Genomic DNA, 57,671 nt, shown 5'->3' with positions numbered 1-57,671 from the left:
GCATTCTCGGTTAAAGCGTCATGTGAACGGCGCATGTCACGGCGAGAGCGACTTTTACGGTTTTGCTGAACGGCCATGATGGCTCCTTACAAAGATCGAAAAAATGGATCAGAACAAATTCAGTTGTCTTATCTCACAATTATATCACAAATTATGAGTTAAGTTTACCCTTCAAACCTGCCAAAACATCAAACGGATTATCCCGTTTTTCTTCAACAACATTTTGAACGGTAGGTTGATGTTTATTTTCACAAGCATCATGCTTGGGAGATAAAGGCACCAACAATAACAGTTCATCTTCTAGTAATGCGAGCAAGTTAATCGAGGCAGGCGTATCATAATCACCTTTCGTCGAAGACTCACTTTCACCTAAAACGATGAAATCAGCATCCTCATCCAAGCGCTCTATCAGTGACTCATCATCCACTAATGCAATATGGAAGTCTAAGACAAGAGGTATTTCAACAGGTTCCAAACAACGTTGGCACTCCATTGGAACTATCGTGTCTATATGACCATCCATCCACACAATGCGATGATATGCATCCATTGATAGCTTACAGTCTATGTTGACCAATTGATTATCAATTGATCCAACAGCTTCACGAGCGATACGAGCAAAGCGAGACAAGGGCAGTTGACCTGACCATGTAAAGCCTTGTTCAGCCCATTTAAACGGCTCAATCTGTGCCGGAAAGGTATTTGCTGACATAATTAAGGCGGCAATTCTACAAATTCATCGGTACTCTGTCAAAGATTAAGATACAATTTTGCACTTCTTTAGACAGAACTCGGGGTAAATTAAGCAATGCACCTGTTGCAGCCGCAACCTGAAGTTAACACTTCATTACTCGTTTGCACCCATTCAACGCATCAGAACATCTTTGTACCTGACATAGTGCAACTCTCACCATGGTCAAGCTCAAAATCGGAGTCTGAGCAAGTTGATTGGCTTATTTTACACTTTAATCACTGGTTTTCCCACCATAATGTGACATTAGTTCGTGGAGATTTTGAACCAGAATATTTCCCGGCAACAAATCAGGGTCCAGCTAAAATCCAATTCGCCCATGGTTTTTTGAACAGCGCCTTGCATGAAATCAGTCATTGGTCGATTGCTGGTGAAAAACGCCGCTTACTACCTGATCTGGGATATTGGTATGCACCCGATGGCCGTACTCAAGAACAGCAAAGCCTATTTGAACAAGTAGAAATTAAGCCACAAGCAATTGAATGGTTGTTTGCACAGTCTTTTGGTAGAAAGTTTAGAGTCTCGCTTGATAACCTCACAGGTGATGGCGGAGATGGCAAAATATTTAAAGATAATGTTTATGCTCAAGTACAACGTTACTTTTCAGGTGAAGCCAAGTTGCCACGTGATGCAGCTGCATTTATTGGTTTTATTTGCCAATGTACACGCCCAGACATAGCATTACAATCAAATGAATTTAAACGTGAACTCCTTGATTAATTGACAAAAAAACCACGTTAATTACTTGCATAGGTTGTTTAAAAAGCCTAATAATTATTTTAACACTGGCGTGATGGAGTCTCTAAAATATGATGCATTTACATGTACATCCTGAAAATCCACAGCAACGCCTCATTAGCCAAGCGGTTGAACGCATTCGTGCCGGAGATGTTGTGGTCTACCCTACCGATGCTGCCTATGCAATTGGCTGTCAAATTGGTAATAAAAATGCCATGGAGCGTATTGCACAGATTCGTGGTTTGGGGCCTAAGCATCAATATGCCATTATGTGCTGCGACTTATCAGATATTGCTACTTATGCAAAAGTTGATAATGCGACATATCGTTTATTGAAAGCGAATACACCTGCTATTACGACCTTCATTTTACCTGCAACCAGTGAAGTTCCTCGTAGATTGATGCACCCTAAAAAGAAAACCATTGGCTTACGTATTCCAAGTAACCCAATTTGTCAGGCTCTATTAAAAGAACTTGGTGAACCCTTACTCACCAGTACATTAATTTTACCGGGACAACAAGATCCCCTAGATGATCCTTACGATATTGAAAATCAGTTAGATAAACGAATCGATGTATTTATTGACGGTGGTTTCGGCACTTTAACAAGTACAAGTATTGTCGACTTATCGGGTGAACATCCTGAAATTATCCGCCGTGGTGTTGGTGATGTAAGTGCTTTTGAATAAGTACTTACATTTTTTACCAATAGTTTTAAAAAATGTATTATCACTCAAAAAAATACTCTTTATTTATTTTGGATTTTTTTTACACTTTAGTCGTTAAGTAATTTATTAAAAGACACAATTCATTTAGAATGATTTCCACTATCTGCTGTTCTTCTATTTACAGCTCTCTTTGACTTGAATAACAAGTCTCATGCTTTTGAAAATTCGCGTGGCTTATAATCGTAATGAATCAATCACTTCATCAATCCATGGAAGACGCTCCACACATCCGTGTTTTAGATGAGTGGCATGACAAGATTCCTGAAGATCTCTATATACCTCCTGCTGCATTTGAGATTTTGCTCGAACAGTTTGAAGGTCCACTAGATTTTTTAATTTATCTGATTCAAAAAAACGGTTTTGATTTAATTCAAGTCGATATTGCTCCCATAGCAACTCAATATTTAACCTATATGGATAGTATGAAGTCCTTAAATATTGAGCTAACAGCAGATTATATGGTGATGGCAGCTTTGTTGGCTGATTTAAAGTCTCGCTTACTTTTACCAAAGCCAACCATTATCAGTATTGAAAAAGATCCTAAGCAGGAACTTATTGATCGACTTGAAACCTATTTACGTATTAAGCAAGCAGCTGAGCGTTTAGGTCAAATGCCAATTCTTGAGCGTGATACATTCAGTGCTAATGTAAGCTTAGGTCATATCGCTCCTATTTATGAGGGCTATGATATCTCAGTATTACATGATGCTTTGTTCTGTGTATTTAACCGTCCAGAACCTGTTACGCATGTCGTGGCTCAAGAACCTGTATTACTAGAAGAACGCATTGCATATATTGAAGAGAAATTAGAGTCTGGTGACGTGTTAAGTTTTAAAGAATTACTCAATCCTCTGCAAGGTCGCATGGGAATGGTTGTTACATTTATGGCTGTTTTAGAATTAACCCGACAACAGCGAGTTAAAATTATTGCCTCTGGTATTGAAGCTCCTTTAGCAATTCAAGGATCTTCACTATGAGTTTTGAACAAAATAATAGTGATTTGTCATTAGCTGACATTCACCACGAAGTCTTATTACAACTTGAAGCAATTATTTTTGCCAGTGAAGCACCCGTTTCAATTGCCCGTTTAAAAGAAGCTTTCAATAATCAGTATAATAAACAGCAGCTTCGTCAACTTTTACAACAGCTCGCGCTCTTACAACATGGCCGATCTATTGAGTTGATTGAAACAGCACAAGGGTTTCGCTTTCAGGTAAGATCTAAATATCGTAGTATTATTGCGCAAATTTGGCCCGAGCGACCAACAAAACTGTCGCCTTCATTGCTAGAAACACTGGCTGTCATTGCTTATCATCAACCAGTTACCCGTGCTGATATTGAACAAATTCGTGGTGTATCTAATAATAGTCAGATTCTTAGAACACTATTTGACTGGAACTGGATTAAAGAAGCCGGTTTTAGAGATTTACCCGGAAGACCTGCGTTGCTAATTACAACGCCTCAGTTTCTGAATGCTTTTGGTCTAGCCTCGCTAGGCCAATTGCCTCCCCTACAGAACGCCAAGGAAGCCTTTATGGCTCTCGATGCAAATGCACCGAAATCATAAAGAGGTGGACTGTTGATCATTATGTCTAAGGTTGTGCTGTCATGAGTGAAAAATTGCAAAAAGTATTAGCGCGAATCGGATTAGGTTCCCGCCGATATATGGAAGAGGTTATTGCCGCAGGACGCGTGAGTGTAAACGGTCGTGTTGCCCAAGTGGGTGAGCGCATTGAACCAGGCGATGAATTACGCATTGATGGCCGCAAAGTTCAGTTTCAAATTGAAGATGAAATTCGTCGTCGTGTTTTGATTTACTATAAACCAGAAGGCGAAATTTGTTCACGTAATGATCCTGAAAAACGCCCAACCGTATTTGATCATTTACCACAAATTGCAAATGACCGCTGGGTAATGGTAGGCCGTCTGGATATTAACAGTACTGGTTTATTATTATTTACAAATGATGGTGAGCTTGCTAACCGCTTAATGCATCCATCAAATGAAATTGAACGTGAATATGCCGTTCGAGTGATGGGTGAAGTAACGCCTAAAATACGCCAAAAAATGGTAACTGGTGTTGAGCTTGAAGATGGTCCAGCTAAATTTGAGTCTTTCTCGGAAATTGGTGGTGAAGGTATTAACCGCTGGTATCAAGTGGTAGTGAAAGAAGGTCGTAACCGTGAGGTTCGTCGTATTTTTGAATCACAAGAACTTAAAGTAAGCCGCTTATTACGTACACGCTACGGTACAGTTATTTTACCACGCGAATTACGTACTGGCCGCTGGATGGAACTCGATAAAACTGATATCGACAATCTAGCAAAATCTGTTGAGTTAAAACCACGCCAAGGCACAGGCTTATTTGGTATGGCAAAACGTCGTACAGACCGTATGACCGAAAAACCAATGGCAGCTCGTCGTGGCGGTTTCTTGCGTCAACAACGTCGTGATGATGAAAAAGAAGCTCCTGTTAACACTGGAAACCAACGTAAATCAACTGGTTTTAACCGTGGTTCTAAAAAGTTCTAAAAACATTCAGTAGTAATAAAAAAACCGCTCTAATTTGAGCGGTTTTTTTATTACTACTTTGGCTTTAATTCATCTTAGCCAACTCAATCCACTCTGCTTCAGGGAAGTGAACCGCCAAGTAATCCTTCAGATAATTTGAGGTATCTTGAGAAATTAATGGATCTTTAGATTCATCTTTTAAGTTATAAACCAAAGCTTTTAATTTAAGCCCACGAGACTTAAGTGCTTCAAGACTAAGTAACGTATGGTTGATACTTCCTAAACGCCCAGAAGTCACTAAAATGACAGGAAACTGATGCTGAGCGACATAATCAATAGTGAGCAGATGAGTGGTTAATGGAACCATCAAACCACCTGCACCTTCTAACAATACAACGTCAAAACGCTCGGCCAATGTTTGAGTCGCATTCTCAATTTTTTGAAAATCAATTTCTCGGTTATCTAGGCGTGTTGCTAGATGAGGTGAAGCAGGATAGCTAAAAATTTCCGGCATGGTGAGCTTATCATGATCTTCTTGAAACCAACCCTGCCCCATAATTTCACGATGCTTTTCAATATCTTCAGAAATATCAGCATTACCTGTCTGAATGAGTTTTTGGGTAATTACTTTTTTACCTTGTTCAGTCCATAATTTTGCTAAGAACCCAGTGGCATAGGTTTTACCAATTTCGGTATCAATTCCACTCACAAAATAAATCTGACCGCTCATTTAACTCTCCGGGCAATACAATAAATCGGATGATATGTTAAGGAATAACCCCCGGCATGTTTAAACCGTTCATAATCATGATAAAACTGCTGTAAAGTCTGCTTATTCCAACGATGCCGTGCTGTGGCTGTTACACCTGTTGATTTTAAATGCTGCAATACTGTTTTAGGGGAGTCAAAATAGAGCTGGGTCTCTGACTCTGACAAATGCAAAATCTCAAAACCAGCCTGAGTTAAGGCACTATTCCAATTTTCGATAGACCAATAACTTAAGCCTTGACCCGTGAGCTCTTTAATTTCAATTAAATTTTTTGGCCCAAAAGTTGAAAAACATAACCAGCCTTGATCAACTAAAGATTCATTACAACGTTCGAGCAAGCGTGGTAAATCTTGCATCCATTGCAAAGCTGAACCAGAAACAATCATGTCGAGCTGCTCTGGAAGCTTTAACGTTTCAACATCCCCAATTAACCATTCTAACTTTTCTTGATGAGTAAAATGTTGCTGCACATCTACATATAAATCATTTAAAACTAAATGCTCAAGCTGAAAGTACGCTGTGATCAAATGCGTTAGATTACCCGACCCACAACCAATTTCAAAAACACGTGGCATATTTACAGAGCAAAATTGCTGAAGTAACCCCATTAAATTTTGACAAATTTGTTTTTGAACAATGGCGTGCTCTGAATAACTCTGCCCCGCTTTAGCGAACCGCTCAGCAACTAAGGTTTTATTCAAACTCACAGGAAACTCACCAATGTTTCAAGCTCATGCTGCTGCACCATTGACGTTAAAGAAATACGCAAACGAGAACTATTTTGAGGAACGGTTGGTGGACGTACAGGCATGGCATAAAAACCATTTTCTTGAACCTGCTTTGCTTTTTCTATTGCAGCCTGACTTTCGCCCACAATAATTGGAATAATATGGCTTGTTGATGGACTAATGTAACCCTTTTGCACAACAGCATATTGAAGATACTGACTAATAGTTTGTAAATGTTCACGTTGGGGCTGAGCTTGTAATACTTTTTGGAACACAAAGTTTGCCCATGCCATAACAATTGGCGGTTGGGCAGTACTAAAAATAAGTGGGCGCATTTTATTAATTAAATAGTCTTTAATAATTGGATGACAAATAACGTAGCCACCCACTGCTGCCAATGCTTTACCTAATGTTCCCACTAGAAAATCAATATCTTGAATGACATTGTATTGCTCAGCACATCCTAAACCTTGTTGTCCACGTACACCGATTGAATGCGCTTCATCTACATAGAGCATAGTTTTGGCAAAACGTTTTTTTAGTTGCACCAAAGCAGCTAAATCAGTTTCATCCCCATCCATGCTAAAAATACTTTCAGTCACCACAATAATGCGTTCAATCTTGTCGTCATCATGATATTTTTGCAAAAGTTGCTCTAGATGCTTTAAGTCATTATGGCGATAACGTACATACTGAGCACCAGACAAACGTATTCCATCAATCATGCTTGCATGAACTAACTTATCTGCCAAGATTAAGGTTTTTCCATCAGCAACAGCAGGTAAAATACCAATATTCATATGGTAACCACTATTAAATAGTAAAGCTGCCCGACCACCAAATGCTTTGCTTAGGCTATTTTCCAACTGTTCATATTCATCAAAGTTACCCGTCAATAAACGGGCCGATGAAGAACTAAAATAGCTCCGCTCTAACGGCAAGCTATCTAAAAATTCTTGACGAAGATTGATATCAGCCGCCAGTCCAAGATAATCATTTGAAGCTAAGTTCAGCATTGTTTTATTTTGAATTGTAATAAAACGGCCATGCTGCACATTTTGGGTAAATTGTCTGAAATTACCTTGTTGTTTTAACTCATCTAACTCGGTAGCAAAATGATCAAGCAATGACATCTTAATGCGCTCCCTGCAATTTTTTAACAACTTCAACCAATTGTTCAAGCAAATTACTTAGCTCTTGTTGAGTGATGACATAAGGCGGCATCACATAAACTAGTTTGCCAAAAGGTCGAATCCAGATTCCCCGATCTACAAACTGTTTCTGTAAAGTTTTCATATCAACATTAAAGGTGAGTTCTACTACACCAATAGCACCTAGCACTCGCACATCAGCAATGTAATCAAGCTCACTTAAAGGTGTCAAATATTGAGTAAGCTGTTGTTCAATTCGTTTAATGTTGGCTTGCCAATCTTGTTCAATTAACAATTGAGTACTTTTTAAAGCAACCGCGCAAGCAAGCGGATTGGCCATAAAGGTTGGGCCATGCATAAATACCCCAGCCTCACCCTGACTAATCGTTTCTGCAACATGTTTTGTCGTTAAAGTCGCAGACAAAGTCATATAGCCACCTGTTAAGCCTTTACCTATACACATAATATCAGGCTCAACTTGTGCATGTTCCCACGCAAAAAGCTTACCAGTGCGACCAAAGCCTGTGGCAATTTCATCAAAAATTAAAAGCAGGTTATATTTTTCACAAAGTGCTTTGGCCTGACGCAAATATTCAGGATGATAAAAACGCATGCCTCCTGCACCTTGTACAATCGGCTCAATAATGAGGGCAGCTAAATTTTCATGATTTAATTGAATTGCATTTTCTAACTCTGCAATATCTTTTGGATTCCACTCTTCATGAAATTTGACTTGAGGCGCAGTAACAAAAAGGCGGTTTGGTAAACTCGTACCAAAAATCTGATGCATGCCTGTGACTGGATCACACACAGACATCGCATTCCATGTATCACCGTGATAGCCCGAACGCGTTGTAATAAAGTTGGTTTTCTGCGGTTGACCTTGAGCAGTCCAAAATTGCACAGCCATTTTTAAGGCTACTTCAACAGCAACAGAACCTGAATCTGCATAAAAAATTTTATCGAGACTTGGTGGGGTAATTTTTAAAAGAATTTTACCAAGCTCAATGGCAGGATCATGAGTTAATCCACCAAACATGATATGAGACATGTTTTGTAATTGATCCGTGACCGCCTGATTGAGCTCAGGATGATTGTAACCATGAATAGCACACCACCATGAAGACATCCCATCAATGAGAGTTCGCCCATCATCTAATTCAATTGTCGCACCATAAGCACGCTTAACTTTAAATGTAGGTAACGGATTGGTCATGGAAGTATAAGGATGCCAAATATGTTCCAAATCAAAATTATCGGTCATCCTAGTTACCCTTTACAGCAATCAAATCTTTCATTTAGCACATGTTAAACCTGTTAATAATGAAAGAAAATTGCGAGATCAATCAAAGCTTATTAACTTTGCTGATGATTTGTTAAAAATTGGCAGATTTCTTCAATTGTGCGTTCGACCTGTAGGTAAGGAAAAGCATGGGTCGCGTCTTTTAATAGCTTATATTCTATCTTTTCTGTCGCTATATTTTGGAGATTCAACTCAATTTTGCAAGGAATGACACCATCTTGCTCGGCCAACAAATGAAGTTGTAAGCCAGGATAATTTTTCAAGTTATCTACTAAGTTTAGTTGCTCTAACATTTCTAAACCTTGTAACAATAGTTCTTGAGGTTGATCATTTATTAAATTTTGTAAGGTTAACCAATCTTGTTTTGCTTGTGCTGAACCTTGAGTAATTAAATAACAAAAACGCTTTAAAGTTGCTTGCGGATCTTCTGTAAAAGACTGCTTAAAACGTTTAAATACTTGTGATGGCATAGCAGTATGCCAAGAATCATTAGCCACAAAGCATGGATTTGACGCCAGTGTAATTAGGGTTTTAGCCTTTCCAGTGCTTTGATAAAAACGTTCAACCAGTACAGTAGAGAGCTGACCTCCTAGAGACCAGCCTATTACAGTATCGATGTCATTTAGAGAATTAAGCTGAGTTTGAAAACTATTATCTAAAACATTAAAAATATTAATGAGTTGAGTTTCATATCCCTTCTGTTCTAAATGCAATTTTAATGATTGTAAAGGTTCAATGCCTACTCCCCACCCCGTAATCAGTAAAATTTTATTTTGTAACTTCATATTCGTACTCATGCCGCATTTTGTGAGGATTATATATTAATCTATAGAAAAAATATCTTTTAAAATCAAAACGGATTATCAAGACTTCGAAGTTAAATCAACTATTTAAAATTTATTAATATTATGAAACATATTAAAAAGTAAGAAGTATAATATTTATATGAACTATACAAAAAATTAATTATCTAAACATTGAAGCCACTGAAAAAACAACATACTCCACACTTTGCCTATAAATCTATTATGCAATGTAATTAATGTTAATACTTATGTTTTTTTATTAAAAAAAATGACTCATCAATTCATTTTAATGTTAGAAGATTAATTATTGATCAAATAAATATTAGGTAATCTAAATGAAGACTCAAAATTCATTATCTGATGGGAGAGTAAAAGATACATTTTTTGTTACACCTAGTGATATTATCAACACTTTAGCTGTTGATAAAAATTACTGCTTATTTTTAGATATTGATGGAACCTTATCTCCCTTTCAAATTAATCCAGAGCAAAGTTTTATTCCTAATTCAACATTAGAAATAATTAAAGAAGTAATTGAATTAAATATACCTGTCGTTGCTGTCACAGGCCGCGATGTAGCAACTGCTCAAAAGCTTTTAAAGCCTATTGAAATTCCTATTGCTGGTTTACATGGTCTAGATATTCATGTTGATTCGAATACTACCATTCGACCAGACTTAACTGATATTAATTTTAAAAAATTAAAACAAGATATTATACAAGCTTGCAAAACATATCCTGAATTATTAATTGAGGATAAAGGATATTCTGTAGCTTTACATTATAGAGAAAACCCTGAATTAGAAAATAATGCGATTTATATTATGCAGCAGATTAAGTATTTTTATCCTCAACTAAAAATCAGTAAAGGTAAATATGTTATTGAGTTAATACCTAAACAAGCAGATAAAGGTCAAGCAATTCAAACTATATTAAATCACTTTAATTCACCATTATCTCACCCTATTTTTATTGGAGATGATTTAACCGATGAATCAGGTTTTATTTTTACTAATCAAAAATCAGGTATTTCAATTAAGGTAGGTTCTGGTGAAACAGAAGCTAAATACAGATTAAAAGATATTAATAATGTCGCTAATTTTCTTTTTTTATTTCAAGACAGAATAAAAAAATTATATGTCAAAAATAGCCAAAATCAGAATGGAGAACAATTATGTCTAAATTAATCGTGTTATCAAATCGAATAAGTATGCCTTCTGGTAAATCTTCGGCTGGTGGCCTCGCTGTAGCTGTACAAGATGCATTAAATGATAGCAATGGCATCTGGTTAGGCTGGAATGGACAGCAAATTACCGATAGCGAAGCTCCAGAATTTGAACAGGCCTACTCTCAGGGAATTGATTACATTACCTGCCCTCTTACTCATCAGCAATATGCACAATATTACTGTGGATTTGCGAATAAAGTTCTGTGGCCAGCGATGCATAGTCGTGATGATCTGATTGAATATGATGCCCAAGAATATAATACGTATCAAAAGGTCAACCGATTATTTGCTCAAAAGCTAAAACAGCTTGCTCAACCTGAAGATCTTATTTGGGTACATGATTACCACTTTTTTAGTGTGGCACGTTATTGCCGTGAATTAGGCATGCAAAATAAAATTGGTTTCTTTTTACATATTCCTTTTGCAAGCCTGAATATTTGGCGCAAAGTTCCAGTGGCACTCGAGCTAATCCAAGATTTGAGCCAATATGATGTGATCGGTTTACAGACCCAAACTGACCAAAATGCATGTATGCGAACATGTATTAGTTTACTGGAAGCCCAAAAAATACAATCTAACCGTATTAGCTACAAGAAACGCCAAGTACTGATTAAGTCATATCCGATTGGCGTTCAACCTGAGCTTATTCAACAACAAGCTCAAAAGAGTGCTCATGCCCCTTCTATATTCAATTTTGAAGAAATACCTCGGCAAAAAACAATTATCGGGGTTGACCGAATTGATTATTCAAAAGGTTTACTTGAACGTTTTAATGCATTTGCCACTTTCTTAGAAATCAACCCTGAATATCATGGACTCGTTCGGCATATTCAAGTAGCAACACCCTCTCGCACCGACATTCCAGTTTATCAACGCTTACATCAACGTTTTAAAACGAAGCTTGAGTTGATTAATGAAGAGTTTGCGCATGAAGATTGGAGACCTGTAGATTGTTGCTATGACACTGTTCAACATCACAGCCTCATGCATATTTATCGTAATTCAGATATTTGCTGGATCAGTTCACTACGAGATGGTATGAATCTAGTCGCTAAAGAATATATTGCTGCCCAAGATCCAGAAAATCCAGGTGTTCTCATTTTATCTAAATATGCTGGTGCTGCTGAGCAAATGTCTCAAGCACTGATTGTTGACCCACAAGATAGGGCTGCCATGATAGATACCTTAAAAATGGCTTTAGAGATGTCTAAAGCAGAACGTATCAATCGTTATCAACAATTGATAGAAGGTTTAACTGCTTGTGATTTGACCCATTGGCGGAATAATTTCTTGGATGATCTCGAAAACGTTTCGACTTCAATGATGAAACCGCAACAATCATTGCAAGAGAAATATCAATCGATCTATCAGGTCTTATAAATCTAAATAAAAAAACATCGAGAAGCTTAGCTTCTCGATGTTCTATAGATTGATTTTTAATCTATAAATTAACTCGCCTTTATTACCGTAAAGCGGTTAAGTAAAGCAATAATAAACAATAGGACCGCTACGCCTGTTAAAACAGTGCTTAAACTGGTCCATTCACCGATTAAACCAATTAAAGCAGGCCCACTTAGTGAACCTGTATAAGCAATAGTAGATACCAAGGATAATGCTGTCGCCTTAGGCATATCATTTTGTCGACCCACGCGAGAAAACATGACTGGTACAATATTAGAACAGCCTAATCCGAGAAGAGCGTAGCCTAATATAACCACCTGCCAAATTGGAGCAGTCACAATAACAACCATCCCAATTGCTGCGCCAATCGCACTATAAGTCACAATACTTTTTTCACCCCATTGCTTAAGCAAGATATGACCTGCGAAACGCCCTGTGGTCAAGCTAAGTGCAAAAAAGGTATAGGCTAGCCCTGCAAAAGCAGGATTAAGTTGATATTTACTTGTTAAATAAATACCACCCCAATCCATTGCCGCACCTTCTGATAAAAAGGCAATAAAACACATCATACCAATAAGCATAATAATGCCATTCGGTCGATAATGTTTTTTAGGCTTATCAATCATTTCTTCATCTGGCCGCTCATCTTGTTCAAAACTCGTTAAACAAGAAGGAATTGCTATTCCCCCAATAACGAGCAGAATCATCACAACCGACAATGTACTCATTAAAGGAGAAAGACCTACTGCCAATAAACCAGTTACGAGCATAGCGCCTGTTAAGCCCCCCAGACTACACATGCCATGAAAACTAGACATCAAAGCACGCAAGCTATGCTTTTCAACCACTACAGCTTGTAAATTTATTGCTACACCAAGACATCCTGCTGCTGAACCAAAAATAAATAGTGCTACAGCCATCATTACAATGCTATTCCACATTGTTAGGCTCGGTAATAAAACCATGAGTAGCATTAATGCTAATGCAATTAATGGACGACATCCCCAGCGCTTTACTAAAGCACCAGTAGCTGGCATCGCAATCATCGATCCAATTCCCATACACAAGAGAAGTAAACCGAAATCTGCATGATTTAGGTTTAAACGCTGCTGTGCAAAAGGAATAAGTGGTGCCCAAGCTGCCGTCGCAAAGCCTAAACTAAAAAAGCTAAGACGTGTTGCGAGACGTTGTGTGCTTAGGAGAGTAGCTGTATCTAAAACAGCAGGTTTGGTAAATAACATATTTTACAAGCTCACCATAAAATCATTGGCGATCCATACCAACCGATTTTCCATAGAAAAACCCTTGCCTTATTAAATTTCCAGGCAAGGGTTTTATTGGCGAAATTATATCCAATTCCATAAAAAAAACAGGGGGTGTGATACAATTTTTCTGACTTTTTTGTAACTACCAAAGCCTTATGTAGTAAGGCTTTGAATATGTTCATTTTGGATAAAATTAGTTTTTTATAAATTTAATTTATTCTAAAACATTTAATAAAAAACCCAGCTAAAGCTGGGTCTTCTAAATCAAATTTGAGATTGAATATAATTTTGCAAACCAATCAACTCAATTAAACGTAATTGCTTTTCTAACCAATATGTATGGTCTTCTTCAGTGTCAGATAATTGTTGACGTAACATATCACGGCTAATGTAATCGCCCTTCTCTTCACAAAGCTTGATACCTGTCGCTAACTTTTCACGAACGTGATATTCAAGTGCCAAATCAGCTTTTAAGCAAGATACAACGTCAGTACCAACATTAATATCTTCACGATGCATGTTTGGTTTAGCGCCTAAGAACAATACACGGCGAATGATCGCATCAGCATGAGAAGCTTCTTCTTGCATCTCATGGTCGATACGTTCATAAATTTTATTTAAGCCCCAATCTTCATACATACGAGAATGGATTAGATATTGATCACGGGCAGCCAACTCTCCGCCAATGAGCATATTTAAATAGTCTATGACTTCTGGATTGCCACGCATAATAAATCTCCTATCGTATGAGTCCATTATGGTCAATCTTAAAAATGAATGCAAAGCAAAAATTAGTTAAGTTTATGATTTTTATAAAATTAAAATGAGAAACATACGCATTTACAGTTTAAGTTATTTTAATTTCCCCTGCAAAAATAAACGCTTGTCTGATTTATATGCTCAGACAAGTGTTTTAATATGCCTAAAACCACCAGTTTATTAATTTGTAACTAAAAACAATGGTTCTTATTTCGCAGAGCGTATTAGCTCAAAGTCTGTCCATAACCAGCCATAAGTGATAAAAAGTCAGTTTCATTCATGACTGTAATACCTAGTTTTGCGGCTTTTTCTAATTTTGAACCTGCTTTTTCACCTGCCACTACACATTTAGTTTTGCTCGATACACTCCCACTCACACGTGCACCCAATGCTTGCAACATCTGGGTAGCCTGATCACGTGTCATTTGCTCGAGTGTGCCTGTTAACACCCAGCTCTCGCCATTTAAGGGTTGGCGTGTTGGTGCTGTCGGTGCATCCCAATGAATTCCTGCTGCAATTAAGCGATCAAGCACTTCAATGTTGTGCGGTGCCAAGAAAAAGTCAGCAATCCACTCTGCAGTAATATCACCCACATCTGGTGTTTTCTTTAAAGCTTCAACATCTGCTGCTTTAAGTGCGTCTAAGGTTTGGAAAGTATTGGCTAGCATTCTGGCAGTAGTTTCACCTACCCCACGAATTCCCAAAGCATAAATAAAACGTGCAAGAGTTGTCTTTTTACTGGCTTCAATGGCATCAATCAGATTTTGTACCGATTTCTCGCCCATTTTTTCAATGCCAAGTAACGTTTCTCGGTGTTCATGCAAATGATAGATGTCAGCAACATCTTTAAGTAAATCGAGATGTAATAAAGACTCTACCCAACGATCACCTAAACCTTCAATGTCGAGAGCTTTACGTGACACAAAATGACGAATGGCTTCAATTCGCTGAGCAGCACAATAAAGCCCGCCAGAACAACGCGCTAAAGCTTCACCTTCTGGCATCACAACAGGTGAGGCACAAACAGGACAGCTTTCAGGTAAGTGTACAATTTCAGCATCAGCCGAGCGGAATTCTGGCCAGACTTTTTCTACTTTAGGAATAACATCGCCAGTACGATAAACACTCACCGTATCGCCAACACGCACATCAAGACGATGGATTTCACCAATGTTGTGTAAAGTTACATTAGAAACTGTCACCCCACCCACAAATACAGGGTTTAAGCGTGCTACTGGGGTCAAAGTTCCAGTACGCCCTACTTGCCAATCAATTTGATCAACTGTAGTTAATGCAGCTTGTGCAGGGAATTTATAGGCAGTCGCCCAACGAGGTTCACGGCTTAAAAATCCAAGTTGCTGTTGCTGTTTTAAATCATCAACCTTTACGACCATCCCATCAATTTCAACTTGCAGGTTTGGACGCTCTTGCTGAATTTGTTCATAGCGCTGCTGTACTTCTTGAATTGAATCACACAAATATTGACGTTCTGCAATTTCAAATCCAAGTTTTGTGAGCCATTGTAGGCTGTCATGCATGGTGGTTAAACCATGATTTGGTTCACACTGTGCAATACCATAGGCATAAAAGGCTAAAGGCCTGCCAGCAGCAATATTAGGATCGAGTTGTCTTAAACTACCAGCTGCTGCATTACGTGGGTTCGCAAATGTTTTGTCCCCTTTTGCCTCTTGATCGGCATTGAGTTTTTCAAAGCCAGACTTTGGCATAAGGACTTCACCACGGACTTCAAGCAACCGTGGAATTTCAAGATGATCTGAATGTAACACTTTAGGTAAATTGCGAATGGTTTTGACATTTTGGGTAATGTCTTCTCCAGTTTCTCCGTCACCACGTGTAACTCCACGTGTTAACACCCCATTTTCATACCAAAGCGAAATCGCAAGACCATCAAGTTTTAGTTCGACTTCATATTGTACTTTTTGATTAGGCAAACGCTCTTCAACGCGACGTGCAAATGCAAACAAATCTTCCTCATTAAAAACATTCCCCAAAGAAAGCATAGGAACCACATGGGTCACGCTTTGAAATTTAGAGAGCGCTTGTCCACCTACTTTTGTAGTTGGCGAATCAGATTGGAGCAATTCAGGATATTGCTCTTCTAAAGCTTTTAACTGGTGAAATAAATGATCATATTCACTGTCCGAGATTGTCGGCTGATCCATGACGTAATATGCATGGTTATGCTTTGCAATCAGTTGAATAAGCTGACGCATCTGTTCGATCACGGAAGTTGTTGCCATTATGTTATTCACCATAAAAAAAGGTGGAAATTTATCCACCCTGAGCTGCGACTAAATTTGTTGCAATTATCGCAACGAACGTAAAAAATTAAAACTAGGCAGTCGCCTGTGCCGGACGATAATCAATCACATGATGACGCCAGTGCTCTTTTAACTGTGGTGTAAATTCAAGATTATTCTCATCATAAACTTTGCCATCAATTTCACGAGCAATTAGACCTGCTATGCTGGCCATCATGTCAAAACCAGTAACGGCCTTACTACTTGGAAGTGCGAGGAAAAATGCCAATCCTTGAACCTGTTCACTAGATAAGGTTTCAAGATCAAATCCGGCTGGGCCATTATCAGTCATGCGCAGTACTGAGAACATAAGTACACTTGGTTCGTCGGTATTTTCATAGCGATGGAAACATGACATTTCGCCATAACGTAAACCATATTTCAGCAGTACTTTAAGCGCTTTATCACCCGATAGGGCACGGCGAGGGTTAGGATAAACATTGAGTGCAATAATCTGTTCAGCCATAGCTAATGCACTTTCATCGTCATAGCGTTGCTGCTCATGCAAATGCACATCAAGAATATTACTCTCACCTTCAAACTCAGCAATTTCGGCAGTTTCAATATTCGGGTTTAAACTCAGCTCTGGCTCAGCTTTTTCGTTTTCAAGTTCCAAGTTTACTTCTGACGCAGTTTCACCTTCTGGTTGAACAGAAACTGTATCAGCTAACTCAACTGAACTATTAGTATGAATGCTAGGGTTCGCTACAGTTTCTTCAGATTTGATTTCTTCTACTACAGAAGTATGTTCAACAGAAGTTTGAGTTTGCTCAGATGAAGTCGTTGGAGTGGATTCTGTAACGGATCCTTTTACTTGAGCTGTTTCACTGACTTGTGGTTCTACTGATTCATTTAAGGTCGGTTCAACTCGCGCTGCCACAGACCCTACGGCTGCTTCAGGCTGTTCAAGCTGATTTCGTACATGACGAGGTATAACCGGCTGATTACTATCAGGATTAATATGTAAATCACTGTCTAATGAGGGTTCAGCATGGTTTGGCTTTTTTAAAATCATTTTTAAGCCAATTAGCATAATAACAATGGCAACAACGATGCCAATAATCGTATTGATTTCCATTCTATGACTCCGAAACTAACCCGTATTCTTTTGCCTGTTCTAAATTGACAGTGACTAATTTTGATGTGCCCGGTTCAGGCATGGTCACACCCAACAAATCAGTTGCCATGGTCATCGCCAGCTTATTATGTGTAATGTAAATGAATTGTACATGTTCAGAAAGCTCTTTTACCAAATTACAATATCTCTGAACATTCGCATCATCAAGTGGTGCGTCCACTTCATCTAATACACAAAACGGGGCCGGATTTAATCTAAAAATAGCAAATACCAATGCTAACGCTGTTAAAGCCTTTTCTCCACCGGAAAGTAATGCTAGAGAACTGTTTTTTTTGCCCGGTGGTCTTGCCATCAGTTTAACACCAGATTGCCAGTCGTCTTCAAGACTTAAACTCGCTTCACCGCCGTTAAATACCTTTGGAAACAGATTCTGCAACTCTTCATTAATCTGATCGAACGTTGTCATAAACAACTTACGGGTTTCTTGATCAATGCTCTTCATCGCATCTTTCAATTGAGTTACCGTATTTTCTAAATCTTGAATCTGGTGACTCAACTCATCAAAACGTTGAGAAACTTCCTCAAACTCTTGTGAAGCAGCAAGGTTAACAGCCCCTATTTTTTCAAACTGCTGTTGAGCTTTTTCTAACTTTTGTTGGTGCTGAACCAAATCAAGTTGTAAACCACTTTGAATTTCAGCATTTAATTCTTTGAGTTGTTCCTGATAATGATCACGGTCTGACTTAGCAGCTTGCCATGCTAAACGCTTTGCTTCAAGTTGTTCTCTGAGTTGCTCGTCTTTTTGTTGATATTGATGACGCTGATCCGTCAGGGTTTGTTGTTTTTCTTGCACACTATTTAATTCGAGCTGCCATTCATTCCAATTCTTTTGTAATTTTTCAGTCTGAGCAAACTGTTGCTGAAACTCTGACTCAAGATTTGGCAATTCTAGCTGGATAGGATCCACGAATTTTCTTGCTTGCTCCATTTGAGCTGCAATTTGTTGATATTGGTTTTGCAAAAATGAAATATCTTTTTCAAGTAACTCAACCTGCTGAGTCGTTTGCGTACTATTACGACGTAAAATTTCACGTTCTTGCTGCTGCCGTTGTAACTCTTGCTGCTGTTCATCGAGCTGTTCAGTGAGTTCTTCTACCCGAAATTGCAAAGTTTTATAGTCAGGTAAAATCGTTTCAAGCTTTATTGCGAGCGCATGCAAATCAATTTCCAGATCATCTTTTTGCATTGCATCTTCTTCAAGCTGCACATCCAACTGAGCTAACTGATCTTTTAATTGTTGTTTTTGCAATAAAAAGGCTTGGGCTGCGGTTTGCTGTTTAGCAATTTGTACATCTAGCTGTTGTAGCTCTTTTTGTTTTTGTTTAATTACTTGCTGTTTTTGTTGAACATCAGACTGCAACTTTCCTAGCTCATCTTTTTGCTGAACTATCATTTGATCTAATGTTTGTAATTCAGGTTGTTGCTTTTCAAGAGCTTGTTCAATTTCATCTAGACGAATGCGGTGACTTAACATTCCTTGTGCACTTTGACTCTCGTCATCATACATCAGGGCAATAACCCAATCCTGCCCAACATGATAACCATCTAAAGTCAAAATAGACTGACCATGTTGCAGTTGGCTTTGCTCATTTAAAGCATGAGTCAAATCTTGTGCAATCGCTACATTCGAAAATATTGAGAGCTGTGGAGATACAATCCATTCATTTAAACAAGGTAAATCTATAGCAAATTTTCCAGTTTGTTCTGAAGGCTTTAGCTGACGAGGAATGCTTTCTTGAAATACTTGTTCAACGTCAAGAATATGAGCATGCAACCATTTTGCTAAAAACTTCTCAACAATCTGTGCATGAGGTTTCCCCTGCTCTGTTAATTGCAGAGCCTGCATTAAACGTAAAGCATCTTGATGCTGTGTTGGGCTTTGCTTAGCAACAAGCTGGCTTAAATTTTTCTGCTCAGACAATAAAACCTGTATTTCTGTTTTCAGAATTTGCTGCTGATTTTTACTTGTTTGATGCGCTTGTTGAGCCTGCTCTAAATGTTGTACCTGTTGCTCGATTTCGACTTCAAGTGCTGAAATTTCGGTGCGTAACTGCTGTTGCAATTGTTCAAGATCACCTTGCTCATCTTCATGAACATGCGCTTGAATCTGGTTTGCCTGATGTTGTAACGTTTCTTTTTGCTGCTCAATTCTTAGAACATTCTTACCCAACTGCTCAATTTGAGCAGACATCTGCATTTTTTGCTGGTGTTGTCTTTCGACTTGCGATTTTAGCTGCTCAAACTGTTGTTGTGCTTGTTTGTGCTGAGACTGTAAATCTGTAAATCTGTGCTCGGCTTCGGTAGCAGTCTGCTCAATTGTAGTTAAGGCTTCGGTTTGTTCTTCTAACTGGCTATTTAACGTTTCAAGTTGCAATTCAGAAAGCTGTAAACGTTCTTTAGTTTGGAATTTTTGCTGTTCTAATTGAACGAGAGTCGTACTGTTTTGCTGGTATAAACTCTGTTTTTGTTCCAGAGTCATTTTCAGTTCAGATAGTTTTTTTTCAGCTTGCTGCCATTCTTGTTGCAATGGAGAAGATTGTTGAATGAGTCGCTGAAATAAAGCACTAGTTGCTTCTAAATCATGTTCAATCGTACTTAACTCAGAACGAACCAATTTAAAGGTTTCACCCAGTTCATTCATTTGAACAGTATATTCTTCTTGTAAGCGTACGCTTTTTTCTGCCTGAAAAGACAAAATTTCAATTTTCAGCGTCCGAATCTGACCTTCTAGATTTTTATATTGAACCGCAGCTTCTGACTGACGCTTGAGTGTTTTAAGCTGTGATTTTAACTCTAAAGCGATATCTTCTAACCGTGAAAGATTTTGCTCAGTATGTTCAAGGTGCTGTAAAGTCTCGCGTCGACGGGCTTGATAACGAGAAACACCCGCAGCCTCTTCAATAAAAACACGCATTTCTTCAGGCTTAGCATCAACCAAGCGGTTAATCATGCCCTGTTCGATCACAGCATAAGAGCGTGGCCCTAAGCCTGTTCCCAAGAAAATGTCGGTAATATCACGACGGCGGCAACGTGTACCATTTAAGAAATATTCAGACTTACCCTCACGAGTCACCTGACGGCGAACGGCTAACTCATTATAGGCATTATAAGATCCGCCCAATTTGCCATAGGTATTATCAAAGCGTAGTTCTACACTGGCCACGCCAACTGGCTTACGTTTGACGGTTCCTGTAAAAATAACATCTTGCATGCTACCACCACGGAGCTGACGAGCGTTTGATTCACCCATCACCCAGCGAATAGCATCAATAACATTGGATTTGCCACAACCATTTGGACCAACCACTGCTGTGCGGTTAGCCTTAAAATTTAAAGTTGTACTATCTGCAAAAGATTTAAAGCCGGAAAGTTTTAAACTGCTTAAACGCATAATGCCCTAACTAGCGGCGTGAGCGTCTAGCCCAAGCCAATTCAATCTGTTTCATTCGTGTCAGCGATTCCAACACAAGGTTACGTAAGTGTCGACAAAAATCTTCCATAAATAAAGCGGCTTGTTGTGATTTTCGGATCAAAATTGCATCAGTCACGAGTTTAAATAATGCAAATGCTTCTTGTAGTTCCCGCTTAGAGGTATTTAGGGTCAAAAAGTAACTGCGACGTAATGAAGGTAGTAACTCTTTATAAAACTTCATTAGATAAGGATTACCGACCATATCTTGCTGTTCAGCTAGATATTGGAAAACACCATCATAAAATTTTTCGATATCGCCTGCTTTTACATGCTCAAAAAGTTGTTCTAACAATAACTGCAATTGATCTGCTTCATGTGCACGCCATGTTTCACTTATTCGTTGAACAATATGCCCCAACAACATCATATTTGTGTCAAACAAGGCTTTAACCTGCTGTGCAGACATTTCTGAAACAATGGCGCCACGGCGTGGAAAAATCTCAATTAAATGAGTACGCTCTAATAATAACAATGCTTCACGAACTGACCCTCGGCTCACGTCAAGCTCTTTGGCAATACGCAATTCTTGAATACGCTCGCCTTCAACCAGCTCGCCACTAATGATCTGTTCGCTAATATATTTGACAATTTGCTCAGAAAGACTATCGGTCTCTTCGAGATTCATAAATCACCCGCTACTTTTTATATGCATTAATCCATGCTTTTCTTTCGCATCCTTGTTTTTAACTGATCCTATCGATTAAAAACTATGTCATTGTCTGACAATTTCATTGCATTTTAAGCCAACCCATTTAAAAACAACACCCAAATCGGATGAATAAAAGCCACAAATGTTCTTATATTATTGAATAAAAAAAGCTCGAATTTCTAAAAATTCAAGCTTTTACACGATAGTCTTACCAAGGTTAATATTTTATTCTCTAGTGCATAATCCCTTTATAAATAAAATAACTACCAACCACGACTAACAAACAGGCAAAGCATTTTTTCAACATTTGTGGTGACAATGCATGAGCCACTTTTGCTCCAAACTTGGCTGTAATAAAACTCATGACACTAATGCCAATAAAAGCATAAATGTGCACATAACCAATCGTGTTAGGTACAGAGATATGTTCCTTCGCACCAAACCACATAAAACCAATTGCACCCGCTACAGCAATAGGTAAACCACAAGCGGCAGAGGTTGCAACTGCTTTTTGCATGACTACACCATGACGGTTTAAATACGGAACAGTTAAGCTACCGCCCCCAATGCCAAAAATTGCAGATGCAATACCAATGCCACCACCTGCCATAAATTGCATAGGTGTCGAAGGAAGCTTACTGTTTGGATCGACCATAACATGAGCCCCCTTAAACATACGATAAGCCATAAAAACAGCAAAAACACCAATAAGAAGTTGCAAATGCTGCCCAGACATCAAGTCCGCAATACCAGCCCCCAAAAATGAGCCAATAATGAGTCCCGGGGCTAAGTTACGAAAAACAGGCCAGAGTACTGCACCCTTTTTATGATGGGCAGACACCGAACTAAAAGACGTTACGATAATGGTTGCAAGTGATGTTCCTACTGCAATATGCATAATTACCGCAGGGTCATAGTTCAACTGGGTAAAAACAACATAGAGGATTGGTACAATAATTAGTCCACCGCCAACACCAAACAATCCGGCAGTAAAACCAGCAATTGCGCCAATGAGTAAATATATGATTAACTCCATAAATGTTTTACCACTCTGCTCATATTCAACATGGATTTAGAGACTCGCCAACTACAACAACTTTTAAGCGCAAAAAACCAGCTTCCAGAAGTGGTTTTATTAAAAGCAACCACAACTTCGACCAATGATGATATTCGTGAAATTGCCCAAAAAGGCATTACAACAGGCTTGGTTTGCAGTGCTCAACAAACTCAAGGGCGAGGTCAACATCAACGGCAATGGATTTCACCTGAAGGAAACATTTATTTAAGCACATTGGTGCAAACTCGAACACCCATAGATGGACGCTTAGCACTTGAAGTTGCATTAAATATTTTGCAAATCGCACAGTTACAGCCTTTAAGCTTACAAGTAAAATGGCCAAATGATTTGTATAGTACGCAAGGCAAATGGGGTGGAATTTTAGTTGAGCCGCTTTCCCAACATCAGGCTATTGTGGGTGTAGGTATTAATTTAAAAACACCACCAGTGACTGATAGTGATCAACCGATTACATCTCTAGAGGATTTAGGCCTAGAACAAATGAGTCGTCTTGAACTCATTTCAGAGCTTTATGTCGCAATTCAAAATGCAGCTCGCTGGTTTGATCATGGTTGCTACAACTTGGCTGGACGTTTTAATCACCACGCTGCATGGCTTAATCAGTTAGTGCAGTTCGAACATAGTCAGGGACTGGTTCATGGTCGTTTCGTAGGAATTTCCAATGAAGGTGCAGTAATTCTTGAGACTCCTGAACCTCAGCAGTTTTATCAAGGTCGCTTAAGACCCCAAGACAATCAGTAAACAGGTGTTCTTCCATGAAAAGTTTATGGCTTGATATCGGGAACACCCGTTTAAAGTATTGGATTACTGAAAATCAGCAGATTATTGAACATGCTGCAGAGCTGCACTTACAGTCTCCTGCCGATTTATTATTGGGTTTAATTCAACACTTTAAACATCAAGGTCTGCATCGCATTGGGATTTCTTCAGTACTGGATACCGAGAACAACCAACGTATTCAGCAGATTTTAAAATGGCTTGAAATTCCTGTTGTTTTTGCCAAAGTGCATGCTGAATATGCTGAGTTAAAGTGTGGCTATGAGGTACCGAGTCAGCTCGGGATTGACCGTTGGTTACAAGTACTCGCTGTGGCTCAAGCTAATGAGAACTATTGTATTATTGGTTGTGGAACTGCCTTAACTATTGATTTAACTCAAGGTAAACAGCATTTAGGTGGTTATATTTTACCTAACCTTTATTTGCAGCGTGATGCACTCATTCAAAATACCAAAGGTATTAAAATTCCAGATTCAGCTTTTGATAACCTGAACCCAGGTAATAACACCGTAGATGCAGTCCATCACGGTATTTTACTTGGCTTGATCAGTACGATCGAAAGCATTATGCAGCAATCTCCTAAAAAGTTGCTACTGACTGGTGGAGATGCTTCTCTTTTTGCCAAGTTTTTGAAAAAATATAATCCAGTTGTAGAAACTGATCTCTTACTTAAAGGGTTACAGCAATATATTGCTCATTATCCAAAAGACTAAAAAAGAGAGCAAAATGAAAAGGCGCATTAAGCGCCTTTTTATTTTATGAACTTATTTCTTTTGGTCGTTGTTGCCAAAGAGTGGTCCCATTCCGCCACCACCGCCGCCGCCAAATTGTTTTTGCATATTGCCTAATGAACGCATCATTTTGCTCATACCAGATGGATTGGCAAACTTCTTCATCATTTTGGCCATTTGCGCCTGTTGCTTAATGAGTTTATTCACTTCAGCAACATCCATTCCACAACCTGCCGCAATACGTTTTTTGCGACTCGGGTTCATCAGGTCCGGATTACGGCGCTCTTTAACAGTCATCGACTGGATAATTGCTTCCATCTTCTTGACTTGTTTTTCAGGATTCGCTTGCTCAATCGCTTGCTGGATTCCTGCACCGCTCATGCCAGGCAACTTATCCAAGAAGCCCATCATGCCGCCCATGTTTTTCATTTGCTCAAATTGCATCAGCATATCTTCAAAGTTGAAGCTACCACCTTTTTGCAATTTTTTAGCCATTTTCTCGGCTTTTTCTTTGTCGATTTTACGTTCAACTTCCTCGACTAAAGAAAGTACGTCACCCATACCTAAAATACGTTGGGCAACACGGTCAGGATGGAATGGTTCTAAAGCATCAAGCTTCTCACCCATACCCAAGAACTTGATTGGCTTACCAGTAATGGCACGTACAGAAAGTGCCGCACCACCACGTGCATCACCATCAGTTTTGGTGAGGATAACACCCGTGAGTGCCAATGCATCATTAAAGGCTTTTGCTGTATTCGCAGCATCCTGACCTGTCATGGCGTCAACCACAAACAAGGTTTCAGTTGGCTTAACGGCAGCATGTAATTCTTTAATTTCGTCCATCATGTCTTCATCGACATGTAAACGACCTGCTGTATCGACAATCAACACATCAGCAAATTGGATTTTTGCCTGTTCAATTGCACGATTAACAATATCAATTGGCTTTTCAGAAGCATCTGATGGAATAAAGCCTGCACCAACTTCTGCTGACACAGTTTCCAACTGCTTAATCGCTGCCGGACGGTAAACGTCGGCAGAGACAGTCATGACTTTTTTCTTTTGACGTTCTTTTAAGAAACGTGCCAATTTTGCTGCTGTAGTTGTTTTACCTGCACCTTGTAAACCGGCAAGTAATACAACAACAGGAGGTTTAGCACTTAAATCAAGTGTTTCATTCGCCTCACCCATCATCTTGGTGAGTTCGTCATAGACAATCTTTACAAATGCCTGGCCTGGTGATAACTGAGTCATCACTTCTTGGCCCAATGCCTCTTCCTTAACTTTCGCGATAAATTCACGAGTTACAGGTAACGCGACATCGGCTTCAAGAAGTGCCATACGTACTTCACGTAAGGTGTCTTTAATATTGTCTTCGGTCAGCTGCCCTGAGCCAGTAACATTTCTTAAACTCTGTGTGAGTCGTTCTGTTAAGGTATCAAACATTGCAAAATCCGCTTAAAATGGCTAGTTGCAAAAAAATCTTTCTCGAAATAGAAAATTTATGCATAGAATGCTATAGGATACTTTAGTTCGCAGCGAATTTATATCTTATATAGATGAATTAATCCTGAAAAAGGTTTGACATGATTAGCCTCCCCTTGGTTTATACAATTTTGGCACTCATCGCATATACCACTTCTTTCTGGTATCTGTTCATTCGTTTAATGTCAAAACGTGAACCAAACCCATGGTTATTTGCTCTTGTTGCGACTTTGGCACTCCTGTTACACGGTACAGTTTTATGCCATGGCATGCTGACTCCAGCTGGAATTAACTACGATGTTTTTAATTTAGTATCTTTTACATCGTGGCTTATGTTGTTGTTAAGTTTAATTTTTAGTATTTTTCGCCCCATTGTACCGTTGAACTTGTTAGGCATTCCTGTAGCTGCTATTGGTCTAATTTTAGGTTTTGCATTCAGCCGACCAGATCAATTTATTGAGCAACATTCGTTAGGCCTTGATACCCATATTATTCTTTCACTTTCTGCCTATGCAGTTTTACTGATGGCAACTATTCACGCTATTTTGCTATGGTTCCAAAATCGTGAACTCAAAAAGAAACAAAAAAAACGCTTTTGGGTCAATTTACTTCCTCCAATTCAAGCGATGGAGTCTTTATTATTCGACCTCATCATTACTGGTTTTATTTTATTAACGATAGCACTCACCTTCGGATTCTTAACTGTCGATAGCTTCTTTGCACAGCACCTCGCTCATAAAACAGTATTTAGTATTATTTCTTGGTTTATCTATGGATCATTATTGATTGGTCATTACAAACTTGGCTGGCGTGGCCAAAAAGCCATTCGTTTTACCCTAATTGGTTTTGTACTATTAGCCATTGGTTTTATTGGTAGTAAATTTGTGCTTGAAATGATCTTGGGTCGTTAAATAAATTAAAATTTCATCGATACTAGACAGCGTTATACATATCCCGTATAACGCTGTTTTCTTTTTGCTCAGGTGACACAGACTGTGAAACTCATACTCGCTCCAATGGAAGGTTTAACTGACCCGATCATGCGGGATACGCTCACATCTGTTGGTCATTTCGACTGGTGTGTAACCGAGTTTATTCGAGTTACAGACAGCATTTTGCCCGACCATATTTACTATAGCTTTTGTCCTGAATTAAAAAATGACGGTAAAACAGCAGCTGGTACACCTGTACATGTGCAGTTCTTAGGTAATAATCCAGATATGCTCGCAGCAAATGCAGCAAAAGTTGTTGAACTGGGCGCACCTGCAATCGACCTTAATTTCGGTTGCCCTGCAAAGACTGTAAACCGACACCGAGGTGGTTCGGTACTTCTCGATGAACCTGATGTCGTACATATGCTGATTAAAGCTGTAAGAGATGCTGTGCCCGCACATATTCCTGTTTCAGCAAAAATGCGTTTGGGTTATCTAGATGAAAACCATACTATGGAAAATGCCCATGCTGTTGAAGATGCAGGTGCAAGTTGGTTGACGGTTCATGCACGTACTAAAGCAGATGGCTACACTCCGCCCGCTTATTGGGAAAAAATTCTACCCATTAAAGAAGCTTTAAAAATTAATGTAATTGCCAACGGTGAAATCTGGACCAATGCCGATGCTAGAGCCTGTCAGCAACAATCTGGCTGTGAAGACTTAATGATTGGCCGTGGTGCTGTGACTACACCCGACTTAACACAATGTATTCGTGAAAATATGGACGAAGCACTATTTAGCTGGGAACAATTGGTTGACTTACAAATCCGTTTTTTAAACGGTCAAGCAAAAACAGAAATTGGTATGGTTGGTCGTTATAAGCAATGGTTAGGAATGATGACGAAAGCCTATCCACAAGCTAAAAACTTATGGGACCAAGTTAAACGTATTAAAGCTTTGGATGAAATTGTTCAACAGTTAGAACAAACTAAATCAGTAAATATTTAACGCAGTCTAGTCATAAAAAAAGAGGGCGATTGTTTTCACAACCGCCCTCTTTCGTATTTCAGGTTAAGTTATTAATTTTTAAAAACCACTTACTTTCATTTTTAGGTCAGTTACAGAAGCACCAGTAATGCCAAAACTCCCCATAGAACCATTAGGTAAGTTATTAAATGTCGTTGTATTTTGGGTTCCCATATTTCCTAAAGTGACGTTGTTAAGTGAAGCATCAAACTTACTCGATACGCCTGTATTCCCAAAAGTTAATCCTGTTGGATCAACACCTGCATAAAAACCATCTAACACAAAACCAGTTGAAGTATTTGTTCCTGCAAACTTAAATCCAAATGTAGCACCCGTATTATCGGACACTAAGGTAATTGGACAACCATCAGCAGCAGAACAAATAGATTGGATTGCACCACCGAATTTAACCATAACAGACTGGGCAGCATGCCCCAACTGAATATTTAAACGAGGTTTATTGGTTTGTACAAAGTTAATATCTAGATTTCCAGTAGAACGAATCAGTTCTTTTACGCCAGTATTTACGATTGTTCCCGAACTAAAAATTGATTGGGGGGCATAACTTGTCACTGCATAATTGGATGGACTAGATAAAGATGCACTTGGGGCCATATAGACTGAAAATGGTAAAAGTCGAATACCGTTTACATCACTCCCCATCGATACAGCTAAATTTAAAAAAGGATTTCCACCACCTGCATCTGTATCCATTACGATATTAAAAGAAGGATTACTCGATACGGCAGCTTTAATAAATTCAATACCAGGAACTGGATTAGTAGAATTCCCTGCAATGACAAAACCAGCCTTACTGCTATATGAAGTTGAAGCAATACCGTTTGTATCAATGAGTGCGACTTGATTAAATTGAACTTTATCAGCCTGAATACCTAGTGTTAAGCCATTTTGGCCTGTTGTAGCGGCAAGACTTTGATCATCCAAAGGCTGCATTGCAAAAACACTTGAACTACTGGCAAGTAACAACCAGCACCCTATATTTTTATTTTTCATGTCGCTCTAATCCTTAAGAGACAAACGTTTATTATTTGTTCAGACTAGCAGAATAATATTCAACTACAAAGCTATTATCCCTTTAACCCGACGAATGCAAATCCAATCACACTAAAATAAAATTTATATAAAAAAGTGACGATAATCGTCACTTTTATTCATTAGTTAAAAGCACCATTTCTAGGCACAATACTAAAGCTGCTATTTAAACGTCCACCAGTAATTGCAAGCTCACCTAAACGTGCACCTGCACCAGTTGATGGCGGATAGAAATTAATATCTTTAACACGTAATGCGCCATCAATACTCTTATCTGGATTAAAATAAACTGATGTATTTACGCCGACCTTACCCAATCCACTTGCAGTATCTTTACCCACAACTAACGCAGAGTTAAACGCTAGTTTACCAGTCATATTCTCAAAACCAATTGCAGAACCATCAATCGGATCACTAATCTGGACTGAGTTTCCAGTTGCTGTAGTAGGCATTGTAAAATCGCCTAAGACAGTTAAAGCACTACCATCAGCAATTGAACTGTTTGGCACAACTGATAAGTTAAGATCTCCACCTAAACGCAGTTTCAAACCAAATAAGACATCATTGTTTCTGGCAAAATTGTCGATTGGAGAAGTACATGAACCAGTAGCGGGACAAGTTTTATATTTAGCCCCTGGTAAATAACCTGCTGCAATTTCTGTTGATAAAGCAAGCAGCATCTCTTTTAAACTAATGTTGAGACTACCATTTTCTAAACCAATACTTCCATTGCCTTTAACGAACATATCAATGTTACGTAATCCCATGTAATAATCGGTAGGACTACCCCCATTATTGGCATTTGGAGAACCATCAATTAATAAAATTGAGGTCGTTTTGGTTCCAGTCGCATCACGTCCGGTAGTTCCGGCAGCAATACCAAAACCTAAACGCGAAGTCGTTCCAGTTGTAGCAACAACATTCTGAACAGGCTTGCCATTGGCATCTTTTGTATAGTAATAAGCACTATTTGAAGGGGCATCTAAACCATAAACAGCAGCATTTGCATTTAAGTTATAAAAAGGTAAGGCTAAACCCCACTGGTTAGTTAAACCATTGTCTGAAAACTGGTTTGCAGCAGCGACATTCGCACTTGTAGTAAATCGACCGCGTCTTGAAAATGCTTGAAACTCAGCACCACGCATAGCAAGAATTAAACTAAATGGATTAGTAACCGTATCACGGTGAATATTATGCTGATAATCAGCAGCTGTCGTTAGAGTACCGCTACCTAAACGAATTCCATTTAAGGTCGCATTGGTTGGCATTAATAAGGTTTTCGTATCTGCAAGATTTAGATAAATATTCCCACTATCGAAATAACCACGTGTAGCAGAGTTAAGTCCTGTTAAATTACCAAATTCGAAACCGTAAGCATTCAGACCAGCCCCCCCAATTTCTAAGGTAGTTGCTTTACCATCTGAGCCTAGCATTGAGTCATTATCTTTAGTGAATTCACCTTTCATACGAAAGGCAACACCAGAGTTACCCAAAATACTATTACTTGAACCTGTACCCGAAGCTGTATTTGCAGTGCCTAAAGTGGTAGTGTCTGCCGTACCATCTAACCCACGAAGTTGTAGATAACCATTGACCATTCGGCCACTTGCCCCTAAACGAATTAAGCCTTTCGCATTTTGCGGGCTATTGGTTGCATCTAGAGTATAAGGGTTAGATTTATCTACATTAGAGCTGAGCATGACCTCAATATTTAGGCCTGAATTTGTTACTTTTCCGCTACTGTCTACATAGGTACCTGCTGTTAAACCCGAAGCTGAATCTGCTACGCGGTTAAAATCAACATAACCATAGGTGCTGTTCGGACTTTGCCCTACACTAGCAATGTTTGTTCCCGTATTTGTCTGTAAAACTACACCACGGGATGGATCTACAAACATCACTCCTTTACCAACAAAATTAAAGTTAAAGTTTTTTAAAATTAGTTGGTTTAACTGACTGCGAGCATCTAATTGCCCTAAATAAATATTGGCATTATTAATACCAAGCGTCATGCTAGATTGGCTATTGGGGTTAAATAAACCATCTTGGGTAGTGATTGCTAAATTTAAAGGAGAAGTCGTTTGAATCGCTAATTGCCCTAAAGTTGGCGAACATGTAGCTGAACTATTACAAACTTTGAAGCTATTTACGGTAATAAGAGAAGGACTACTCTGCATAGAAAAATCTATGCCTGCTTTACCTGTAGTTGTATTACTCCCAACATCTAAACGGTAATTAGTACTTAAGGGTTGATTAGATGCATTACTTTTTTGGACTTTTACACCACTTGCTTGAGCTCTTAAGACCTGATCAGCACTTGTTGGTGTGCCTGCATGGTCATCCCAATAAGCATTATCAATATTGATTTCGTTAAACGTAGTTTGAATAGAGATCCCATCTTGTCCATTGACGGCACTCAAATCAGCATCTGTTAAAGCTTCTAAAGCATAGATTTGTCCACTCACTAACAACATGCTGGTTGCTAATGTATTTAAAATAAACTTTGAGCTGTGATTTTCTTTATTTTTTTTCATCACTTCAGTTCCTTTGAAATCTACATTAACCCTTAACAACGAGGATGGCTACCATCACAACTAAAGACCATGACTTTTCCTTGAATAGCTAAGTTTCCGTTCATCATCAAGCCCATAAAACCAGTTTCACGTCCATAGTCATAGGCTGATGGAGTTGCTGTAGCAACTTGCTGACTCCCACTATTAGCAGTCGCCGCATATGTTGTTTTTTTGAAATATGCATAATCATACATATTTGCACTCGAGCCTTGCGTAGTTGTTGAGCTCGTAAAGTTATCTTGCTCAATTGATAAAGCATTAAAACCAAAATTACGGAATAAAATCGGTTGAGCTGAACTAAAACTAAGCTGAATAGCAGGCTTAATTATCTCGGTATTACTTTTATCTAGATATTTTAAATCAGCGCCATCAAGCCCCATTTTCTGAATATTCAATGTGCCTTGTATACCCTTAAAAACTAACCAAAGTTTATTACCACTATCGCTATTTTCAGCCCAACCACTTGGTTTAGTCGCATCAGCTTGCACAAACCGTTTGTTAATCGCTAAACCTAAATGACAGAACTCTACGTTCTCACAGACACCACCACTACCATTATCAAATATACCGTTACTCGTCTGGTTTAAATTAAGCATCAAAGATAAATCAGCACCAGCCTGTCCATTAATCGCCTGCAATGCATCATTATCTAAAGTTTGTAGTTCCGCATGAGTAACTGTTGCACAAAGAGCGAGGATTAAAGTACTTAATTTTTTCATATCATTATCCTCCTCTTATAAGCCTTTAGTGGTGAGTTTCAAATGTTGGATTAATACACCATCAATTACAGCTGAACCCATGTTATTGGTAATTGCAGAACTGATCTGCGCTCCCGATAACTTATAGGTGTTTAAATCTGCATTTGGAGTAGTGGTAGACCAACGTCCATTGTTATAAACTGCATCTGGTAGAGGTGTGCCATTTGGTACAACAAACTGAGCGCTATTCCCTGCATCAGCTAAGGTATATCCTGTATTATTTACCGTAGGATTATAATAAGCCGTGCTATCTACATTTGCCCAGTTAGCACTTTGAGAGTCAAATTTCAAACCTGAGCCTGCATTTCCAGTCCAGCCTGTTGCTGTACGGTACTGCCAAGTATCATAACAAGTACTTAAGTTCAAAAATCCACAACTATAACTACCTGCACGGCGCTCCTGATTTTGCAATTGATAGAAATTGCTAGTCTGCGTTATAGCCGCCACAGTGCCTGTAGGCAACTTACCAAATGAAATACCGACCGCATCTTGTGTGCTGTTCCCTTTAAATGCTTCTAAAGTATTATTCGTTGCATTATAAACGGTTGAACCAATTGAAATACTGCTATGCGTTGCACTAGAACCTTGGTAAGTTTTACCACCTAATGTTACATTCGTACCACATTGGTAAATATTACAAGTTGAACCTAAATAACTCGTATCGGCACCACTATAATCTGTATAAATTTTCTTATAAATTTCTGGTTTATTCGGAATACGAGCAAGTTCTAAACTAAAGTTTTTACCATCTGAGCTTAAAACCAGTGGCTGATATAAAGATCCCAAAACAAGGTTAATATTTGGGTTATAGAGATATAAACCTTCATTCGCATCAAAAGTTGGAGCAAGCCCACCATTAATTGCAGGTGTGAGCAGATTTCCGGTATCACTCGTTTCTCTAGTACTCAACCGTAATACATTATTCATAGCACTATCAGTTGGCGCGGTCCATGAACCTGTAGAAGTAACGGTCGTAGTTTGACTACGAATCCGATATAACCAATCCGAGCTTGGAGAGTTATTACTTGGCGCACCAGTATATTGGGTACTATAGCGATTTACCCATGGTCCTACCGTAGATGTTGGAGTATTTGAAGTAATTGTTGCTCTTAAATTAGATGCATCACCGCTGTTTAAACGAATAACTCCTGCTAAACCTAAAGTATTATTATAAAAAGGACTCATTCCACCAGCAGATGTTGCACCTCCTAATGTTTGGAAAAGCTGTAAACGGCTGCCATTTAAGCTAAAATTATTCCAAACCCCTTGTAAACGAAGGCGATTTGCACGACTTGCATCGGTACTAGTGCCAATTAAACCATTTGAATCGCCATAATTAAATTGATCTGCTGCACCATCTATTTTATTTGGATTCCGGACAAAAATATCTGACCACAAACCTAATTTCAGTTTATAAGCATCTATACCTATAGAATCCTTCGTTCCAACTTCATACAAAGGAGCTTCCAAAGCTAAATAGGTTACTTGGCAAGTTGGGTCCGTCGCACCACTACAATTTGCTGCACTGAAATTAGGTACCGAATTTTCTGTCGCGACTTTAAAAATCCATGGGTTAACAGCAGTACCCCAACTTGAGATTGCAGCAGCCGCATCAGTAGAAGCAATACGGGTATTTGTATCATTATCAGATTTAGAAAGCGCTAAGCCATAAAGAAAAATATCTGCTTTACCAACCGCGCGGTCACCCGAATCAATCGAGCCATTTTTATTGGTATCTGCCGCTGTCATACTTAAAGGACCAACAGGCACATAATTGATATAACCAGTGTCTTTAGTCCGATCAGTTAATATCTGATTAGAGGTTTCATTAGGACCTGCACCACGAAATACCATATAAGCACTCTGTGGCAAGATAGCAATACCTTCACCTGTAGTTTCACTTAAGCCCGCATCAGAAAGTTCTTCGAGTGCGAAACTAGCTTGGCTTATACAAAGCCCAATTAAACTTGCCAAAACGGTTTTTTGAAACCTTACCGTATAATTAAGTGTAGTCATCTTGACCTTCCTGTTTTATACGATGCCGCGCACCATATTTATTTTTCTTTAACAATCCTTGATGTCAGGTGAATCTATCCTTTTCACCTTAGACGAAGGGGCATATCTAAAAGATATTGCCAACCTTTCCACATTTCTATTATGCGGAATATTTGCACAAATGCAAAAAAAAGCATGTAAAAAATTACTTTTCCGATGAATGCAAAGCACCAACTACTAAATTCTTTTTAAGATTAACAGAACTTTAAGTTTCCATAGCAGTTAGGAGCAAAACTCTGGTTTTTTAAGACTAAATTCGTCAAATTCATAGGAACTGATTGACCAGATAAATCAATATTTCCTGTATTGATACTCCCTGCCAAACAAGAAATTGCGAGCAAGCCGCAGTTGACTGCATTTTCATCTTTTCCTAAATATGCACTGACTTTACCTAGAGCGGCTTTAACAACATCATCGGTAATGACTACTTGTGACTGTGGGGTTACGTCACCAATATCAATTGGATTCGAAAGTTCTAACCACCACCCTGCTTGAGAAACTGACTTAGCCCCTGTCCATTGTAAATTTTGCCCTTGTAAGGAAAGAGAGGCCGCTGTGCCATTCAAATTAACTTTATGGAAGTAACCTAGATCTTCATTTACAGCAACATTTACACCTAAATTGTTAATCACACCTGTTAAATTACCTGATAAAGGAATTGTTAAACCAAGATCGAGTTTCGCATCTGCTGAAATAGTTCCAGATAAATTAATACCACTTACATTAGCAGTACCAGTCAAATTCGCAGTAGTAATACGTTTGCCAGAAATGACTTGTGAAGGCAAAGTTAAACTACCAGACGCACTACTTAAACCTAAATCATAAGCTGTAGATTTAAAATTAGCCCAGATTAAACCATCAGAACTTCGTGCTCGACCAGTAATTACTGTCCCTAAATTAGTTTGAGTTAAACCAGAGCCTGGAGAGCGAGCAAATGTATTTACAGTTCCTCCAGTCCCTTGAGTTACCATATACCCACTAAAAGAGTTAATACCATTTTTTGTAGCCGTATTTTCCGAACCAAAAGTAAGTAAGCCCTGAATAGATTCAGCACTTAGTCTTACCCCAGCCACTTGGCGAGTTGATGCACTGTTAGGATTTTTAATCGCAAACTCAATAAACGGATTGGTTAGTTTTGCCGAAGAGCTCGCACGACCATCGTTAGTATCTGAAAGACCACTTAGACTTAAGTTATCGATATCAATATCACATGCGCCCGCACCATTCGCTCCACCGCACCCAAGCTGCAATTTTTTAATGTTCGCATTCAGTTCTAAATCAGCATCTAAGCCCAATTTATAGAAACCTACATTACTACTACTATCACGTAATTTTTCTAAGTTTGCAGAGTCAGTAGGTGCAATATAAGACATGCTCATCAAAGCCTGACCACGAGTTGCAGATAGTTCCGAATCAGACATAGGGACTAATGTAGAGGTTGCATACGCTGAAGAAAAGCATAAGCTTCCAATTGCTATCGCTGCATGAAGAGACGTAAACTGTCGCATGGCCGACCTCCGTATCCTTGGGGGCATAATCCTGTTTAATTTCTTTTTATTTGGCCTGTCCGAATTCAGTAGATATCTAAGTCATCACTACTAAAAAGGTAACCTATATCCAATACATTTGTTTTTCAATACTGTGATGCAGAACAAAAAAACAAATCAATTATTGATCATATTATATTATTTTTTACAAAAGGAAACTGTCATTTATCACTATTCCGATAAACGTAGCTCAACTTAATTTTATCCATAAAATTGGGCCGCCTAAGCGACCCATTATTTTAAGACTTTTCTTTATCTAAGAAAAATTATGTTTTAGGAAGTGTCACACCAGTTTGACCTTGGTATTTACCACCACGGTCTTTATAAGATGTTTCACATACTTCATCACTTTCAAAGAATAGCATTTGTGCTACACCTTCCCCTGCATAAATACGGGCAGGTAGATTAGTGGTGTTTGAAAACTCTAAAGTTACATGACCTTCCCATTCAGGTTCTAACGGCGTCACGTTCACAATGATACCGCAGCGAGCGTAGGTAGATTTGCCTAAACATACGGTCAATACATTACGAGGAATACGGAAATATTCAATTGTACGTGCTAGAGCGAATGAGTTCGGCGGAATAATACAAACATCTGATTCAATGTCGATAAAACTTTTGTCATCAAAATTCTTTGGGTCGACAATTGCAGAATGTACGTTAGTAAAAACCTTGAATTCACGGGCACAGCGTACATCATAACCATAGCTAGAGACCCCGTAGGAAATCAACTTTTCACCATTTTTATCAAAACGGACTTGATTCTCTGCATAAGGTTCAATCATGCCGTGTTTTTCGCTCATCTCGCGAATCCAACGATCAGACTTAATAGCCATGTATTTTCTATCCAAAAGGTAATTTCATTGATTTCGACGTACTTTAACTTAAAAAAGCAATTATGAAAACAATGCAGAGCTACTCAAGTAAATAAGAATAGCTCGGTAGTACTTTTAAAGGCTAAGTAAAGCAGAATAACTGATAGGAATTGAAAAACTAACTAAAACGAGTGAAGCTGTTTTTTGCAAATTAGTCTGATTTAACCACGTAACTTTCTTAGACGCTAAAAGTGATCCTAGGAAAATCCAGAATAAGGCAATTGGCGTAATAAGTGCTAAGTAAGCCATCATATGAATCAAATAAATATGAAAATCACTCCATGCAACCACAGGAAAAATTGCTGAAGCAAAGAGCAAGGCTTTAGGATTCAATAAGGTTGCACAAAATAATTCACGAGTACGAATCGTAGGCTGATTTAATTCAACTTCTTGATTTGCCGTATGCCATAACTTAATGGCTAAGAAAATAATATAGCAAGCACTCAATAACTTAAGAATAGGCGGCAGCAATGGCAATGTGGTGGACACTTTCCCAATCAGCATTCCCCATGCAGAAATAGAGATCACATAACCCAAAACTTCTGCTGGAATAAGTTTTACTGACTTCCGTAGTCCGACTTGCACGCCTGAAGAAGCGAGTAAAGTATTCGTTGGACCAGGTGTAAGTAAAATTGTGGCTACTAAGCCAATAAAAAGCCATGAAATCATTGAATGACCTCACAATATCGTCATCTCAGATTAATGGATATCCTGTCACATGGCAAAGGGTAATTGTAAGACAAAATTTTTTAAATCATTTTTTAATTTAAAATAAAAATATTAAAAACAAATACTTATATAACTACCACAAAAAATAATAAAGAAAACTTTAGAGTCAGTTGTTAAGCTTTGCATGCTAAATTCTCTTAAGTAATATAAGTATTTTTATTTTAAATCTATTTCTGTGCCGAAAAGATCTATAATAAGTGATCACTGCAGTAAGTTTAATTTTTAAGCTTTTAATAAGTTTCAATTAATATATTGTTTTTTTGTGTTTATATGAGTCTCCGCGCTCTACTATCCTATGATTATGGCAAAGCAATTTTTTCAATCTTGGCTTCCCTCACCCGAGAAAGTCTCAAATATGAAATTTCTAAGGATTTTTGGTAAAAAGACCCTTAATCCTGTGCTTTGGTATGTCAATCGGAAATCAATTACCCGAGCTGTTTTTGTTGGAACTTTTTTTGGTCTACTGCCTATCCCTTTTCACAGTATATTTATTGTGATGGCGGTCTTACTATTCGAAGTAAATTTACCAATTAGCTTAATGCTAGCTTGGTTAAGTAATCCTCTTACTCTAGTTCCTATTCTATATATAGGTTTTTGGTTTGGTGCACATATTTTTCATGTGCATATGATCAACAAAGAAATGCTGTTAGGTGTATTACACCAAATTTCCCGCTGGATTACTCATTTAGGCCATGGGCACATTGATTTTAGCCTTGCTAAAATTTTAATGTCAGGACTTATTGTTGAAGCATTTGTATTTGCAATCATATTATATATTGTGACCGAGATTTTCTGGCGCTGGATGGTCATCCGAAATTGGAAAAGCAGACCTGGTCATAAAAAACAAGAAGAGGCTCTGTAAGAATCCATCTTCTTGCCTATATTTAAATTATTATTTTGGTAGTTTTGATTTCATATATTCTTCGGCCACATTGAGTACATACTCTTGGCACGCTTCTCCTGTACCAGGGTCATAAGCTCCATTATTAGTAATATTATTAGATAAGATTCGAATTCCTAAAAAAGGAACATTTAATTGACTTGCGATTTGTGCAACTGACGCTGCTTCCATTTCTTCAACAGAAGTTCCATAACGTTGATGGAAGAATTGAATACGATCAAGCTCATTATTCCAAACATCTGCTGAACCAATAGTTCCTTCAACCACCTCACCTTTCTCATAACGGACTTTATGTGCTGCCATTAATAATTCTTGGTCACCTTCAAATTTACGAATTGCAATAGGTTCCGGATCAGACTCATCTGTTGGCAACACATCAAAGGCTTCAACCCACGTAAGTGAGTTTGAACCAGCACCTAATGGCTGTTTAGGTGTTCTAAATGCACCAATATTGATCGCATATTTGCCTAAAACAATATCGTAAACGTGTAGATTTGGGTCGTGCCCACCTGCTGTTCCCTGATTAATAATTGCTATCGGTTTATAACGTTCAATAGCTAAAGCAGTTGCGGCAGCCGAGTTACTCATGCCCATGCGTGTTTTAGAGATAATCATTGGATAGCCATTGTGAGTCCCCTTCCAGAATGTCCATCCACCTATAGTTTCAACAGTCACATTCTGTAATTTGGCTGCCAACTGTTGTGACTCTACAGGTAACGCACCCTGAATAATAATCGGCTGTAATTTTTGTTTTTGTTCCTGAACTGTTGGTGTTTGAGAGACAGATGAATCACCATTATTGCACCCGACTAAAAATAGAGCGCTGCATAAACTGATTACGCTAAAAGCACATTTAAATTGCATTTTTTACCCTTTCTTTTTAAAAAGTGTAAAGTAGCAATCTATATGCCAATTTCAAGTTTAGCTTTGTTATTAAAATTCAGTACTTTAAATTTTTCTTTTAACCAAACAATAAAAAACCCGATTTAAAATCGGGTCTTAATGAATTAGAAAATACGTTTATCATCACGTGTACGTTGAGGAATTTTCTCAATCTGTTCCCACAGAGCTTTAGCAATATCAATATAACTATCAGCCGCATCATCCATTGCTACAACGCTCGGTTTGCCCTGATCAGCATGCTCACGGATCTGAGCATTTAAAGGTAAACGCCCTAATAATGGAATATGATACTGTTCAGAGAGCTTGTCACCACCACCAATACCAAAAATTTGCTCTTCATGCCCACAGTTAGAGCAAATATGGGTCGACATATTTTCAACAACACCTAATACAGGAATGCCAACTTTATTAAATAGCTCAATTCCTTTAGTAGCATCTAGTAAGGCAACATTTTGTGGTGTAGTCACAATGATTGAACCTGTAACTGGAATACGCTGAGCAAGCGTGAGTTGAATATCTCCAGTACCTGGTGGCATATCAATCATTAATACATCTAAATCAGGCCAAAGCGTTTGATTAAATAATTGCATTAAAGCGCCCGTTGCCTTTGGGCCACGCCATGCGACAGGTGTGTTGTTATCGCCAGTTAAATGTCCAATCGATAACACCGCCATACCATAGGCATCTAAAGGCACAAAGTTTTCACTTTCAATCAGCGGAGTTTTGCCAGCATTGCCTAGCATTGTCGGAATACTTGGACCATAAATATCGGCATCCAACACCCCAACCTGAAGTCCCATCTTTTGCAAGGCAAGTGCCAAATTGACAGTAGTTGTCGATTTACCAACGCCGCCTTTACCTGATGAAACTAAAATAACATGCTTAATACGCGGATGAAGTGGCACATCTCTTTGTTGCGGAGCGGCTTTTTGAATAGGGGGATTATTTGGGTCTGGTTCTGATTTAGGTGAAGCATCGAACACAGGGGGTAAATTTGAACTATCTTGTGCAGGGCGCTTCTGTTGAACCACATGTAGGTTTAGTTCTTCAATGCCACACTTTTCTAAAGCCCCAGCCAAATCATCATGAATTTGCTGCAAGTGCTCTTTTTCATCAGGAAAGGTATTAATAGTGAGTTGTAATACTCGACCTTGCACTTGAAGCTGACTAATGCGCTCTTTTAAAGCATCTTTTGAATGCGGTAGTAAATAATTTTGGAGTACGGTTTGGATTTCATCTTCTTTCACTTCTTGGGCGGGTGAAAAAACAGACTTTAATGAAGAAAGCCAAGACATATTGTTTACTCCAAAAACAGATCATTACAGCTTAATGGAGATAGTGTAACAGTATTGGTCCGCACTCGCTCACCTTGGGATGAATAATTACTAACTTCCAATCTCATCTTTTAGGTAAGGAGTGCAGATTTTAGTTAAATAAACTTATTCAGCAGAATCATGGTTCTTCAATTTATTTAACTTATCAGTTGCCGTTTTCTTCAACTCATCAATTTTTGCTGTTGCTTGAGTTTTCAACTCATCAAATTTTGTTGCAGCCTCATCTTTTAGCTCTGCTGCCTTAGCTTTGGCATCATCAAGTTTATGGCTTGCTTCAGTACGTAAATGATCGAACTTGTCTTGGAGACTGTGCTGAGCATCCTCAAGTTTGCCTTTCAAATTATTTGCTTTATCTTCAACTGCCGCTTTACCAGCAGCTTCTTTAGCTTTTACGTTTTCCTTTAAATCACCTAAAGCTTTTTCGCCTTTTACTTTTGCATCTGCCGCTTTTGCCTTTAACTCATCTACTTTATCTTCAATCGCTTCTTTACCAGCAGCTTCTTTAGCTTTTACGTTTTCCTTTAAATCGTCCAAAGCTTTTTCACCTTGTACTTTTGCATCTGCGACTTTTGCCTTTAATTCATCTACTTTATCTTCAACTGCTTCTTTACCAGCAGTTTCTTTAGCTTTTACGTTTTCCTTTAAATCATCCAAAGCTTTTTCACCTTGTACTTTTGCATCTGCCGCTTTTGCCTTTAATTGATCTAATTTATTTTCAGTAGTCATCGTTGTTATCCTCGTAGTTAATTAAAAAATTACCTGAATAAGTTATTAGTTATACATCTTTATGGCTTATTTTCTGAACGTAACTGCAATTTGAAACAAAGACAATACAGGAAGATTCAAATATTTTTTGATTTGTTTATCTGTTCTAAAGAGAAACAAATTCTGGTTTCAAATCTATTTTTATAGACACCTTTCGTGCTCCCCCAAATATTATTAATCTTTCTTGTGCCATAAATATATGGCTTATCCTCTACTCGAACTTAGTTCTCGTCTTGTAGTCAGATAAAGCGTTGCTTTGTTTTTCCTCCTTCATCAGTTAAAATCTTTCACCTTATAAATACGAATGAGAGAATGAAATCCGTGCGTAAAATTTTAGTCACTAATGCCCTCCCTTATGCTAATGGTCCAATTCATATGGGTCATTTACTCGGTTACATCCAGGCAGATATCTGGGTTCGTGCCATGCGGGCAATGGGCCATGACGTGACTTATGTATGTGCGGATGATGCTCATGGTACTGCCATCATGCTACGTGCCGAGGCAAACGGTATTAGCCCAGAAGAGCAAATTGCGAACGTTCAAAAAGAACATATTCGTGATTTTGATGGCTTCGGTGTACATTTCGATCACTATGATTCAACGCATAGCGATGCAAATAAAGCACGTTCAACAGATATCTATATTAAAAACCGTGAAGCTGGAAATATTGCAGTTCGCCCTGTAACTCAATTATTTGACCCAGAAAAAGGCATGTTCTTGTCTGACCGCTTCATTAAAGGGACATGCCCAAAATGTAAGTCAGAAGATCAATATGGCGACTCATGTGAAGTTTGTGGTACGACCTATAATGCAACTGAATTGCTTAACCCACGTTCAACGTTAAGTGGTGCAACACCAGTTGAAAAATCTTCAGATCATTATTTCTTTAAACTACCTAACTTTGCTGAGTATTTACAGAAATGGACCCGTGATGAAGGTCGCTTACCTGTTTCGATTGCAAACAAACTCGATGAATGGTTTGAGTCGGGTTTAACTGATTGGGATATTTCTCGTGATGCGCCTTATTTTGGTTTTGAAATTCCAGATGCGCCAAATAAATATTTCTATGTTTGGGTAGATGCACCAATTGGTTATATGTCTAGTTTTGAAAATTACATCAAAACTAAACGCCCAGATTTAAGTTTTGATGATTTTTGGAAAAAAGACAGTCAAAACGATGTTTACCATTTCATTGGTAAAGACATTGTTTATTTCCACGCATTGTTCTGGCCTGCAATGTTAGATGGTGCAAACTATCGCACTCCGACAGGCTTATTTGTAAATGGTTTCTTGACTGTGAACGGACAAAAAATGTCTAAGTCTCGCGGTACATTTATTAAAGCTGAAACTTATTTACAGCATTTAAATCCAGAATATTTACGCTACTACTTTGCATCTAAACTTTCAGATAAAGTGGAAGACTCTGACTTAAACCTTGATGATTTTATTCAAAAAGTAAATTCTGACTTAGTCGGTAAAGTCGTCAATATTGCTAGCCGTTGCGCTAAATTTATCAACAGTAGCTTTGACAATACTTTATCTGCTGAATGTGCAGAACCTGAATTGGTACAAAGTTTTATTGATGCAGGTGATTCAATCGCTAGCGCGTATGAAGCACGTGAATTCTCAATGGCTATTCGTGAAATTATGGCGCTTGCTGATCGTGCAAACCAATATATTGACGAGAAAAAACCGTGGGCACTTGCGAAACAAGAAGGTCAAGAACAACAAGTTCTTGAAGTGTGCTCAGTTGGCATCAACTTGTTCCGTCAATTAGCCGTATATTTAGCTCCAGTTCTTCCAACTTTGGTTGAGCAAGTTCAAGGTTTCTTAAAACTTGAGAGCTTCAATTTCGAGTCACGTAAACAAATTCTTGTAAGCCATGAGATTGCGCAGTTCCAACCGCTTATGCAACGTGTTGATCCAAAAGCTGTTGCCGCAATGGTGGATGCATCTAAAGAGTCTTTAGGTGCTCCTGCTCCAGAAGCAACTAAAGCGACGGCGAAAAAGGATAAAGCTGCCGAGAAAAAGGCGGCTCCTACTCCAGCAGTTGGTGAAGCAGAAATCATTGGTATTGAAGACTTCTTAAAAGTTGACTTACGTGTTGCTCAAGTAATTGAAGCAGGTACGGTTGAAGGTTCAGATAAATTACTTCAACTGACGTTAGATGTTGGTGAAGCTGAACCACGTAATGTATTTAGTGGCATTCGTAGCCAATACGCACCAGAGGATTTAAAAGGCAAACTCGTAGTCATGGTTGCTAATCTTGCACCGCGTAAAATGCGTTTCGGTATTTCAAACGGAATGGTACTTGCTGCTGGAAATGATGAAGGTATTTTCATTATTTCTCCAGATACAGGCGCGAAACCAGGCGATAAAGTTTCTTAATCTGTCTTAATAAAAAAGCTTCCTAAATTGGAAGCTTTTTTTTATTTTAAAAATGTCAGAACTGAGTGAACCAAAATATCAAATAAATTTAGAAAGCAATTGCTTTCAAATTACAACCATGGCCACCCTTCACAAGGGTTATTAAATAAAACATGTATGTTTCCAAACTCCTCATCTTTTAAATAATCATTCTTATTTTCATCTAAATAATGAAATAGCTCTGTTTGCTTGTTTTCGCCTTGAAAACATTTCTTGCTAGGTCACTTATAAAGATGAAAAACAATCAACTCATTGAAATTCTTTTAGACTCTATATTCCATTATGATTTAAATCATATTTTTCCTGAAAAGCTGCCAATCTAAAGAAGCAGCTTCACATGCATTTACCATATTTAAAATACAGTAACTGGCAATTCCAGCAAATCACTTAATAGTTAGATTGCTCATGATTATTGGCTTGGATATCAGAAATTTTATAATCCTTTTCATGAACAGGAGTCCCAACAATACTCATGGTTCGCTCATTTGCGGGTGGTTGCTTACTCATCGTTCTCATCTCACATCCTGTAGTTAAGATGAGAAAAACTACAGAAATGCTCACCATTAGTTTTTTCATAACGTGATCCTCATTTCTTTTTGTTTTATTTATTAAGTTACCACTTTTTAAATGTTTAAGTGCTAAAAAGATATTTCAATTTGTATATATTTTGCGCAAAAATAAAGCCAGACTATCAATAGCTGGCTTTGGATTTTTTAGATATTTTAATTAAAGACTTATCACTTGAAGAAAATTAACTTTAAACCCAATAAGCTAACAATGCTTCCAGCCACTCGGTCAACACCTGTTTTTGCCTTTAAATACATGTTTCTCGGCTTCTCTGAAGATAACAGCATTGCAACACATGAGTACCAACCTGCATCAATCACAAAACAAATTACAGGTAAGGCCACATAGTAATAATGTGGAATTTCTTTTGGCAACAAAGCAGTAAAAACACTTGCTAACACGACAGCAATTTTTGGATTGCTCAACTGGGTAATCAAACCATATCGATAGGCTTGCTTATAAGTCATTTTCGATTTTGAATCATTTTCAACTGCGATTGGTTCTTTGGCATGTTTAATAATTTTAAAAGCAAGCCAAAGTAAATAAAGTCCACCACCAATTTTTAAAATTAAATATGCAGAAGGCACGGCTAATAAAACGGCTTGTAACCCCATAACTGCTAATAGGCCAAACAGAGCTGCGCCTGTTCCAGTTCCTAATGCTGTAAACAAACCATGTTTACGTGATTTAGAAATTGAATTTTGTGCCACGTAAATAAAGCTTGGCCCAGGACTTATTGCTCCAAGCATCAATGCCATCGCAATTGAAAAAAGAGGAATAAGGGACTCAAACATTGTATTGACCTAGCATCACGCAATTGCGCGGTATTCTAGCAGCTTTTTATGATACATATAAAAATGCGTGAAGATATAAATTATAGAAATTGAATTTTCATGTTTTTACAATTTATATCTTCACAACGGACAAAAATGTCCGTTAAATATATAACCTCTAAAATTCCCTAAGCGATGACATGAGTAAACGTCAAAAAATTGCTGCCCATAATCGGGATGAATTACTCAATGCAGCCGAAGAATGCTTTCGTATTCATGGTATTAATGCTCCCTTACAAGTTGTGATTGACCACGCTGGTGTAGGCAGAGCAACGTTTTATCGTAACTTCGGCGATCGCAAAGCTTTAATTAGCGCGCTTTTAGAACGTGCGATTACACAGCTAGAGCAAAAAGCAGCTCATTTTCAACAATTCGAGGACGGTTTATTTCGTTTAATTGAAGGACATATTGGGCAACTTCCCAAGCTCGCAATTTTGCAAGATTTTTGGAGAGTAATTGATCGACAAGACCCAATTATGTTAAAAATTTATGAACGACGAAATAATGCACTTAATCCACTGATTGAAAATGCAATAGAACAAAAATTGTGCCGAGCTGATCTAACCGCCAATGACTATGCAATGGTCACAGCAATGTTGGGTTCTTCATTTCAAGGACATGAGCCAGAAGAACAGACTCGCTTAGCAAAACGAGCAATTGAATTACTATTTCATGGTATTCAAATACAAAAAATTCGAGGGATAGAATGAGTAAAACGCCTCGTTATTTAGAAACACCACCTGACTGGACACCAGAAGAGCAACCGACTCTACCTGGTTCACCGGCAGCTATTGCACACTCAATACCTAAGCGGTTTATTTACTTTTTTATCGGTTTATTTGTCGCGCTTTCCGCAAGCTTAAGCAATGGTTTTATTACGGCAAATTTACCTTTAATTCAAGGTGAATATGGACTAACCCCTTCTGAAGCTGCTTGGCTCCCTGCCGCCTATGTTATGGCAAATGTCAGCTCAAACCTGATTTTGTTTAAAGCCAGACAACAGTATGGCTTGAGAGTATTTTCAGAAATAGGGCTTGTCATTTTTATTGTTGTGCTGGTTTTACATATTTTTGTACATACCTACGAAATGGCTCTATTCGCTCGAGTTGTCGCAGGTTTAGCTGGTGCACCACTGAGCTCATTAGGTATGTATTACACCATGCAAGCCTTCAAAAAAGCAGACATGGCAAAAGGAATATATATCGCCTTCGGCTTTCAGCAACTCGGCGTACCATTGGCTTGGATTATTTCTCCATTTCTTGTCAGTACAGACAGTTGGTCTGTTCTTTACACCTTTGAGCTCGGTTTAGCACTTTGTTGTTTAGCGATGGTCGTTTCATTGAAATTGCCACGTAGCTTAAGAATTTATGTTTTTGAGAAGCAAGATTTGTTCACCTTTGCTTTACTGGCTCCAGGTTTTGCATGTTTATGTATTGTGCTGACGCAAGGTCCAATTTTATGGTGGTTTAATAGTGAATGGCTTGCTTATGTATTAATTGCAGGTTTTAGCTTAGTTGTTCTAGGTTTACTCTACGAACACTATCGCGCTAACCCATTAATTATGACACGCTGGTTAGGTACTTCTTCTACCCTACGTTTCATTTTTGGTGCTTTTGCAATTCGACTTTTAATGTCGGAACAAAGCTATGCTGCTGTTAACTTCTTAAAAACCATGGGAATGGGTCCTGATCAATTTGTTCCACTCTATGTGGTCATATTGGTGGGAATTTTAAGCGGAACACTTTTTAGCGCACTTACTTTTTCACGTGAAAGAATTATCTTCCACTTACTATTTGCAGAGTTTTTGATTCTGGTTGCATGTGGACTAGATTATCACTTAACCAGTGATGTCCGGCCTATAAATTTCTTTGCAAGTCAATTCTTAGTGGGCTTTGCTGGTGGTTTATTTATTGGGCCATTACTTCTTATTGGCTTTGCGCAAACACTTGCTAAAGGTCCCTCATATGTGGTGACTTTTATCGTTTTGTTCTCTGCAACCCAAACCTTCGGTGGTCTTGTCGGATCATCTTTCTTCTCGACCTATCAACAACATCGTACACAAAACTATCAAGCCGAGATTATTAAAGATTTAGAACAAGCCGACCCATTAGTTGCTCAACGGCTATCAACTTATCAACGCAGTGCAGCCATCACAACGAATGATCCAGCGTTACAAACAGCTCAATCTATACGCTCACTCAATCAAGTGGTCACTCGTGAGGCTCAAGTGCGGGCCTACAATGATGTCATTGCTTTAAATGGTATTTTTGCCGTCGCGCTGCTCTTATGGGGTGGATTTAATATTGCACGTAGTAAATACCTACAACGCAGAGGAATTAGCCGTCCTTAATGGCTTTCGTTATTGATGAAATAGAAATTGAGATTGATATATGTCAGATGATCAAAACAAACCGGAACAAACGCCTGCTCAGGCACCTGTTAACGAGCCTGCGCCTGCAAGTAAACTGATTCCAACAAAACACTCAACCCTATTATGGATGTTGGGTGTTCTTATTGTCGGTATCTTAGTGATTTTATGGGCATGGCGAATTGGACCTTTTGCAACGAGCGTTCAGCAAACTGACAATAGTTATGTCAAAGGTAAAACCACAATTTTATCATCACAAATTAATGGCTACGTTAAAGATGTATTAGTTAAAGACTTTGACCATGTCAAAAAGGGTCAGGTGCTCATGCATATTGATGCAACCACTTACGACCAAAAAGTAACTCAAGCAGCTTCTGGGGTTGAACAAGCTAAAAATACATTAGCTAATCAAACTCAATCAATTGCTCAGAAACAAGCTGATATTGTGGCAGCCCAAGCCAAAGTAGATCAAGCTAAAGCTCAATATGAACTCTCTTTAGCACAACTTAGACGCTATCAGCAGTTAGGCAATAGTGGAGCAGCATCTAAATCTGAACAAGATAAAGCCGCGGCAGATGCGGAAAATAACCTTGCAGCGCTTAAACAGGCAGAAGCCAATGTGTTAGTTGCAAATGAAGCGCTTAAAACAGCACAAGTTGCAGAAGCTGGCTTAGAAGCACAAGTTTCAAGTGCCAAAGCACAATTAGACCAAGCACAAACCACTAAAGACTATAGCGTTATAGTTGCTCCGATGGATGGTCAACTTGGTGAAGTGAACCCTCGTATTGGGCAATATGTAGCAGCAGGGTCACAATTACTCTATCTCATTCCACAACAAACTTGGGTGATTGCCAATTTCAAAGAAACCCAAATTGCCAATATGCGGATTGGCCAAAAGGCATGGTTTACAGTCGATGCTATGCAACACAAAAAATTTACAGGACATGTTGAGCAGATCTCACCTGCTGCGGGTTCCGAGTTCAGTGTGTTAAAACCTGACAATGCAACAGGAAACTTTACCAAAGTGGTTCAACGGATTGCTGTACGCATCACCATTGACCCAAATCAGGAAGGAATGGAACATTTACGTCCAGGTATGTCAGTAGTTACTTCTGTCGATACAAATTCGTAAACAGCTTTTTAAAGTTCTATTTTAAAAGTTACAATGTGATCAATCATTATTTCCTCAATTTCTAATGTTTGATCACATTGCTCAATCAGTTCCTTATCAACATATTCAATTACCCTATCCCCTGCATCTCGACATTAAGCGGTTAGACTTAATTCACCCTCAAATCTCGGGTAATAAATTTTTCAAACTAAAATACAATTTGCTTGCCGCAAAACAAAAAGAGTTATCACGCGTTTTGACTTTTGGTGGGGCTTATTCAAATCACATTGCCGCAACTGCGTATGCAGCTCATCTTTTTGGCTTTAAAAGTGTAGGCATTATTCGTGGAGAAGAATTAGCTAGCAAACCTCTCAATGCAACTTTAGCAAAAGCTCAAAGTTTAGGAATGCATTTACATTTTGTATCGCGCTCTGAATACCGTTTAAAAGATGATGAAAAGTATCTTCAACATCTGCACAAGCAATTTCCTGAAACTTTCATTATTCCTGAAGGCGGCTCTAATGAGCTAGCAGTACAAGGATGTCAGGAAATTCTCAGCCAAAGTGATTTGCAAAACTATGATGTCATTTGCTGTGCAGTCGGAACTGGAGGAACTATTTCAGGACTGATTGAACGAAGTGCACCACATCAAAAGGTTTTAGGATTTTCAGCATTAAAAGGCGACTTTCTACAACAAGAGATTCAGCAATGGACTAAAAAACAGAATTGGTCACTGACAGATGCCTACTGCTGTGGTGGTTACGCTAAAACTTCACCTGAGCTATTCGCATTTATCCAAAATTTTGAAGAGCAATACGTTGTACCACTTGAACCGATCTATACTGGCAAAATGATGTTCGGTCTGTTTGACCTTATAAAAAATAATTACTTCGCTGAAAATTCCCGTATTTTAGTGATTCATTCTGGTGGCTTACAGGCTGATATAAGAAAGAAATTAAAGTAATGCTTCTTTAATTTCTTAGATGAGCTTGCCTGCCATGGCAGTAAATGACTTTGGCATGAGTAGGTGTTGGCATGGTAGTATATGCCCCTTTTTAATTTTCACGATTAATCGAGAATCTCTTATGTCTAACAGTCATGTCGATGTCATTGTCTTAGGTGCAGGCGCTTCTGGACTCATGTTGGCCGCACATGCTGCTAAACGAGGCCGCTCGGTTTTAATTTTGGAAAAAGCCAATAAAATTGGTAAAAAGATTTTAATGTCAGGTGGCGGTAAGTGTAACTTTACCAACCTCTATGTAGAGCCTGATAACTATATTTCTCATAATCCACACTTCGTTATTTCGGCCCTGTCACGTTATAGCAACTGGGACTTTATCGGTTTGGTGTGTGATTATAAAATTGCCTATGAAGAACGTAAACATGGGCAATTATTTACGCTAAACGGCGCTAAAGAAATTTTAGAAATGCTGGTGAGTGAGTGTAATAAAACTAAACATGTGGATATTCAAACCCATTGCGAAGTTGGACAAATTACACCCTTGGAAAAAGGTGGGTTTTCACTAAACACCAATCAAGGACATTACACTTGTGATTCTTTAGTGATTGCTACAGGCGGCTTATCTATTCCAACTCTCGGTGGTTCTGGTTTTGGCTATGAACTGGCACAGAAGTTTGGACATCAGGTTTTTCCAACTCGTGCAGGCCTAGTTCCCTTTACCTTTTCCGATCACATTAAAGAAGTAACCACACGCTTAAGCGGGAATGCCTTAGATGTGACTTTAAGCAACTCAAAAAATAGCTTTACTGAAGCATTATTATTTACCCATCGTGGCTTGAGTGGACCAAGTTCTTTGCAGCTTTCTAATTATTGGAACAGCGGAGAAAGTTTTAAAATTGACTTTTTCCCAAGCCAAGATCTAGGAACTTATTTAAAAGATAAAAAGAAAACGCAGCCTAAAGTTTTATTACGTACCCTTCTTAATGAGTTTACTGCCAAAAGTATCATCCAAGAGTTACAACAACTCATATGGACAGAACAGAGCGAAATAGCGATTGGTAATATCAGTGATGCACAGCTAGATCATATTGCCGAGCAGTTACATGGTTTTGCAGTTAAACCATCTGGAACAGAAGGATATCGTACCGCTGAAGTGACTTTAGGCGGCATAGATACAACAGAAGTATCTTCCAAAACCATGGAAAGTAAAAAGCAGAAAGGACTGTTTTTTGTTGGCGAAGTACTCGATGTGACTGGCCATTTAGGAGGTTATAACTTCCAGTGGGCGTGGTCTTCTGCCTATGCTGCTGCCCAATATGTATAAGTTTAATTTGAGTTTTTCGAACTATTTGAAGCGTTTTGGGCATCTTGTGGCTGAGAGGTAGCCTGTTTTGAGCTTTCCGACTTACTAAATACAAATTTATAAGCGCTTGCTAAAAAACCTACCGTAATTCCGGCAATGACAATCGGTGCTAAAAAACGACCTGGTTTCTTCATCGTATTTTCCTCACTTATTTGTTTTTATAACGGCCAAAAAAGAACGACCACTCAATATAGAGTGGTCGAACTTATCACAAAAATCAAAGATTTTTTGTACTGTTTATCTGAAATTTAATTTAATTCCTTTAAATTTCATCATTTTCGCCCGTAGAACCAAACGGCTTATTCACTGGGGGATGCGCTGGATTCACCTGTACAGAATCTGCTGGTTTTGCATCAGATGAAACTGTTGAAGGTGGAGTCGTTGGCGTAGATGTAGGTCTGGCTGGAGCCGTACTACTCGTACTAGAAGGTGGTTGATAAAGAGGATTTGGTTGATTCGCTTCTTTTTTAGCTTTATCTAGCAAATCAGTCAAAAGTCGTTCTGCTGGTTGGCGACCACCTAAACCGAATGCAAGAGCGAAAGCCACTGCAACCGCACCTAGAGTCAGACCAAATGCAAGATTAACGATTGAATCCGCAATACCCATCGCTCTTAAACCAAGCGCAAGTACTAGACCAATAATTAAGACACGAACTAAACTACCTAACCAACGCGAGCTATTATATTCACCACGTTGAACCACATTCGCTACAATATTAGCTAGCCAGAAACCAATCACTAGAATTACAGCACCCAATAGAATGTTTGCACCGAAATGGATGAACATTGCAATTAGACCACTGATTTGATCAAAACCAAGACGATTCGCTGCTTCAGATACTGCAAAAAGCATGGTAAAGAATACGATTAGACAACCGACAGCACTAGATACTTTAGTTTGACCTAGAAAACGTTGTACATCTAATTTAGCAGGAATTTCATCAACACCCGTTCCAGCAATTAACTCTGCAACCAAACGTCCAACAAAACGAGAAACAATATAAGCAACCAGTAAAATTAAGCCAGCCGCAATAATGTTTGGAATTGCCTGTAAGATCTCATTCAGCATTGCTGTCGCTGGCTGAGAAATTGTCTGAATGCCTAAAGCTTCAAACGCTACAATCAATGTGGTAATGATAATGATGGCAAAAACAAATGAACCTAAGAATTTGCCTACATTAGAGCTTTTAAAAAGACCAATTTTTTCCGCTTGAGCTTGAACACCTAAGCTATTAATTAAGCCTTCAACAATACCGCGTACAATTTTTGCCAAGATATAACCAACAAAAACGATAACGCCAGCAATAAAGATATTTGGTAAGAAGGCAATTGCCTCATTCACCATATTCTGCACAGGAATAAGTAAGCCTGTTAACCCTAAGATTGAAAGAACAATCGGAAGGAAAAGTAACAATACAAGCCAGTAAAGAATTTCACCAATATTTTGACTAATTCCCCCTACACCTACTTCACTACTGAGTTTGTCATCGAGTTGCGTTCTCGAGAGCACATTAGTAATCCCTGCCCGCACCAGTCGAGCAACGATCCAACCAATAAAACCCACCACCGCAGCAGCAATAATATTTGGAATATAGACGAGTACCTGATTCACCATATTACTGAACGGGCCACTCACTCCACTAATGTTGAGCACATTTAAAGCAGCAACAACAGCAAGAATCAGAATAAACCAGAATATGACTTTAGAGACGAGGCCTTCTATATTTGGAGCACGTCCTGTAGCCGAAGATAATTTGGCATTGGTATTTAATTTTTGCAGAAGTTTTTTTACACCCGCCGCAACCAATAAAGCGATTATCCAGCCCACCAGTAAGATGACAATTGCAGCTAAAATAGGATGAAACTGATCCCAGTAATACATCGCGTCAAACTGAGCGCCGCGAGGCCCATTAAAAAATTCATTCATATTGTTATGTCCTCAATTGTTATGTTCTTTTCAGTGTTATCAGTAAATGAAAAACACCAGTTCGTTGTAAAAAATGACGATAAATGCGGTCTATGTCACCTTATGTTTTGAATATTTTTCAATCAACATACTTCTGCATAAATACAACAAATTGATGCAAAAGATTGCAAAAAAAGCCTTTAGGTCACATCCCAAAGGCTTTTTATCACGATATACTGGTGGGCTTACTATCCTTTGTAAGTTTTCAAATCAGAAGTACTCATCATGACATGTGGTGCAGTCTCATTTTGAAATGCTCCTTCTTGTTTAGGAGTCTGGTTGTGGTCAGCAACCATATAGACAATAAGCGCAAGAAGAAAAAGCCCAACAATAATTAAAATATAAACTGGCAATCTTCTTTTTTTCGCAGTTTCTTCAGGACTCGTCACATGAGGTGGTTTTGAAAAATCATGCATCTTCTTTCCCCTCTTCTATTATCATTAACTTTATATTCATCATAGCAATTTGCTTTGTTGCATTGTGTGAAAAAGCATTATGCGAAGGTGTCTGTGATTGCAAAACTCTACTTTTAAAATAATAAAAATAGTATAAAATTTGCACACATTAATTTAGACAATCAAAAATAATTTCTAGTTATTCACGAACTTCGTCTATGTCCCATTTGTAATACAATATGTTTTAGCGCTTACTTTTTAGAAAATAGGCTATAATAAGCCCCCTTGTTTTAAAGCTGCTCTATTTTATGATGTATCGTCAGCAAAACGTAACTCTTGATCTCGACACTGACGTCACACATCAATGTTATCTACACCAGACAAGAGATGAACATCTCATTGGTATTATTGAATTTAATAAACCAAGTTATGAACTCAAATGGGGTGATTTAGAGTATTTTCGTCGTCGCACTGAAGAGTTTTCAGTCATGCCATTTCCTGACTGCATTAACGCGATGATTGTTGATATTCGTAATATCAATATTTTTTTGGACAATGAAGTTCCGATTTTACCTTGGCGTCTACTTGAAGAAGATTGTCCTGTTCGCTTAGTTGTTCCCCAAGACCGTTTAGAACATTATGCAGGCCTTTTTGAACCTACTTGGCTTTCAAGCGACGTAGACAGTGCAATTGCAGAAATTCGTGAATTTATGGATATGTTTGTCCATTAATAAACATATCCATAAAAATAATTTTAAAGTTCTTTTAATTGTCGTTTGTTACCAGTAATTTTCTACTGCAATATTCCCCTCACCTCGACGATTCATCGTCAAACCACGGCGTTTTAAAGCCTCTTTCGTATCATCCACCATTTCTGGGTTTCCACAAAGCATGACATGGCTTGTTGCAGGGCTCAATTCTATACCAGCAACTTTTTCTAATTCACCGTTTTCAATCAAAACTGGTAAACGGTCATGTAGCTGCGCTGATGGGTCACGAGTGATAATTGGAATAAATTTAAAACCGACGTGCCCTTCTCCAAAGGTTTCAGCAATCTCTTGAATACGATCGACATAAGCTAACTCAGCTGCAGTACGTACACTGTAAACCAAATTGATCTTTTGATATTTAGACCATGTGTCGAAGTCTTGTAGCATCGACAAAAACGGAGCCAAACCTGTACCCGTTGCTAATAACCATAAATCATGCGGTAAAGGCTGTTGATAGCGAGCTAAAGTAAGATAACCATAAGGTATTTTTTCTAAATAAAGCTCGTCTCCTACCCTCAAATATTGAAGATTTGATGTAAATGCACCATCAGGTACCACAATCGAGAAAAATTCTAGCGTTTCATCAAATGGAGAAGACACCACCGAATAGGCACGAACAACAAGTTCCTCTCCAACTTTCAATCCAATACGTGCAAACTGCCCAGCGGTGAATTTAAAATGTGCAGGGCGGGTCATAGTGAAACTGAAAAGAGTTGGTGTCCAGCGGTGTACAGATAAAACTTTTTCTACGCTAAATTTTTCAATTGACATGATTTCAACGTGGCATGAAATAGTGCGCTCATGTTAGCATGACAGCCGAAATAATGAATACTTTTAAACGTTAAGGCTTTTTAAACATGCGCATGACATTACGCCAGTTGGCTGTTTTTGTAGCAGTCGCTCAAGAAGGAACTGTCACCAAAGCCAGTGATGCGGTCAGACTGACGCAAAGTGCAGCAAGTATGGCTTTAGCCGATTTAGAGGATGGTCTTGGTGCTCCTCTATTTGACCGTTTAGGTAAACGACTACAACTTAATGATCTTGGTCGCTTTTTATTGCCACAAGCGCTAGAAATATTAGGTCGCTGTGAAGCTTTTGAGCAAGCTGCAAAAGGTGAGTTACAAAGCATTGATTTACGTATTGGGGCAACTCTAACGATCAGTGATTACCTCATGCCAGATTTAATGGCGAACTTTTTACAACATCACCCTAAAGCACATTTGCAATTACAGGTAGGCAACACACGCCAAATGATTGAAGCAGTCAATCAGTTTCAGCTTGATTTAGCACTAATTGAAGGCTCATGTCACCTACCTCAACTCCAATGTATTCACTGGCGAGATGATGAGCTTGCAGTATGCTGCTCCCCTAGTCACCCTCTAGCACGTTTAAACCGACCTTTAACTGCACACGATTTTTATCAAGCCGAATGGATTTTACGTGAGGAAGGTTCGGGAACTCGTGAAGTGTTTGATAATGCTATTTTGCAAGACCTACCAGACGCAAATATTCGCCTAACCCTCGGTCACAATGAAGCAATCTTGAAAATCGTTGCAGGTGGTTTAGGAATGTCTTGTATCTCTAAACTCGCTATTGAACCTTTAATTGAAAAAGGACAACTCGTTATTTTAGATACGCCATTCTGGCAACTGACTCGCCCGCTTTACATGTTGGTACACCGTCAAAAATATCAAGGCCCTGGCCTCAAAGCATTTTTACAATTCTGTGAAGATCAGATTTAAAACCTGATCTTCTAGTGCCATCTTGAGTCATTCTCACATGGCTCACCATCAAGATCGCCATCCATTTTAGTGTTTGGGCAATTTCGTACGAACCAACGTGCTTCTTCTAAAGAGCTCATTTGGGTACAGTACATCCGACCATCACAATGAAAAGCTAATGTTTCATGATTTACCCGTTCTGGGACTTTTTCTGATGTAAGTGCTAAAGCCTTTTTCGTTCTTTCAGAAAGTTGAACATCTGGTAATTTACCCAAAGCTGCACGCTGTGCTTCAACAATTTGTTTTTGTTGCTGTATTAATAGTTGCACTTTTTCTTGTGAAGCACGTTGCTGAACCTGCTGATGAGAGCGTAATCCCATAAAAGTAACAGATGCAACAATAACCAAAATACCAACAATAAATAGACTTATATACTCACTTGAATTTAGCTTGGATTTGCCGCGTTTAATTTTTCCCCGTTGTAACATACATCCCCATTCTTTTCATTTTATTATTTATTGCTTAAGAAGATTAAGGGAAGCTAACACCTCCCTTAATTTTGTATTACTTACTCATTCCACACGCAATCACAAATCTTCTCTGCTGGCCTCATAAACTCAGTACCAAGATAGCGCTGAAGATTGAGAACACGATTAGCGTCGGAAATGTGATAACAACTCTGTTGTAATCGCTTTATTATGATCGGTGATTTGAGTTTTTTTGGTTTTAGACGGATTAGGATCGATACGCTCAATCTTTACAGCCTTAAATTTCCCCTGATTATCTACAGCAAGAAATTTCACTTTTTCATTTCTTTTCGGTTCCCCTTCCGATGCAGGAAAATCCGAAATATGAAAGAAAATATCTCCCTCAGCCGTGCCAATAAAACCAAATCCTTTTTCAGGATCATATTGTTTAACTTTTCCGGTATAAAATTCTTGCTTCATGATCTTTATCCTACTTTTCCAATACTGTCATTACAGCAGAAAATTAAAAAGAGACTTTCAATCCGCCCTCAAAACACTACGGTTTGATTAAGTCTCTTTTTATCGTTATTTCAAAAATTAGTCTTTTTGGACACTACCAAAAATTTTATCGCCGGCATCACCTAAACCAGGAACAATATATCCTTGTTCATTTAAGCCATTATCAATAGATGCTGTATAAATCAGTACATCTGGATGAGCTGCTTCAACTTTAGCAACGCCTTCTGGAGCAGCAACTAGCACCATAACACGTATATCTTTACAGCCACTCGCCTTTAGTACATCAATGGCAGCAACTAATGAGTTACCAGTTGCCAACATTGGATCGATAATCATTGCAAGACGATTAGCGACATCTGGAACCAATTTTTTATAATAAGTGCGAACTTCTAATGTTTCTTCATTACGCTCAAGACCTAAAACACTCACTTTTGCACTTGGGATTAAATTAAGTACGCCATCTAGCATACCAATGCCTGCACGTAAAATCGGTACAACCGTTATTTTTTTACCAGCAATACGCTGTGTAGTAACGGTTCCAGCCCATCCATCAATTTCACAATCCACAACTGGTAAATCTTTTGTTGCTTCATAAGTCAACAACATAGTCACTTCCTGAGCAAGCTCACGGAAATTTTTAGTACTGATGTCAGAACGACGCAACAAACCTAATTTATGACGAATAAGTGGGTGACGAATTTCTTGAATGGCCACAGATGTTACCTAAAAATATAAAAACGTATTTATTATAATCTTTTTTTAATGCCCAATAAAAAAAAGCCTCCAGATTTGGAGGCTTTTTTGTACACTAGAATTATTGTTGTTGTGAAAGCATGAAATGTAATGGAGATAAAATTTCTGCTTTTAATGCCAAATTAATCATTGGATCTGGGTAAACACCCAAAATAATAACTAATGCAGCAGCAGCCAATACCATTAAACCACCTACTTTTTGACCCC

The 57,671-nt window shown here is 38.5% G+C and carries 55 protein-coding genes and 1 pseudogene (2 of these 56 cut by a window edge); 20 read left to right on the top strand and 36 right to left on the bottom strand.

The genetic code is table 11. From position 1 onward, the window contains the following. Together rpmF and I5515_RS14885 are read right to left on the bottom strand one after the other, a co-directional pair. On the bottom strand, window positions 1-77 hold the 5' portion of the coding sequence (gene rpmF, locus I5515_RS14890) for a 50S ribosomal protein L32 (RefSeq protein WP_000290730.1). It extends 109 nt beyond the left edge of the window; 77 of the gene's 186 nt are visible here — the first part of the coding sequence; its start codon is at window positions 75-77; its stop codon lies beyond the left edge, outside the window. 74 nt (window positions 78-151) lie between these two features. Beyond that, the gene (locus tag I5515_RS14885) at window positions 152-712 is read right to left on the bottom strand and encodes a YceD family protein (RefSeq protein ID WP_199968217.1); all 561 of its coding nucleotides are present in this window, start codon (window positions 710-712) and stop codon (window positions 152-154) included. Between the two features lie 96 nt (window positions 713-808). On the opposite strand from I5515_RS14885, the gene I5515_RS14880 reads away from it, so the two are divergent. The 5 genes from I5515_RS14880 (at window position 809) to rluB (ending at window position 4,749) form a co-directional block, all read left to right on the top strand. Next, window positions 809-1,471 carry an elongation factor P hydroxylase gene (locus I5515_RS14880; RefSeq protein ID WP_199968215.1) on the top strand — a complete coding sequence of 221 codons (663 nt, stop codon included), beginning with the start codon at window positions 809-811 and terminating at the stop codon, window positions 1,469-1,471. A gap of 89 nt (window positions 1,472-1,560) precedes the next feature. Continuing rightward, window positions 1,561-2,178, top strand: coding sequence for an L-threonylcarbamoyladenylate synthase (locus I5515_RS14875; RefSeq protein ID WP_199968212.1), 618 nt, complete (start codon window positions 1,561-1,563; stop codon window positions 2,176-2,178). A 224-nt stretch (window positions 2,179-2,402) separates the two neighbouring features. Then, complete coding sequence (locus tag I5515_RS14870; RefSeq protein WP_199968211.1) at window positions 2,403-3,194, top strand: segregation and condensation protein A; 792 nt, start codon at window positions 2,403-2,405, stop codon at window positions 3,192-3,194. Then, window positions 3,191-3,784: an SMC-Scp complex subunit ScpB gene (scpB, locus tag I5515_RS14865; protein WP_004641560.1), complete on the top strand. Its 594-nt coding sequence runs from the start codon at window positions 3,191-3,193 to the stop codon at window positions 3,782-3,784. The genes I5515_RS14870 and scpB overlap by 4 nt, the downstream gene beginning before the upstream one ends. Window positions 3,785-3,825: 41 nt before the next feature. Then, window positions 3,826-4,749 (top strand): 23S rRNA pseudouridine(2605) synthase RluB, encoded by a 924-nt coding sequence (gene rluB / locus I5515_RS14860; protein ID WP_003653361.1) that lies wholly within the window; start codon window positions 3,826-3,828, stop codon window positions 4,747-4,749. A gap of 64 nt (window positions 4,750-4,813) precedes the next feature. Here rluB and bioD read toward each other — a convergent pair whose 3' ends face one another. The 5 genes from bioD to I5515_RS14835 all read right to left on the bottom strand — a co-directional run bounded on the left by bioD (window position 4,814) and on the right by I5515_RS14835 (window position 9,464). Then, complete coding sequence (bioD, locus tag I5515_RS14855) at window positions 4,814-5,458, bottom strand: dethiobiotin synthase (protein WP_199968204.1); 645 nt, start codon at window positions 5,456-5,458, stop codon at window positions 4,814-4,816. After that, complete coding sequence (bioC, locus tag I5515_RS14850; protein ID WP_199968202.1) at window positions 5,455-6,204, bottom strand: malonyl-ACP O-methyltransferase BioC; 750 nt, start codon at window positions 6,202-6,204, stop codon at window positions 5,455-5,457. The genes bioD and bioC overlap by 4 nt, the downstream gene beginning before the upstream one ends. Continuing rightward, complete coding sequence (locus I5515_RS14845) at window positions 6,201-7,358, bottom strand: 8-amino-7-oxononanoate synthase (RefSeq protein ID WP_199968199.1); 1,158 nt, start codon at window positions 7,356-7,358, stop codon at window positions 6,201-6,203. The genes bioC and I5515_RS14845 overlap by 4 nt, the downstream gene beginning before the upstream one ends. Window position 7,359: 1 nt before the next feature. After that, the gene (gene bioA / locus I5515_RS14840; protein ID WP_199968197.1) at window positions 7,360-8,640 is read right to left on the bottom strand and encodes an adenosylmethionine--8-amino-7-oxononanoate transaminase; all 1,281 of its coding nucleotides are present in this window, start codon (window positions 8,638-8,640) and stop codon (window positions 7,360-7,362) included. Window positions 8,641-8,732: 92 nt separating this feature from the next. Further along, window positions 8,733-9,464, bottom strand: a complete 732-nt coding sequence (locus tag I5515_RS14835) for a hydrolase (RefSeq protein WP_199968196.1) — start codon at window positions 9,462-9,464, stop codon at window positions 8,733-8,735. Window positions 9,465-9,820: 356 nt separating this feature from the next. Between I5515_RS14835 and otsB the strand changes: the two genes are divergently transcribed. Both otsB and I5515_RS14825 read left to right on the top strand, forming a co-directional pair. Next, window positions 9,821-10,672 (top strand): trehalose-phosphatase, encoded by an 852-nt coding sequence (otsB, locus tag I5515_RS14830; RefSeq protein ID WP_199968195.1) that lies wholly within the window; start codon window positions 9,821-9,823, stop codon window positions 10,670-10,672. Then, window positions 10,660-12,093, top strand: a complete 1,434-nt coding sequence (locus I5515_RS14825; protein ID WP_199968191.1) for an alpha,alpha-trehalose-phosphate synthase (UDP-forming) — start codon at window positions 10,660-10,662, stop codon at window positions 12,091-12,093. The genes otsB and I5515_RS14825 overlap by 13 nt, the downstream gene beginning before the upstream one ends. A 68-nt stretch (window positions 12,094-12,161) precedes the next feature. Here I5515_RS14825 and I5515_RS14820 read toward each other — a convergent pair whose 3' ends face one another. The 7 genes from I5515_RS14820 to I5515_RS14790 form a co-directional block, all read right to left on the bottom strand. Next, on the bottom strand, window positions 12,162-13,355 hold the full coding sequence (locus I5515_RS14820; protein ID WP_199968189.1) for an MFS transporter: 1,194 nt from the start codon (window positions 13,353-13,355) through the stop codon (window positions 12,162-12,164). Window positions 13,356-13,643: 288 nt separating this feature from the next. Further along, window positions 13,644-14,108: a heteropolymeric bacterioferritin subunit Ftn gene (ftn, locus tag I5515_RS14815; RefSeq protein WP_001214863.1), complete on the bottom strand. Its 465-nt coding sequence runs from the start codon at window positions 14,106-14,108 to the stop codon at window positions 13,644-13,646. Between the two features lie 254 nt (window positions 14,109-14,362). Next, the gene (ligA, locus tag I5515_RS14810) at window positions 14,363-16,399 is read right to left on the bottom strand and encodes an NAD-dependent DNA ligase LigA (protein WP_199968187.1); all 2,037 of its coding nucleotides are present in this window, start codon (window positions 16,397-16,399) and stop codon (window positions 14,363-14,365) included. Window positions 16,400-16,493: 94 nt separating this feature from the next. After that, the gene (locus I5515_RS14805) at window positions 16,494-17,537 is read right to left on the bottom strand and encodes a cell division protein ZipA C-terminal FtsZ-binding domain-containing protein (protein WP_199968185.1); all 1,044 of its coding nucleotides are present in this window, start codon (window positions 17,535-17,537) and stop codon (window positions 16,494-16,496) included. A gap of 1 nt (window position 17,538) precedes the next feature. Further along, window positions 17,539-20,988 (bottom strand): chromosome segregation protein SMC, encoded by a 3,450-nt coding sequence (smc, locus tag I5515_RS14800; RefSeq protein ID WP_199968183.1) that lies wholly within the window; start codon window positions 20,986-20,988, stop codon window positions 17,539-17,541. Window positions 20,989-20,998: 10 nt separating this feature from the next. After that, window positions 20,999-21,694 (bottom strand): GntR family transcriptional regulator, encoded by a 696-nt coding sequence (locus I5515_RS14795; RefSeq protein WP_199968179.1) that lies wholly within the window; start codon window positions 21,692-21,694, stop codon window positions 20,999-21,001. A gap of 256 nt (window positions 21,695-21,950) precedes the next feature. Then, entirely contained in the window at window positions 21,951-22,754 is an 804-nt protein-coding gene (locus I5515_RS14790) for a sulfite exporter TauE/SafE family protein (RefSeq protein ID WP_199968178.1), read from the bottom strand. Between the two features lie 30 nt (window positions 22,755-22,784). On the opposite strand from I5515_RS14790, the gene I5515_RS14785 reads away from it, so the two are divergent. Next, a complete protein-coding gene (locus I5515_RS14785) occupies window positions 22,785-23,537 on the top strand; it encodes a biotin--[acetyl-CoA-carboxylase] ligase (protein WP_199968169.1) in 753 nt (250 codons plus the stop codon). Between the two features lie 14 nt (window positions 23,538-23,551). Beyond that, the gene (locus I5515_RS14780) at window positions 23,552-24,286 is read left to right on the top strand and encodes a pantothenate kinase (protein ID WP_199968167.1); all 735 of its coding nucleotides are present in this window, start codon (window positions 23,552-23,554) and stop codon (window positions 24,284-24,286) included. A gap of 51 nt (window positions 24,287-24,337) precedes the next feature. On the opposite strand, the gene ffh is transcribed toward I5515_RS14780, so the two are convergent. Further along, window positions 24,338-25,753 (bottom strand): signal recognition particle protein, encoded by a 1,416-nt coding sequence (gene ffh, locus I5515_RS14775; protein ID WP_199968165.1) that lies wholly within the window; start codon window positions 25,751-25,753, stop codon window positions 24,338-24,340. A gap of 140 nt (window positions 25,754-25,893) precedes the next feature. Between ffh and I5515_RS14770 the strand changes: the two genes are divergently transcribed. Together I5515_RS14770 and I5515_RS14765 are read left to right on the top strand one after the other, a co-directional pair. After that, complete coding sequence (locus I5515_RS14770; protein WP_199968162.1) at window positions 25,894-26,703, top strand: inner membrane protein YpjD; 810 nt, start codon at window positions 25,894-25,896, stop codon at window positions 26,701-26,703. An 84-nt stretch (window positions 26,704-26,787) separates the two neighbouring features. Further along, complete coding sequence (locus I5515_RS14765) at window positions 26,788-27,732, top strand: tRNA dihydrouridine synthase (protein ID WP_199968152.1); 945 nt, start codon at window positions 26,788-26,790, stop codon at window positions 27,730-27,732. Between the two features lie 78 nt (window positions 27,733-27,810). On the opposite strand, the gene I5515_RS14760 is transcribed toward I5515_RS14765, so the two are convergent. The 7 genes from I5515_RS14760 to I5515_RS14730 form a co-directional block, all read right to left on the bottom strand. Further along, a complete protein-coding gene (locus I5515_RS14760; protein ID WP_199968150.1) occupies window positions 27,811-28,764 on the bottom strand; it encodes a DUF6160 family protein in 954 nt (317 codons plus the stop codon). A 161-nt stretch (window positions 28,765-28,925) separates the two neighbouring features. After that, window positions 28,926-31,337, bottom strand: a complete 2,412-nt coding sequence (locus I5515_RS14755; RefSeq protein WP_199968148.1) for a DUF6160 family protein — start codon at window positions 31,335-31,337, stop codon at window positions 28,926-28,928. Between the two features lie 32 nt (window positions 31,338-31,369). Continuing rightward, entirely contained in the window at window positions 31,370-32,095 is a 726-nt protein-coding gene (locus I5515_RS14750; RefSeq protein WP_199968146.1) for a DUF6160 family protein, read from the bottom strand. A gap of 15 nt (window positions 32,096-32,110) precedes the next feature. After that, window positions 32,111-34,150, bottom strand: coding sequence for a hypothetical protein (locus tag I5515_RS14745; protein WP_199968144.1), 2,040 nt, complete (start codon window positions 34,148-34,150; stop codon window positions 32,111-32,113). A gap of 233 nt (window positions 34,151-34,383) precedes the next feature. After that, entirely contained in the window at window positions 34,384-35,697 is a 1,314-nt protein-coding gene (locus I5515_RS14740) for a hypothetical protein (RefSeq protein ID WP_199968142.1), read from the bottom strand. A gap of 305 nt (window positions 35,698-36,002) precedes the next feature. Further along, a complete protein-coding gene (dcd, locus tag I5515_RS14735; RefSeq protein WP_002120290.1) occupies window positions 36,003-36,572 on the bottom strand; it encodes a dCTP deaminase in 570 nt (189 codons plus the stop codon). Window positions 36,573-36,686: 114 nt separating this feature from the next. Further along, the gene (locus tag I5515_RS14730; RefSeq protein ID WP_199968140.1) at window positions 36,687-37,280 is read right to left on the bottom strand and encodes a LysE family translocator; all 594 of its coding nucleotides are present in this window, start codon (window positions 37,278-37,280) and stop codon (window positions 36,687-36,689) included. Window positions 37,281-37,635: 355 nt separating this feature from the next. Here I5515_RS14730 and I5515_RS14725 point away from each other — a divergent pair, with 355 nt between their 5' ends. Continuing rightward, window positions 37,636-38,202: a DUF2062 domain-containing protein gene (locus I5515_RS14725; protein ID WP_199968137.1), complete on the top strand. Its 567-nt coding sequence runs from the start codon at window positions 37,636-37,638 to the stop codon at window positions 38,200-38,202. 30 nt (window positions 38,203-38,232) lie between these two features. Here the strand turns inward: I5515_RS14725 and I5515_RS14720 are convergent, their stop codons facing one another. From I5515_RS14720 to I5515_RS14710, 3 genes are all read right to left on the bottom strand, one after another. Beyond that, the gene (locus tag I5515_RS14720; RefSeq protein ID WP_199968136.1) at window positions 38,233-39,105 is read right to left on the bottom strand and encodes a 5'-methylthioadenosine/S-adenosylhomocysteine nucleosidase; all 873 of its coding nucleotides are present in this window, start codon (window positions 39,103-39,105) and stop codon (window positions 38,233-38,235) included. A gap of 143 nt (window positions 39,106-39,248) precedes the next feature. Further along, on the bottom strand, window positions 39,249-40,439 hold the full coding sequence (apbC, locus tag I5515_RS14715) for an iron-sulfur cluster carrier protein ApbC (protein ID WP_199968134.1): 1,191 nt from the start codon (window positions 40,437-40,439) through the stop codon (window positions 39,249-39,251). A 144-nt stretch (window positions 40,440-40,583) separates the two neighbouring features. Further along, window positions 40,584-41,204 (bottom strand): hypothetical protein, encoded by a 621-nt coding sequence (locus I5515_RS14710; RefSeq protein WP_413784477.1) that lies wholly within the window; start codon window positions 41,202-41,204, stop codon window positions 40,584-40,586. Window positions 41,205-41,564: 360 nt separating this feature from the next. On the opposite strand from I5515_RS14710, the gene metG reads away from it, so the two are divergent. Beyond that, complete coding sequence (gene metG / locus I5515_RS14705) at window positions 41,565-43,631, top strand: methionine--tRNA ligase (protein ID WP_199968261.1); 2,067 nt, start codon at window positions 41,565-41,567, stop codon at window positions 43,629-43,631. A gap of 110 nt (window positions 43,632-43,741) precedes the next feature. On the opposite strand, the pseudogene I5515_RS14700 reads toward metG, so the two are convergent. From I5515_RS14700 to I5515_RS14690, 3 genes and pseudogenes are all read right to left on the bottom strand, one after another. Further along, a pseudogene (locus tag I5515_RS14700) lies at window positions 43,742-44,020 on the bottom strand (calcium-binding protein). Window positions 44,021-44,057: 37 nt separating this feature from the next. Further along, complete coding sequence (locus I5515_RS14695; protein ID WP_003653431.1) at window positions 44,058-44,246, bottom strand: NF038215 family lipoprotein; 189 nt, start codon at window positions 44,244-44,246, stop codon at window positions 44,058-44,060. 161 nt (window positions 44,247-44,407) lie between these two features. Next, entirely contained in the window at window positions 44,408-45,031 is a 624-nt protein-coding gene (locus tag I5515_RS14690) for a LysE family translocator (protein ID WP_199968132.1), read from the bottom strand. Window positions 45,032-45,210: 179 nt separating this feature from the next. Between I5515_RS14690 and I5515_RS14685 the strand changes: the two genes are divergently transcribed. The 5 genes from I5515_RS14685 to I5515_RS14665 all read left to right on the top strand — a co-directional run bounded on the left by I5515_RS14685 (window position 45,211) and on the right by I5515_RS14665 (window position 50,834). Then, on the top strand, window positions 45,211-45,780 hold the full coding sequence (locus I5515_RS14685; protein WP_199968130.1) for a TetR/AcrR family transcriptional regulator: 570 nt from the start codon (window positions 45,211-45,213) through the stop codon (window positions 45,778-45,780). Continuing rightward, window positions 45,777-47,420 carry an MFS transporter gene (locus I5515_RS14680; protein ID WP_199968128.1) on the top strand — a complete coding sequence of 548 codons (1,644 nt, stop codon included), beginning with the start codon at window positions 45,777-45,779 and terminating at the stop codon, window positions 47,418-47,420. Before I5515_RS14685 ends, I5515_RS14680 begins: the two co-directional genes overlap by 4 nt. Window positions 47,421-47,460: 40 nt before the next feature. Continuing rightward, complete coding sequence (locus I5515_RS14675; protein ID WP_199968127.1) at window positions 47,461-48,570, top strand: HlyD family secretion protein; 1,110 nt, start codon at window positions 47,461-47,463, stop codon at window positions 48,568-48,570. A 64-nt stretch (window positions 48,571-48,634) separates the two neighbouring features. Next, complete coding sequence (locus tag I5515_RS14670) at window positions 48,635-49,513, top strand: 1-aminocyclopropane-1-carboxylate deaminase/D-cysteine desulfhydrase (protein ID WP_199968126.1); 879 nt, start codon at window positions 48,635-48,637, stop codon at window positions 49,511-49,513. 121 nt (window positions 49,514-49,634) lie between these two features. Further along, window positions 49,635-50,834, top strand: a complete 1,200-nt coding sequence (locus I5515_RS14665) for an NAD(P)/FAD-dependent oxidoreductase (protein WP_199968125.1) — start codon at window positions 49,635-49,637, stop codon at window positions 50,832-50,834. A 2-nt stretch (window positions 50,835-50,836) separates the two neighbouring features. Here I5515_RS14665 and I5515_RS14660 read toward each other — a convergent pair whose 3' ends face one another. The 3 genes from I5515_RS14660 to I5515_RS14650 form a co-directional block, all read right to left on the bottom strand. Further along, entirely contained in the window at window positions 50,837-51,007 is a 171-nt protein-coding gene (locus tag I5515_RS14660; RefSeq protein WP_075431236.1) for a hypothetical protein, read from the bottom strand. Window positions 51,008-51,135: 128 nt separating this feature from the next. Beyond that, window positions 51,136-52,800: a mechanosensitive ion channel gene (locus I5515_RS14655; protein ID WP_199968124.1), complete on the bottom strand. Its 1,665-nt coding sequence runs from the start codon at window positions 52,798-52,800 to the stop codon at window positions 51,136-51,138. Window positions 52,801-53,027: 227 nt separating this feature from the next. Continuing rightward, a complete protein-coding gene (locus I5515_RS14650; protein WP_199968123.1) occupies window positions 53,028-53,255 on the bottom strand; it encodes a hypothetical protein in 228 nt (75 codons plus the stop codon). A 290-nt stretch (window positions 53,256-53,545) separates the two neighbouring features. Here I5515_RS14650 and I5515_RS14645 point away from each other — a divergent pair, with 290 nt between their 5' ends. After that, on the top strand, window positions 53,546-53,965 hold the full coding sequence (locus tag I5515_RS14645; RefSeq protein ID WP_009393815.1) for a hypothetical protein: 420 nt from the start codon (window positions 53,546-53,548) through the stop codon (window positions 53,963-53,965). Window positions 53,966-54,013: 48 nt separating this feature from the next. On the opposite strand, the gene I5515_RS14640 is transcribed toward I5515_RS14645, so the two are convergent. After that, complete coding sequence (locus I5515_RS14640) at window positions 54,014-54,775, bottom strand: ferredoxin--NADP reductase (protein ID WP_199968122.1); 762 nt, start codon at window positions 54,773-54,775, stop codon at window positions 54,014-54,016. An 86-nt stretch (window positions 54,776-54,861) separates the two neighbouring features. On the opposite strand from I5515_RS14640, the gene gigC reads away from it, so the two are divergent. Continuing rightward, complete coding sequence (gene gigC, locus I5515_RS14635; RefSeq protein WP_199968120.1) at window positions 54,862-55,746, top strand: LysR family transcriptional regulator; 885 nt, start codon at window positions 54,862-54,864, stop codon at window positions 55,744-55,746. Between the two features lie 11 nt (window positions 55,747-55,757). Here the strand turns inward: gigC and I5515_RS14630 are convergent, their stop codons facing one another. The 4 genes from I5515_RS14630 to nuoN all read right to left on the bottom strand — a co-directional run. Continuing rightward, window positions 55,758-56,213 (bottom strand): excalibur calcium-binding domain-containing protein, encoded by a 456-nt coding sequence (locus I5515_RS14630; RefSeq protein WP_199968118.1) that lies wholly within the window; start codon window positions 56,211-56,213, stop codon window positions 55,758-55,760. Window positions 56,214-56,378: 165 nt separating this feature from the next. Next, entirely contained in the window at window positions 56,379-56,672 is a 294-nt protein-coding gene (locus I5515_RS14625) for a cold shock domain-containing protein (RefSeq protein WP_199968116.1), read from the bottom strand. 117 nt (window positions 56,673-56,789) lie between these two features. After that, window positions 56,790-57,425, bottom strand: a complete 636-nt coding sequence (gene upp / locus I5515_RS14620) for a uracil phosphoribosyltransferase (RefSeq protein WP_199968114.1) — start codon at window positions 57,423-57,425, stop codon at window positions 56,790-56,792. Between the two features lie 100 nt (window positions 57,426-57,525). Then, a protein-coding gene (gene nuoN, locus I5515_RS14615; protein ID WP_199968112.1) for an NADH-quinone oxidoreductase subunit NuoN crosses the window boundary here: on the bottom strand, window positions 57,526-57,671 show its final stretch. The gene runs 1,351 nt beyond the window's last position; only the last 146 of its 1,497 coding nucleotides appear in the window; its start codon lies off the right edge, out of view; it ends in the stop codon at window positions 57,526-57,528.

Source organism: Acinetobacter calcoaceticus, assembly GCF_016508255.1.
Classification (GTDB): domain Bacteria; phylum Pseudomonadota; class Gammaproteobacteria; order Pseudomonadales; family Moraxellaceae; genus Acinetobacter; species Acinetobacter calcoaceticus_E.
This window is presented reverse-complemented; position numbering and strand designations above follow the sequence as displayed.

What these genes read in the sequence shown, in the direction of transcription:
- I5515_RS14740 (WP_199968142.1), bottom strand. Translation starts at nt 35,697, where the DNA reads ATGCGACAGTTTACGTCTCTTCATGCAGCGATAGCAATTGGAAGCTTA.
- I5515_RS14780 (WP_199968167.1), top strand. Translation starts at nt 23,552, where the DNA reads ATGAAAAGTTTATGGCTTGATATCGGGAACACCCGTTTAAAGTATTGG.
- smc (WP_199968183.1), bottom strand. Translation starts at nt 20,988, where the DNA reads ATGCGTTTAAGCAGTTTAAAACTTTCCGGCTTTAAATCTTTTGCAGAT.
- I5515_RS14655 (WP_199968124.1), bottom strand. Translation starts at nt 52,800, where the DNA reads ATGAATGAATTTTTTAATGGGCCTCGCGGCGCTCAGTTTGACGCGATG.
- dcd (WP_002120290.1), bottom strand. Translation starts at nt 36,572, where the DNA reads ATGGCTATTAAGTCTGATCGTTGGATTCGCGAGATGAGCGAAAAACAC.
- I5515_RS14710 (WP_413784477.1), bottom strand. Translation starts at nt 41,204, where the DNA reads ATGACTACTGAAAATAAATTAGATCAATTAAAGGCAAAAGCGGCAGAT.
- rluB (WP_003653361.1), top strand. Translation starts at nt 3,826, where the DNA reads ATGAGTGAAAAATTGCAAAAAGTATTAGCGCGAATCGGATTAGGTTCC.
- I5515_RS14845 (WP_199968199.1), bottom strand. Translation starts at nt 7,358, where the DNA reads ATGTCATTGCTTGATCATTTTGCTACCGAGTTAGATGAGTTAAAACAA.
- scpB (WP_004641560.1), top strand. Translation starts at nt 3,191, where the DNA reads ATGAGTTTTGAACAAAATAATAGTGATTTGTCATTAGCTGACATTCAC.
- I5515_RS14645 (WP_009393815.1), top strand. Translation starts at nt 53,546, where the DNA reads ATGTATCGTCAGCAAAACGTAACTCTTGATCTCGACACTGACGTCACA.
- I5515_RS14880 (WP_199968215.1), top strand. Translation starts at nt 809, where the DNA reads ATGCACCTGTTGCAGCCGCAACCTGAAGTTAACACTTCATTACTCGTT.
- ligA (WP_199968187.1), bottom strand. Translation starts at nt 16,399, where the DNA reads ATGGCAACAACTTCCGTGATCGAACAGATGCGTCAGCTTATTCAACTG.
- I5515_RS14630 (WP_199968118.1), bottom strand. Translation starts at nt 56,213, where the DNA reads ATGTTACAACGGGGAAAAATTAAACGCGGCAAATCCAAGCTAAATTCA.
- bioA (WP_199968197.1), bottom strand. Translation starts at nt 8,640, where the DNA reads ATGACCGATAATTTTGATTTGGAACATATTTGGCATCCTTATACTTCC.
- I5515_RS14720 (WP_199968136.1), bottom strand. Translation starts at nt 39,105, where the DNA reads ATGCAATTTAAATGTGCTTTTAGCGTAATCAGTTTATGCAGCGCTCTA.
- I5515_RS14785 (WP_199968169.1), top strand. Translation starts at nt 22,785, where the DNA reads ATGGATTTAGAGACTCGCCAACTACAACAACTTTTAAGCGCAAAAAAC.
- ftn (WP_001214863.1), bottom strand. Translation starts at nt 14,108, where the DNA reads ATGCGTGGCAATCCAGAAGTCATAGACTATTTAAATATGCTCATTGGC.
- I5515_RS14750 (WP_199968146.1), bottom strand. Translation starts at nt 32,095, where the DNA reads ATGAAAAAATTAAGTACTTTAATCCTCGCTCTTTGTGCAACAGTTACT.
- I5515_RS14745 (WP_199968144.1), bottom strand. Translation starts at nt 34,150, where the DNA reads ATGACTACACTTAATTATACGGTAAGGTTTCAAAAAACCGTTTTGGCA.
- gigC (WP_199968120.1), top strand. Translation starts at nt 54,862, where the DNA reads ATGCGCATGACATTACGCCAGTTGGCTGTTTTTGTAGCAGTCGCTCAA.
- I5515_RS14650 (WP_199968123.1), bottom strand. Translation starts at nt 53,255, where the DNA reads ATGCATGATTTTTCAAAACCACCTCATGTGACGAGTCCTGAAGAAACT.
- I5515_RS14695 (WP_003653431.1), bottom strand. Translation starts at nt 44,246, where the DNA reads ATGAAAAAACTAATGGTGAGCATTTCTGTAGTTTTTCTCATCTTAACT.
- apbC (WP_199968134.1), bottom strand. Translation starts at nt 40,439, where the DNA reads ATGTCTTGGCTTTCTTCATTAAAGTCTGTTTTTTCACCCGCCCAAGAA.
- I5515_RS14820 (WP_199968189.1), bottom strand. Translation starts at nt 13,355, where the DNA reads ATGTTATTTACCAAACCTGCTGTTTTAGATACAGCTACTCTCCTAAGC.
- I5515_RS14725 (WP_199968137.1), top strand. Translation starts at nt 37,636, where the DNA reads ATGATTATGGCAAAGCAATTTTTTCAATCTTGGCTTCCCTCACCCGAG.
- I5515_RS14760 (WP_199968150.1), bottom strand. Translation starts at nt 28,764, where the DNA reads ATGAAAAATAAAAATATAGGGTGCTGGTTGTTACTTGCCAGTAGTTCA.
- I5515_RS14665 (WP_199968125.1), top strand. Translation starts at nt 49,635, where the DNA reads ATGTCTAACAGTCATGTCGATGTCATTGTCTTAGGTGCAGGCGCTTCT.
- I5515_RS14660 (WP_075431236.1), bottom strand. Translation starts at nt 51,007, where the DNA reads ATGAAGAAACCAGGTCGTTTTTTAGCACCGATTGTCATTGCCGGAATT.
- ffh (WP_199968165.1), bottom strand. Translation starts at nt 25,753, where the DNA reads ATGTTTGATACCTTAACAGAACGACTCACACAGAGTTTAAGAAATGTT.
- I5515_RS14770 (WP_199968162.1), top strand. Translation starts at nt 25,894, where the DNA reads ATGATTAGCCTCCCCTTGGTTTATACAATTTTGGCACTCATCGCATAT.
- I5515_RS14675 (WP_199968127.1), top strand. Translation starts at nt 47,461, where the DNA reads ATGTCAGATGATCAAAACAAACCGGAACAAACGCCTGCTCAGGCACCT.
- I5515_RS14730 (WP_199968140.1), bottom strand. Translation starts at nt 37,280, where the DNA reads ATGATTTCATGGCTTTTTATTGGCTTAGTAGCCACAATTTTACTTACA.
- I5515_RS14790 (WP_199968178.1), bottom strand. Translation starts at nt 22,754, where the DNA reads ATGGAGTTAATCATATATTTACTCATTGGCGCAATTGCTGGTTTTACT.
- I5515_RS14835 (WP_199968196.1), bottom strand. Translation starts at nt 9,464, where the DNA reads ATGAAGTTACAAAATAAAATTTTACTGATTACGGGGTGGGGAGTAGGC.
- I5515_RS14685 (WP_199968130.1), top strand. Translation starts at nt 45,211, where the DNA reads ATGAGTAAACGTCAAAAAATTGCTGCCCATAATCGGGATGAATTACTC.
- I5515_RS14870 (WP_199968211.1), top strand. Translation starts at nt 2,403, where the DNA reads ATGAATCAATCACTTCATCAATCCATGGAAGACGCTCCACACATCCGT.
- I5515_RS14795 (WP_199968179.1), bottom strand. Translation starts at nt 21,694, where the DNA reads ATGAATCTCGAAGAGACCGATAGTCTTTCTGAGCAAATTGTCAAATAT.
- I5515_RS14680 (WP_199968128.1), top strand. Translation starts at nt 45,777, where the DNA reads ATGAGTAAAACGCCTCGTTATTTAGAAACACCACCTGACTGGACACCA.
- bioD (WP_199968204.1), bottom strand. Translation starts at nt 5,458, where the DNA reads ATGAGCGGTCAGATTTATTTTGTGAGTGGAATTGATACCGAAATTGGT.
- I5515_RS14875 (WP_199968212.1), top strand. Translation starts at nt 1,561, where the DNA reads ATGATGCATTTACATGTACATCCTGAAAATCCACAGCAACGCCTCATT.
- I5515_RS14670 (WP_199968126.1), top strand. Translation starts at nt 48,635, where the DNA reads ATGTTTGATCACATTGCTCAATCAGTTCCTTATCAACATATTCAATTA.
- otsB (WP_199968195.1), top strand. Translation starts at nt 9,821, where the DNA reads ATGAAGACTCAAAATTCATTATCTGATGGGAGAGTAAAAGATACATTT.
- I5515_RS14755 (WP_199968148.1), bottom strand. Translation starts at nt 31,337, where the DNA reads ATGAAAAAAAATAAAGAAAATCACAGCTCAAAGTTTATTTTAAATACA.
- I5515_RS14805 (WP_199968185.1), bottom strand. Translation starts at nt 17,537, where the DNA reads ATGGAAATCAATACGATTATTGGCATCGTTGTTGCCATTGTTATTATG.
- I5515_RS14885 (WP_199968217.1), bottom strand. Translation starts at nt 712, where the DNA reads ATGTCAGCAAATACCTTTCCGGCACAGATTGAGCCGTTTAAATGGGCT.
- I5515_RS14625 (WP_199968116.1), bottom strand. Translation starts at nt 56,672, where the DNA reads ATGAAGCAAGAATTTTATACCGGAAAAGTTAAACAATATGATCCTGAA.
- I5515_RS14825 (WP_199968191.1), top strand. Translation starts at nt 10,660, where the DNA reads ATGTCTAAATTAATCGTGTTATCAAATCGAATAAGTATGCCTTCTGGT.
- I5515_RS14640 (WP_199968122.1), bottom strand. Translation starts at nt 54,775, where the DNA reads ATGTCAATTGAAAAATTTAGCGTAGAAAAAGTTTTATCTGTACACCGC.
- I5515_RS14690 (WP_199968132.1), bottom strand. Translation starts at nt 45,031, where the DNA reads ATGTTTGAGTCCCTTATTCCTCTTTTTTCAATTGCGATGGCATTGATG.